Raw genomic sequence first — 55,955 nt, 5'->3', positions numbered from 1 at the left:
CCAGCTGGCGGGCGTAACGCTCGACCTCTTCGTCGGAAAAGCGAACCGGGGCGGCGGGGGCGGAAGGCTGGGTCACGCCGGACTGTCTAGCGCAGTCCGGCCGATGCGTCAGGCGGGAAGCGCCAGGACCTGCGACGCCGTGACCAGCAAGGCTTCGGCCTGGGCCGCGCTCAACTGATCCAGGGAGGGGCGGCTCATGTGCGGCCAGACGGGACGAGGCATCTCCACCAGCGTCATCGGCCACTCCTCGAACAGGCGCACCGTGGTGTTCTGGTCCGACAGCAGGCGGATGTTCTCATGGCGCGGGTCGGCGCGCAGCCGGTCCATCAGCCGGTCCACATCGGCGCGGCGTCCTTCGATGGCCTGAAGGAAGCGGCCGTCGTGGCGCATCAGCACCCCCGTGACGCGGTCCCGGCGATTGTTTCTGATCGAGGCGCCGAGAATTTCGGCGAGAACCAGCAGGCTCGTCGCGGCGTCGCCGACGGCGTCGCTGACGTAGATGGCGCGGTGCAGGGGCAAGACGGACTCAGGTGATCGCGTGCGGGGAGGGGCTCCTGTCACGCGGGCGCGCCAGAGGCAAGCGGAGCCATGAGCATGGCGAGCGGTTCTCTGCGGCGCCGGGCCGTCTTGCGGCGACGCCGGTTCCTCGCCATCTGACCCGCCATGAACACGACCGCTTCGAACTTTCCCGACTGGCACGGCACCACCATCTTGGCGGTGCGCAAGAACGGCCGCACCGTCATCGCCGGCGACGGCCAGGTCTCGATGGGACCGACCATCGTCAAGGGCGCGGCGCGCAAGGTGCGGACTTTGGCGAACGGCAAGGTGCTGGCGGGCTTCGCCGGGGCCACGGCCGACGCCCTGACCCTGATCGAGCGTCTGGAGGCCAAACTGGAGCAGTATCCGGACCAGCTGGCGCGAGCCTGCGTCGAGCTGGCCAAGGACTGGCGCACCGACCGCTATCTGCGCCGGCTGGAGGCCATGCTGCTGGTCGCCGACAAATCCCAGATACTCACCGTCACCGGCGTCGGCGACGTGCTGGAGCCGGAATACGGCGTGGCCGCCGTCGGCTCGGGCGGCAACTATGCGTTGGCCGCCGCCCGCGCCCTGATCGACGAGAACAGCGAGCTGGACGCCGAGCAGATCGCCCGCAAGGCCATGAAGATCGCCGCCGACATCTGCGTCTACACCAACGGCAATCTGACCATTGAAAGTCTGTAGGGCGCTATCGCTCGCCGCGCGGCGGCTTGCTGCTTGAGCGCCTGATGTGCGTATTTCTGGACCGTCTGAACCATGACCGACCTTTCTCCCCGCGAAATCGTCTCTGAACTGGACCGCTTCATCGTCGGTCAGGACGACGCCAAGCGCGCCGTGGCCGTGGCGCTGCGCAACCGCTGGCGCCGCAAGCGCGTGCCCGACGACCTGCGTGACGAGGTCACGCCCAAGAACATCCTGATGATCGGCCCGACGGGCGTGGGCAAGACCGAGATCGCCCGGCGTCTGGCGCGGCTGGCCGGCTCGCCCTTCCTCAAGGTCGAGGCGACCAAGTTCACCGAGGTCGGCTATGTCGGCCGCGACGTCGATCAGATCATGCGCGATCTGGTCGAAAGCGCGCTGGTCATGGTGCGCGACAAGCGCCGCTCGGGCGTCAAGGCCAGGGCCGAGGGGCTGGCTGAGGAGCGCATCCTCGACGCTCTGGTCGGGCCCGGTTCGCAGCCCGCCACGCGCGAGGCCTTCCGCAAGAAGCTGCGCGCGGGGGAACTGGACGACAAGGAAATCGAGATCGCATTGGCCGACACCGCCTCGCCGCTGCAGGGGTTGGACGTGCCGGGCGGCGGCAACGTCGGCCTGCTGAACCTGTCGGAGATGCTGGGCAAGATGGGCGGCGGCCGCACCAAGACGGTCAAGCTGACCGTCAAGGACGCCCTGGCCCCGCTGGTCACCGAGGAGAGCGACAAGCTGCTGGATCAGGAAAGCCTGACCAAGGAAGCGCTCTTGCTGGCCGAGAACGAAGGCATCGTCTTCCTGGACGAGATCGACAAGGTCGCCGCGCGTCAGGATCGCGGCGGCGGCGCCGACGTGTCGCGCGAAGGGGTGCAGCGCGACCTGCTGCCCCTGATCGAGGGCACGACCGTCTCGACCAAATACGGGCCGGTGAAGACCGACCATGTGCTGTTCATCGCCTCGGGCGCCTTCCACGTCGCCAAGCCGTCGGACCTGCTGCCGGAGCTTCAGGGCCGTCTGCCGATCCGGGTCGAGCTGAAGGCCCTGACCCGCGACGACTTCAAGCGCATCCTGACCGAGCCCGAGGCCAATCTGATCCGTCAGAACCAGGCCCTGCTGGCGACCGAAGGGGTCGAGCTGGTCTTCACCGACGATGCCGTGGAGGCCATGGCCGACGCCGCCGTAGCCGCCAACTCCACCGTCGAGAACATCGGCGCGCGCCGTCTTCAGACGGTGATGGAGCGGGTGCTGGAAGAGACCAGCTTCAAGGCCTCCGACCTGTCCGGCCAGACCCTGACCTTCGACGGCGACAAGGTGCGCGAAAAGGTCGGCGACCTGGCCAAGAACGTGGATCTCAGCCGGTTTATTCTGTGACGGCCTGAGCTTCTCCTCCCCACGTCGTGGGGAGGTGGATCGGCGGCGTAGCCGCCGAGACGGAGGGGCCGCTTGGTTCTGCTGGCTGAGGCCCCTCCACCGCTACGCGGTCCCCCTCCCCATTGCATGGGGAGGAAATCAGCCCCGCATCGCCTCCACCGCGTCGACCAACCGCTCCAGCTCCGCCGGGCTCGACAGGCGGTGGTCGCCGCCTTCGATGAGGTCGAGCCGCAGGTCGCCGCCGCTGAGGCGTTCGGCCAGCTCGACCTGACGGCGCCATGGCACGACGTCGTCGGCGCGGCCCTGCAGCACGTGCACCGGGGCGGTGATGTCGATGCGCCCGTCCAGCAGCAGCCAGTCGCGGGCCTCCTCGAACATCCGCCGGGTCAGGACGTAGGAGCCGAGGCCTTCTTCTGTGATGACCGTCTCGCCGTCGCGCAGGATGGCCTGGCGTTCGTGGTCGGCCAGCCCCGGCCACATCAGCTTTTCGGTGAAGTCCTGCGCCGGGTTGACCAGCACCACCCCCTTGACCCGCTGCGGCCTCGCCAGCGTCGCCAACAGCGCCACCCAGCCGCCCATGGACGAGCCGACCGGGATCACCGGCCCCTCAAGACTGTCGATCAGGGCGATCGCGTCCTCGCGCCAGCGGCCGATGGTGGCCTGTTTCCAGTCGCCGCTTGATGCGCCGTGGGCGAAGTGGTCGTAGCGGACGTAGTTCCAGCCGCGCTCGCGGGCGGCGGCGTCCAGCGCCAGGGCCTTGGTTCCCTCCATGTCCGAGCGGAAGCCGCCGATCCAGATGACCGTCGGGCCGTCGCCCGTGACCGCCTTATAGGCCAGGGTCTCGCCGTCGGGGCGGGCCAGCGTGTCGAAGTCGGACATGGAAACTCCTCGGACTGTCATTCCTCGCGGAATGGCTTTAGCAGAGACGACGATTGTTCACAGAGGCCGCGAGGCGCCCGCTTGTCTGCTCCCAAAGCCCTGTTCGTCAGCTCCAACCGGATCGGCGACTGCGTCATCTCCTCGGGCGTGATCCGCGAGATCGCGCGCCAGCTGCCGGGGGTTCAGATCACCGTCGCCTGCGGCCGGCCGCCCGCGCCCTTCTTCCGTTCGGCCCCGAACGTCGAGCGCGTCATCATCCTCGACAAGAAGAAGGCCGCCGGACACTGGCTCGATCTGTGGAAACAGGTGCGCGGCACGCAGTGGGACATGGTCGTGGACATCCGCGGCTCGGCGCTCGCCTATCTGATCCCGGCCAAGCGCCGCATCGTCTACACCCGCCGCTGGGAGACCGGCCTGCGCAAGGTCGAGATGGTGTCGGCCCTGATGGGCTCGTCCACGCCGCTGGACCCGGAAATCTTCCTCGACGATCAGGCGCGGGCCGAGGCCGCCGCCGTCATCGACCCGCAGCTGGCAGGCGGCGCCGGTCCCGGCCCGATCATCGCGCTCGCCCCCATCGCGCACCAGCCCGGCAAGTCGTGGCCCGCCGAGCGCTGGGGCCAGCTGGTGGAGAAGCTGAAGGCCGAGCCGCGCTTTGACGGTTGGCGCTTCATGCCGGTCGGCGGCCCCGGCGACCGACCGCCCGCCACCCCGGCGCTGGAGGCGGCGGGACCGCGCGGCATCAACTGCGTGGGCAAGGGCGACATCCTGTGCTCGGCCGCCGCCATCGACCGCGCGACCCTGTTTGTCGGCAACGACAGCGGCCTGATGCATGTCTCTGCGGCGCTGGGGCGGCCGACGCTGGGCCTGTTCGGTCCGACCGAGTGGTGGCTCTATGGACCGTGGGGGCCGAAGACGCGCACCGTGGCCTCGAACGAGACGCGCGGCCAGTTCGCCCCGATCGAGGACCTGAGCGTCGATCATGTGTTCGATGGGGTGCTGGCGCTGCACGACGCCTATGTCGCGAACGGGTTTAACCCCGAGAAGCCTTGAAATCCGGGCCTTCTATCGCCATATTCGCGGCGCTCGAAGAGAATGGCGCCTGGCGCCGTCCGCCTTCGTCCGCTCATTTCGCCTATCTTCTGATCACATAAGGAAACGACGCCCATTCGCCGTCCCATGCAAGCGCCGCCCGTAAAGGACGGGCCGCCCATCAACCAGGATATCCGCGCCGCCCGCGTTCTGCTCATCGACCAGAATGGGGAAAAACAGGGCGTCATGCCTTTGTCCGCCGCGCTTGAGGCCGCCGAAGAGGCTGGCCTGGACCTGGTTCAGATCGTCGCCAACGCCGAAACGCCGGTGTGCAAGATTCTCGACTACGGCAAGCATCGTTTCCAAGAACAGAAAAAGAAGGCTGAGGCGCGCAAGCGTCAGAAGGTCGTCGAGCTGAAGGAAATCAAGCTCCGCCCGAACATCGACAGCCACGATTACGATGTGAAGGCCAAGGCCATGCATCGCTTCTTCGACGACGGCGACAAGGTCAAGGTGACCATCCGCTTCCGGGGCCGCGAAATGGCCCACCCCGAACTGGGCATGAAGCTGATGCACAAGGTCCAGGCCGATTTCGAGGAAGAGGCCAAGGTCGAGTTCCATCCCAAGATGGAAGGCCGCCAAATGATCATGATCCTGGCGCCGCGCTGATCGCGCACTGAACGACAAGACTATGGACGCCCCGGCCTTGCGGCCGGGGCGTCTTACTATCCGGCGGGAAAAACACGAATGACGGCCCACACGATCAAGGCTCCCGGCGGGGGCGCTCCGACCCTGGCGGTTCTGTTCGCGGTGGTCTTCATCAATCTGGTCGGGTTCGGCCTGGTGGTGCCGCTGCTGCCGTTCTTCGCGCAGAGCCTGCAGGCCGAGCCGTGGCAGATCACCCTGATGTTCTCGGCCTATTCCCTGGGTCAGTTCTTCGCCGAGCCCTTCTGGGGGCGGCTGTCGGACCGCATCGGGCGCAAGCCGGTGCTGCTGGTCACCTTGGCGGCCAACGCCCTGGGCTATCTGTTGCTGGCGTTTGCGCCGACCATCTGGGCGGCGATCCTGGTGCGGCTGTTCACTGGGCTGGGCGCGGGCAATATCTCGACGGTCCAGGGTTATATCGCCGATGTCACCCCGCCCGAGCGCCGGGCCGGACGCATGGGGATGATCGGCGCCGCCTTTGGTCTGGGCTTCATCGTCGGGCCAGGCCTGGGCGGCCTGCTGGTCCAGCCGCAGATGGGCCATGTCGGCTATCAACTGCCGATCTTCGCCGCCTCGGGCGCTGCCGTGCTGGCGGCGCTGGGCGTGATGTTCTTCCTGCGCGAGAGCCGCACGCGGACGGATCCGGCGGCGCCGCGTCCGGCATTCCTGTCGGGCGTCAGCTTCGCCCGCACCGATGAGGTGATCTCGCGCGTCCTGGTGGTCAGCCTGATCTATCTGGCGGGCTTTTCGGCGATGGAGGCCGCCTTCGGCCTGTGGGCCGAGCAGCGCTACGCCTGGACGGCGCGCGAGGTGGGGCTCAGCTTCATGATCGTGGGGCTGATCTCGGCGGTGAACCAGGGACTGGTGGCCGGGCGGCTGGCGCGGCGCTTCGGCGAGGCGCGGGTGCTGGCGGCCGGGATGCTGCTGTTCGGCCTGTCGTTGGTGCTTCAGGTGGCCGCGCCGGTCGCCTGGTTCCCGGCGGGGCGGATCGACCTGGGCCTGTTCAGCCTCCCGCTGGTCGCCGGCTGGATCATTCCGGTCATCATGGGGATCGGCGCCTGCGGCATGTCGCTGGCCATGCCCAACATCTCGGCTCTGATCAGCCGCTCGTCGCCGCCGGACCGGCAAGGCGCCATGCTGGGGCTGAACATGGCGGCGGGCTCGATGGCCCGGATCGTCGGCCCCATCGTCGCCGGGGTGCTGTATTCGGCGGTCGGGCCGGACTGGCCCTTCCTGGTCGGCGCCGCTCTGACCCTTCCCGCAGCGGCCATGGCGATCAACGCCGGGCGCGCCGTGCGCCGTCGTTCGGCCCGGGCGTGACAAGGCCAGCGCGGACTCTTCTTGCCTCTGCGCGGCTCTTGGCGTAAAAGCCGCGCCTTCGCGTACCGGACCGCCGGGCGAACAGGCATGCCTGGGCGGTCTTAAATCAGGCTGGCGCTGGTCGGGCTCAAGTAGCTCGAAGAGCGGTAGCCCTCTAAAAGACAGAGAGTGAAAATGCCGAAGCTGAAGACGAAGTCGGGCGCCAAGAAGCGCTTCAAATTCACCGCGACGGGCAAGGTCAAGGCTGGCGTGGCCGGCAAGCGCCACCGTTTGATCAGCCACAACTCGAAGTACATCCGCCAGAACCGCGGCACTTCGGTCATGGCCGACGCCGACGCCAAGAAGATCAAGTCCTACATGCCGTACGCCTGATCGGCGCACGCAGACACGATCTCTCAACCGCATAGAATTTGAACTAAAGCCTCTCATGCAGTGAGCCGCCGCGCGGCGAACGTCAGAGGCTTCCCGAAGGGAAATTTACAATGGCTCGCGTCACCCGGGGCGTCACCGCCCACGCCAAGCACAAGAAGATCCTGAAGCAGGCCAAAGGCTTCTACGGCCGCCGCAAGAACACCATCCGCGCCGCCAAGGCCGCGGTGGATCGCGCTGGTCAGTACGCCTACCGCGACCGTCGCAACAAGAAGCGCTCGTTCCGCGCCCTGTGGATCCAGCGCATCAACGCCGCGGCCCGCACCGAAGGCTTCACCTACTCGCAGTTCATGCACGGCCTGAACAAGGCGGGCATCGAACTGGACCGCAAGGTCCTGGCCGCCATCGCCGCCGATGAAGCCGGCTTCAAGGGCATCGCCGACAAGGTTCGCGCGGCCCTCGCTTAAGCCTTTCTCCCTCACGGGATGAAGCAAAAGCCCTCCGGTTCGCGCCGGGGGGCTTTTTGCTTTCGTTCCTAACGGCTAGACGAACGCCCATGACCGATCTCGCTCAACTGGAACTGGACCTCATCAACGCCATCGGCTCGGCCGAGAGCGTGGCGGGTCTGGAAGACATCCGCGTCGCCGCCCTCGGCAAGTCCGGCTCGATCTCGGGCCTGCTGAAAGGCATGGGGGCGCTGAGCCCGGATGAGCGCCGCGAGCGCGGCCCCGTCATCAACGGCCTGCGGGACCGGGTGTCGTCGGCCCTGAGCGCCCGTAAGGCCGAGCTGGAAGCCGCCGAACTGGACGCTCGCCTGCTGGCCGAACGCGTCGACCTGACCCTGCCCAGCCGCCCGCGCCGCAAGGGCGGGGTGCACCCGACCATGCAGGTCATGGACGAGATGGTCGCCGTTTTCGCCGACATGGGCTTCTCGGTCGCCGAGGGGCCGGACATCGAGGACGATTTCCACAACTTCACCGCCCTGAACTTCCCGCCCAAGCATCCGGCGCGGGAGATGCACGACACCTTCTTCCTGAAGCCCGACCCGGAAACGGGCGAGCGCAAGGTGCTGCGCACCCACACCAGCCCGGTGCAGGTCCGCACCATGATGTCGCAGAAGCCGCCGATCCGCATCATCGCGCCCGGCCGCACCTTCCGTAAGGACAGCGACGCGACCCACACGCCGATGTTCCACCAGATCGAAGGCCTGGTGATCGACCGCGACATCCACATGGGCCACCTGAAGACGACGCTGGAGACCTTCATCGCCCGCTTCTTCGAGCTGGACGACGTGCACGCCCGTTTCCGCCCGCACCACTTCCCCTTCACCGAGCCCTCGGCCGAGATGGACATCCGCTGCGACCGCTCGGGCGGCAAGCTGACCCTGAACGAGGGCGAGGACTGGTTGGAGATTCTGGGCTGCGGCATGGTGCACCCGAACGTGCTGCGCAACTGCGGCATCGACCCGGACGAGTATCAGGGCTTCGCCTTCGGCATGGGCGTTGATCGCCTGGCCATGCTGAAATACGGGGTGCCGGACCTGCGCCCCATGTTCGAGGCCGATACGCGCTGGCTGGCGCACTACGGTTTCTCCGCCTTCGCCGCGCCGAATCCGGCGTCGGGCCTCAGCTGAACTGGAACACGCTCATGACCGACCAGACCGAGATGTCGCCCGAAGAAAAACTGGGCCGCGAGATCGTCGCCCGCACCACGTTTGAGAAGGAAGCCGTCTGGCTGCCGTCCCTGGCCGTCCATCACATGAACGCCGGACAGGTCTTCATCGACGGCAAGACCTTCACCGAATGCCTGATCGAGGGCCCGGCGGTGATGGCGATCATGAACGGCACCACCTTCGACGGCTGCAACATGGGCGTGGCCGAGGACCCGCGCACCCTGTTGCTGGACCCGCGCGGCTCCATGATCGCCGGGGCGATCGGCATGTCCAACTGCCGCTTCGTGCGCTGCCGTTTCGTGCAGGTGGCCTTCACCGGCGCCAAGGAGGCGCTGGACGAACTGGAGCAGGGCCTGCTGAGCGCCCGCGCCGAGGCGCAAACCAAGGGGTGACGCCTGCGGGCGCCGGGAGCGGCGCCGCTCGCCCCCTTCAGTGTTCTTTGAAAGATTCTCATGACTGACACCCCCATCACCCTCGAAGCGCTCGGCCCCGGCCCCACCTATGTCGGCAAGAACGTGTGGCTGCCCCAGTTGTTCATGGAGACGGCGCGCGCCGGCCTGCCCGTCATCGAGAACCGTCGCTTTGAGAACTGTCTGATGGAAGGGCCGGCCGTCCTGCTGCCGCTGGAAGGCTGCAATTTCGACGGCTGCAACATGGGCGACGCCAAGGGCGATCCGCGTAACCTGATGCTGACGCCGATGGGGCCGCAGCGCGTCACCGGGCCGATCCCGTTCAAGAACTGCCAGTTCATCAACTGCAACTTCCTCGGCGTCGGCTTCACCGGCCCGTCGGAGTTCCTCGACAATATGGCAGCGGCGCTGTCCCAGTCAGGATCGGCGCAATGAAGTTCACGCTTTCCTGGCTGAAGGTCCACCTCGATACCGAGGCGCAGGTCGATCAGGTCGCCGAGGCCATGACCATGGCCGGGCTGGAGGTCGAGGAGGTCCACGACCCCATCGCCGCCCTGGCCCCCTTCACGGTCGCGCGCATCGTTTCGGCCGAGCGTCATCCGAACGCCGACCGCCTGCAGGTCTGTCAGGTCGAGACCGTGGACGGCCTGAAGGAGATCGTCTGCGGGGCGCCCAATGCGCGGGCTGGGCTGACCACCATCTACGCCCCCATCGGCGCCTATGTGCCGGGTCTGGGCGTGACCCTGGTCGAGAAGCCGGTGCGCGGCGTGGTGTCCAACGGCATGCTGTGTTCGGCCGCCGAGCTGGAACTGGCGGACGACAGCGACGGCATCCTTGAACTGTCGGATGACCTTCAGGTCGGTGCTCCCGCTGCGGGCGTCTTCGGCGCCGAGCCGGTCATCGACTTCGAGGTGACGCCGAACCGTCCCGACTGGCTCGGCGTGGCGGGCATCGCCCGTGACCTGGCCGCCGCCGGGCTCGGCAAGCTGACGACGCCGGAGATCGCGCCGGTCGCGGGGGCTTTTGACAGCCCCGTCTCGGTGACGCTGGAAGCGCCCGACCTGTGCCCGGTCTTCGCCGGTCGCGTGATCCGCGGCGTGCGGAACGGCCCGTCGCCGCAGTGGCTGCAACAGCGGCTGACGGCCATCGGCCTGCGTCCGATCAACCGCCTCGTCGACATCACCAACCTGATTTCCTACGACCGCGCGCGGCCGCTGCATGTCTATGACCTGGCGACCCTTTCGGGCGACCAGATCGTGGTGCGCGCCGGTCGCGGCGACGCCGATCAGATCGAGGCGCTGGACGGCAAGACCTATGCGCCGGGCGCCGCCGACTGCGTCATCGCCGACGCCGGGGGCCAGCGCGTCATCGGCCTGGGCGGCGTCATGGGCGGCGTCTCGACCGGCTGCTCGGACGAGACGGTCGACGTCTTCGTTGAAAGCGCCTGGTTCGACCCCATCGCCACGGCCCAGACCGGGCGCGCGCTGGGGATCAACTCGGACGCCCAGTACCGCTTTGCGCGCGGCGTCGACACGGCCTCGGTCGTGCCGGGGCTGGAGTTGGCGACGCAGCTGATCCTGGACCTGTGCGGCGGCGAGCCGTCGACGGTCGCGGTGGCGGGGGAGGCTCCGGCCGCCCCGGCCGCCTTCGCCTTTGATCCGTCCTATGTGAAGCGCCTGTCGGGCATGGACCTCAGCGACGACCGGATCTTCGAGATCCTGTTCGCCCTGGGCTTCACCGTCATGCGCGGGTCGCCCTGGTCGGTGACGCCGCCGTCCTGGCGCCGCGACGTCGAAGGCCCGGCCGATCTGGTCGAAGAGGTCGCCCGCATCGAGGGCTACGCCGCCCTGCCCGACACGCCCCTGCCGCCCGTCGCCCCGCCCCCGGGCGGGGTGCTCAGCCCGCGTCAGGCGCGCGTGCGCACGGCCCGCCGCGCCCTGGCGGCCCTGGGCTATGCCGAGGCCGTCACCTGGTCCTTCACCAAACAGTCGATCGCGGCCCTGTTCGGCGGCGGCGACGAGCGTCTGGTGCTGGAAAACCCCATCGCGGCCGATCTGGACTGCATGCGGCCTTCGGCCTTGCCGAACCTGATCCAGGCGGCGGCGCGCAACGCCGCGCGCGGCCACGCCGACGTCGCCCTGTTCGAGATCGGCCCCATCTATCTGGACGACCAGCCCAACGGGCAGCGCACCGTCATCGCCGGGTTGGTCGCGCCGCACGCCGACCGGCACTGGGGCGGGGCGGGGGAAGACCCCCTGTTCGCGCTGAAGGGCGACCTGCTGGCCGTGCTGGAAGAAATCGGCGCCCCGGTCGGCTCCCTGCAGCTGGCGCAAGGGTCGAACCGCGACTGGTGGCACCCCGGCCGCTCGGCCCGACTGCAACTGGGGCCCAAGAACGTCATCGTCGAGTTCGGCGCCCTGCACCCGCGCGTGCTGAAGGCGCTGGACGCCGACGGCCCCATGCTGGCGTTCGAGATCGTGCTTGATTCCGTGCCGGAACCGCGCGGCAAGGGCGGCAAGGCGCGCGGCGCGGCGGATCTGCCCAACCTGATGCCCCTGACCCGCGACTTCGCCTTCCTGATGGACGAGGCCAAGGCCGTGGGCGACCTGACCCGCGCCGTGGCGGGCGCTGACAAGGCCTTGATCGTCGATGTCCGCGTGTTCGACGTCTATCGCGGCCAGGGCGTGCCGGAAGGCCAGAAGTCGGTCGCCATCGAGGTCGAGATCCAGCCCCGCGCCGCCACCCTGACGGAGGCCGAGATCGAGGCCCTGATGGCCAAGGTGAAGGCCGCCGCCGCCAAGGCGGGCGGAACGCTGCGCGCCTGAAGACAGAAAAAACCGGCGGCCTGAGTCACGGGCCGCCGGAACTTCTGCGGCCAAGCAATCTTCGGTTAACCTTAAAGCCCCAAGGCTGCCGTAAAAGGCACGGACGGTAGGCCAAGCCCGCGACGACGGGCGGACCGTCCTTAGCCGGGAGCCTCGACCATGCACCGCCGCCAACTGATCCGCACCAGCCTCGGCCTCGCCGCCGCCGGCGCCCTGCCCGCCGGCCTGGGCGCCTGCGCCAGCCGCCCGCCGGCCGATCCCAACTATCCGATCGCCTCGGACAACAACGCCCAGGCCTATACCTTTGACGAGCTGGTCGCCGCCGGGTCGCGCGAGCTCGGCATCGCGGCCGAGGCCGTGGGCGGCGCCATCGAGCGCATCTTCGCCGAACAGGGCGACCGCCCGACCGCCTATATCGCGGGCGAGGAAGGCGCGGGCGCCGTCGTGGCCGGCCTGCGTTACGGTCGCGGCGCCCTGCACATGAAGGACCTGTCCGCCTCGCAGGAGGTGTTCTGGCAGGGCGCCTCCATCGGCTGGGACTGGGGGGGCAACGCCAGCCGGGTCTTCACCCTGGTCTACGGCCTTTATCACCCCGACATGCTCTATCGCCGCTATCCGGGCGTCGAGGGCTCGGCTTATCTGATTGCGGGTCTCGGCGTGAACTATCAGCGCGCCGACGGCATCGTCCTGGCTCCGATCCGCACCGGCGTCGGCGTGCGTCTGGGCGCCAATGTCGGCACTATGAGCTACAGCCGCCAGCGAAACATCCTGCCTTTCTAAGGGACGCTATGCTCGGGTCGCGGACCCTCGGTGCTTGAGCGAAAGAGGAGGCGCGTCGATTTCGGTCGGCGCGCCTTTCGCATGTCAGGGGGTCTTCTCGGCGAGGATCGCCTCCAGCCCCTCGCGATAGGAGGGATAGCGTGGGCGCCAGCCCAGTTCGGCCTTGGCGCGGGCGTTGGAGATGCGCTTGGAGTCCAGGTAGAAGCGGCGCATGGCCTCGCTGACTTCGGGGGCCGTCCAATCGACCTGCGGCGGGCGCGGCAGGCCCAGGCGCTCGGCGGCCCAGGCGGTGACGACGTCGGCTGAGGTCGGTTCGTCGTCGGTCAGATTGTAGACGCCGCCGGGGCGCGGTCGGGCCATGGAGGCGAACAGGCCCGAGACGATGTCGTCCACGTGAATGCGGTTGAACACCTGGCCGGGCTTTTTCACCAGGCGCGCGGTTCCGGCGCGCAGGCGGTCGATGACGCTGCGGCCGGGACCGTAGAAGCCGGGCAGGCGGAAGACCTGCAGCGTCAGCCCCATGCCCTGGGCGCCGTCCAGCCAGTCGCGCTCGACCCGCGCGCGGCGGGCGCCTTCCAGCGTGGCGGCGTTCAGCGGATCGCCCTCGAAGGCCCAGCCGCCCGCCCGGTCGCCGTAGACGGCGGTGGAGGAGGCGTAGCCGATCCAGTCGGGCCAGGCGTCAGCCGCCAGGGGCGTCAGGGCGCGCAGCGCCGGGCAGCCGTGGGCGTCCGGCGGCGTGGTGATCAGCACCGCCTGCGCGGCGGCCAGAGCCGCGCCCAGGGCCGTGGCGTCGGCCGGATCGACCGGCGTCATCCCCTGCGCCGCCAGCGCCTGACGGGTTTCGGGGTCGCGCGAGGTGGCGAAGGCCCGGCCGCCGCGCCGCAGGGCCTCGCGCCCCGCCGCCTGTCCCAGATAGCCGCCGCCGAAGACCAACAGGGACGGGGCGGCGGCGGGTTCGGTCATCAGGCTTCGGCTTCTCAGGCGGACAGGATGCGGACGGGGGCGGCGGCGAAGGCCGTTTCAGCCTCGTCGCGGAGGGCGTCGGCGCGGCCGGCGTTCCAGGCGGTGACGCAAGGAATCTTGCTGCGGTCGGCGCGATCGGCGTAGCGCCGGGCGATGTCGGTGACATCGGCCATCAGCCCCTCGGCCAGGGTGATCGGTTTCAGCCCCAGCTCGCGGAACTGATCGTTGGCGACGACCAGTTCGTTCTCGTCGGCCTCCTGACGCGGGTTGGCGACGTTGTGGACCGGGGCGCCGGTCATGTCGGCCACCATACGGGCCAGATCGCGGACGCGGCGGCTCTCGGTCATCTGGTTGAGGATCTTGACCCGATCGCCGCGCTTGGGCGGGTTGTTCAGCGCCAGCTCGACGCAGCGCACCGTATCCTGAATGTGGATGAAGGCCCGCGTCTGGCCGCCCGAGCCGTGGACCGTCAGCGGATAGCCCAGCGCGCCCTGCATCAGGAAGCGATTGAGCACCGTGCCGTAGTCGCCGTCGTAGTCGAAGCGGTTGATCAGGCGCTCGTCCTGCTTCGTCTCCTCGGTCTGGGCGCCCCAGACGATGCCCTGGTGCAGGTCGGTGATCCGCAGGGAATCGTTCTTGGCGTAGAACTGGAACAGCAGGGCGTCCTGCGTCTTGGTCATGTGGTAGATGCTGCCGGGGTTCGGCGGGAACAGGATCTCCTGCTCGGTCGGGCCGTGGTCGGTGTCGACCGTGACCTTCAGATAGCCCTCGGGGATGCGCAGGCCCGCCGTGGTGTAGCCGTAGACCCCCATGGTCCCCAGGTGGGCCAGGTGGACATCGCGGCCGCTCTCGACGATGGCGGCCAGCAGGTGGTTGGTGGCGTTCAGATTGTTGTCGACGGTGTAGATCTTGTGCCGCGCCGACTTCATCGAATAGGGGGCGGCGCGCTGTTCGGCGAAATGGACGACGCTGTCGGGCGCCCATTCCTTGATCAGGGCGACCAGGCGGTCGAACTCCTTACCGACCGTCAGATTGACGAAGTCGATGGTGCGGCCCGACACCTCCTTCCACGCGGCGATGCGCTCGCCCATGGTGCGGATCGGGGTCAGGGAGCGGATCTCCAGCTCATTGTCGATGTTGCGGCGGCTGAGGTTGTCGACGATCAACACCTCCCAGCCGCGCGCCGACAGGTGCAGGGCCGTGGGCCAGCCGCAGAAGCCGTCGCCGCCCAGAATCATCACGCGCATCGGTCGAACCTCGTTTTCAACGTCCCCTCTTGCCTAGCCGAACGCGTGAGCGGGCGAAAGCGTGGCGCGCGGGGAGCGGCTAAAGCGACGCAGGACGTAAAAACAGAGTCCAATTCGTCTGAATCGTCTGAAATCGGAGGGATTGGTCCGGCGCAAACGGGATCATGAGGCGATGGGATAATGAGGCGGACTGATCGAGACCTGCATGAAGCGAGGATTTGAAATCAAAGCGGTTTTTTGCGCCTGTTATGCAGACTCCGCAGGCCCTTCTCCCCTTGTGGGAGAAGGTGGGCGCCGGAGGCGCTCGGATGAGGGGTGTGAGCGCGACCTTTAGACGACGAGGCGGAACACTAGCGGCAGGTTTGCCAACGCGCCGTCGCCCCCCCTCATCCGTCAGGCTTCGCCTGCCACCTTCTCCCACAAGGGGAGAAAGGAATTAAAGCAGGCCCTCAATGGCGGCGCGGGCGGCGTCGCCCAGGTCGGGACGCTTCAGGGCCAGGGCGACGTTGGCGCGCAGCAGGCCGATTTTGTCGCCGCAGTCGTGGGTCACGCCCTCATACTCATAGGCGGTGAAGGTCTGCGACTGCATCAGCCGGGCCATGGCGTCGGTCAGCTGAATCTCGCCGCCTGCGCCGCGCTCCTGCGTCTCCAGCAGGTCGAAGATTTCCGGCTGCAGGATGTAGCGGCCCGAGATCGACATGTTCGACGGGGCCGTGCCCTGGGCGGGCTTTTCGACCATGCCCTTCATGCCGTAGCGGCGGCCGTCGTGGGAGGCGGGGTCGATGATGCCGTATTTGTGGGTGTCGGCCTCGGGCACGGCCTCGACGCCGATGACGTTGCCGCCGACTTCGGCGTAGAGCTGGGCCAGCTGCTTCAGCGCGCCGGGCTGCGAATCCACGATCACGTCGGGCAGGATGACGGCGAACGGCTCCGGCCCGATGATGTCGCGGGCGCACCAGACGGCGTGACCGAGGCCCTTGGGCTGCATCTGGCGGGTGAAGCTCATCTCGCCGGCCTGGGCCAGCTCGGCGTTCATGGTCGCCAGGATCTCGGTCTTGCCCTTGGCCAGGAGCTGGGCCTCAAGCTCGATCTGGTGGTCGAAATAGTCCTCGATCGCCTGTTTGGCGCGGCCGGTGACGAAGACGATGTGCTCGATCCCCGCCTCGCGCGCCTCTTCCACGATATAGGAGAGGATCGGCCGGTCGACGACGTTCAGCAACTCCTTGGGCGTGGTCTTGGTGCCGGGCAGAACCCGCGTGCCGAGACCGGCCACGGGCAGGACCGCCTTGCGCAGAGGGGCTGGGCGAAGGCGGGCGGGGGAGGTCGTCATGGATCGTCCTGATCAGCCTTGGGGCGCCTGTCATAGGCGCAATTTGTGAAGCTTCCAAACGCCCCCGGCCCGATCGGGTTCGCCTATTCCACCGTCACCGACTTGGCCAGGTTGCGGGGCTGGTCGACGTCGGTGCCCTTCTGGACGGCGGTGTAGTAGGCCAGGAGCTGCATCGGCACGGCGTAGACCAGAGGCGCGATCAGGGCCGGACAGTCCGGGGCGTGGACGCGGCGGACGCCCGCGCCGTGCAGGGCCGGCGCCGTCTCGGGCGTGATCATGATGACCGGTCCGCCGCGCGCGGCGACTTCCTGCAGGTTGGAGGCGGTCTTCTCGAACAGGTCGTCCAGCGGGGCCAGGGCGACGGTCGGGGTGGCCTCGTCGATCAGGGCGATGGGGCCGTGCTTCAGCTCGCCCGCGGCATAGCCCTCGGCGTGGATGTAGCTGATCTCCTTCAGCTTCAGCGCGCCTTCCATGGCCAGCGGGAACATCGGGCCGCGCCCCAGGAACAGGACGTCGCGCGCCTTGGCCAGGTCGAGCGTCAGGGCGTGGATGCCCGCGTCCATCTGCAGGGCCTCGGCGATCAGGCGCGGGGCCTCGAACAGGGCCTTGACCAGTTCGGCCTCCTGAACGGCGTCGATCCGGCCGCGCGCCACGCCCGCCGCCACGGCCAGCGACAGAAGGGCGGCGACCTGGGCGGTGAAGGCCTTGGTCGAGGCGACGCCGATCTCGGGGCCGGCGTGGGTCGGCCACAGCACGTCCGCCTCGCGCGCCATGGAGGAGGTGTGGACGTTGACGACGGCGGCGGTCTTCAACCCCTGCGCCTTGCACCATTTCAGGCCCGCCAGGGTGTCGGCGGTCTCGCCCGACTGGCTGACGGCGACGGCGAGCGTGCCGGGCGACAGGGCCGGGTCGCGGTAGCGGAACTCCGACGCGATCTCGACGTCGCAGGGCAGGCCGGCGTACTTCTCAAAGGCGTATCGGCCGATCTGAGCGGCGTAGAAGGCCGTGCCGCAGGCGACGATCTGGATGCGGCTCAGGGCGGCGAAGTCCACGGCCTGAACCTTGGCCTTGCCGGAGACCAGGTCGAGGTATTCCGACAGGGTGTGCTGGACGCTGTCGGGCTGTTCGTGGATCTCCTTTTCCATGAAGTGGCGGTATTCGCCCTTCTCGACCAGGGCCGAGGAGGCGGAGACCTGCACCACGGCGCGATCGGCCGGGCGGCCCGAGGCGTCGAACATGCGCGCGCCGGTGCGGGTCACGGCGACGAAATCGCCCTCTTCCAGATAGGAGATCTTCTGGGTGAAGGGGCCGACGGCCAGGGCGTCCGAGCCCAGGTACATCTCGCCCTCGCCCCAGCCGACGACCAGGGGGCTGCCGCGACGCGCGCCCAGGATCAGCTCGTCCTCGCCCTCGATCAGCACGGCCAGGGCGTAGGCGCCGGTCAGACGGTCCAGGGTGGCCTTGAAGGCGTCCAGCGGCGCCATGCCGGCGGCCAGCTTGTGGTCCAGCAGATGGGCGACCACTTCGGTGTCGGTCTGGCTTTCGAAGACGCGGCCCTCGGCCTCCATCTCGGCCTTCAGCTCGGCGAAGTTTTCGATGATGCCGTTGTGGACCAGGCAGACGCGCCCGGCCTTGTGCGGGTGGGCGTTGCTGGTGGTGGGGGCGCCGTGGGTGGCCCAGCGGGTGTGGCCGATGCCGACGGTTCCGGCGACCGGCTCGGCGGCCAGCACGGCCTCCAGCTCGCGGATCTTGCCCTTGGCGCGGCGGCGCTCGATGCCGCCCTCGGACTGGACGGCGATCCCGGCGGAATCGTAGCCGCGATACTCAAGCCGCTTCAGGCTGTCGATCAGGCGAGAGACGACGGGGCCGGTTCCGGTGACGCCGATGATGCCGCACATGAGGTCTGCTCCGATGGGCAGGCAGCCGCCGCTTTTTGCGCCGCGCCGCGAAATTGAGGTAAGCGAGAGGGTTCAGCCTCCGCCCTGGATCTCAGCTCTAGGAAATCGCGGGGGCGGCGACATCAAAAAATGGGTTTCGGAAGGTTTCTTTGCAAACTCCGGGGCCGCCAGCGAAGGACGGCCTTTTGGGCGAGAGAAAATACTTCGGCACCGATGGCATTCGCGGCCGGGCCAACACCCATCCGATGACGGCCGAGGTGGCCCTGCGCGTCGGCCTGGCCGCCGGGCGGCTGTTCCGCACCGACGACGACCGTCGCCATCTGGTGGTGATCGGCAAGGACACGCGCCTGTCCGGCTATATGATCGAGCCGGCGCTGGTGGCGGGCCTGGCCAGCGTCGGCATGGACGTGCGCACCTTCGGCCCCCTGCCGACGCCGGGCGTGGCGATGATGACCCGCTCGATGCGCGCCGATCTGGGCATCATGATCTCGGCCTCGCACAACGACTACGCCGACAACGGCATCAAGCTGTTCGGGCCGGACGGCTACAAGCTGTCGGACGAGATCGAGCTGAAGATCGAAGCCATGATGGACGAGGCCCTGGATCAGGACCTGGCGCCGTCGAACAAGCTGGGCCGGGTCAAGCGCATCGACGACGCCCCGCCGCGCTACATCGAGATCGCCAAACAGGCCTTCCCCAAGCGGCTGAGCCTCAAGGGCCTGCGCATCGCCATCGACTGCGCCAACGGCGCCGGCTACCGCGTGGCCCCGACGACCCTTTATGAGCTGGGCGCCGAGGTCTTCCCTGTCGGGGTGGAGCCTAACGGCCTGAACATCAACGCCGAATGCGGCTCGACCCATCCCGAGACCGTGTCGGAAGCGGTCAAGCGCTATCGCTGCGACATCGGCATCGCCCTGGACGGCGACGCCGACCGGGTCATCATCTGCGACGAAAAGGGCCATGTGGTCGACGGCGATCAGATCATGGCCCTGATCGGCCTGGACTGGGCCAAGCGCGGGCGGCTGAACGGCAACGGCGTGGTCGCCACCGTCATGTCCAACCTGGGACTGGAGCGCCGCCTGAAGGCCGAGGGGCTGACGCTGGAGCGCACCAAGGTCGGCGATCGCTACGTCATGGAGCGGATGCGCGAGGGCGGCTTCAACATCGGCGGCGAACAGTCGGGCCACATCATCCTGAAGGACCATGCGACGACGGGCGACGGCCTGATGGCCGCGCTGCAGGTGCTGGCCGTCCTCGTCGAGGCGGGCGCGCCGATGAGCGAGCTGGCGCGCCAGTTCGAGCCGGTTCCGCAACTGCTGCAGAATGTCCGCTACACGGCCGGCAAGCCGCTGGAGGACGAGAAGGTCAAGGCGGCGATGGCCGAGGCCGAGGCCGCCCTGAACGGCTCGGGCCGCCTGCTGGTCCGTCCCTCCGGCACGGAAAAGCTGATCCGCGTCATGGCCGAGGGCGACGACGAGGCCCTGGTCAAGCGCGTGGTCAACGATGTCGCCGAGGCGGTGAAGGCGGCGGGCTGATCGCCCGCCGCGCGCGCCGTCAGATGGCGGACAGGGCCTGATCCAGGTCGGCCCACAGGTCCTCGACGTTCTCGATGCCGACCGACAGGCGCACCAGATTGTCGCCGATGCCGCTGCGCGCCTTGGCCTCTAGTGTATAGTCCGAGTGGGTCATGCTGGACGGGTGCGACGCCAGGCTCTCGGCGCCGCCAAGGCTGACGGCCAGTTTGAACAGGCGAAGCGCGTTCAGCATGCGGAAGGCCTCGGCCTCGCCGCCCGGAAGCTCCAGCGAGAAGGTCGAGCCGGCGCCCTTGCATTGGGCCTCGAAGATCGCCTGCTGTTCCGGCGAGGCGTCCGGGCCGCCCGCGGTCAGGACGGCGCTGACGCGCGGGTCGGCGCGCAGGCGCTCGGCCAGGATCAGGGCGTTGTCCTGCGCCCGCTCCATGCGGATGTGCAGGGTCTCCAGACTGCGCAGCAGCAGCCAGGCGGTGTGCGGGTCGGCGGTGGTGCCGCAGATGGTCCGCATCTCGCCGACGCGCGCCATGAGGTCCGCCCCGCCCATGCAGCCGCCCGCGATCAGGTCCGAGTGGCCGCCGACGTATTTGGTCAGGGAATAGAGGACGAGGTCGGCGCCCAGCTCCAGCGGGCTTTGCCACAGGGGGCCGAGGAAGGTGTTGTCGACGGCGATGACCGGCGGTTCGGCCTGATCCAGCGCCTTGGCGGCGGCGACTGCGCGGGCGATGTCGACCAGCTGGTTGGTCGGATTGGCGGGGGTCTCCAGATAGACGGCGGCCAGGCGTCCGCCGGTGGTCTTGGCTTGGGCGGCCGCCGCGATCATGGCGGCGTCCAGGGCGTCGGCGCCCTCGGCGGCGGGGACGCTGATCGCCTTGACGCCGTAGCGGGGCAGGATGCGGTCGAACAGATATTCGGTGCCGCCATAGGCCGGGGCCGTATAGAGGATGACGTCGCCGGGTCGCACCAGGGCCAGCATGGCGGTCGAGATGGCGGCCATGCCGCTGGAGAAGACCAGGGCCTTGTCGGCCTTGTCCCAGACGGCGAGGCGGTCCTCGAGGATCTCCAGGTTCGGATTGTTGATGCGCGAATAGATCAGGCCCAGCGCCTCGTCCGGATCGCGCTGGCGCAGGCCATAGGCGACCTCGAAGAAGCGCTTGCCGTCCTCGGCCGATTTGAAGACGAAGGTCGAGGCCTGGAACAGGGGCGCCTTGATCGCGCCCTCCGACAGGGCCGGATCATAGCCGTAGCCCATCATCAGGGTTTCGGGCGTGAGGGTGCGGTCGCCGAGGACGCGCGTGCGGTGGCGGTTCATTATTATGTTTCCTCTCCTGCGCCGGTGATAGCCGACCCGGAAAAGGCCCGCCAGACGCTAAGTCATGGAGGAGAGGCGCAGCGCTTTGGAAATTTCGACCGCAGGGCGGCCGGCGGGGATCAGGCCGTCAGGACGCGGGCGAGGGCCTCGATGCGCTGGCGGATATCCGGCACGGCGACGGTCTCCCAGAAGGCGGCGCGGGCGGGCGGGCCGAGCATGAACAGGCCAGGATCGGCGGCGCCGTCGGCGTGGATCACGCGCCCCTCGGCGTCGAGGTCGAGGCCCAGGCCGACGAGATCGAGGCGGGCGCGGCCCTGCGCGATCAGGGCGGCGGTCAGGGGCGCGCGGGCGGCGTCATGGCCGGGGCCGGTGCAGTCGATCAGCCAGTCGGCCGTCAGGCGCTGATCCTCGCCCTTGCGCGTGCGGATGCTCAGGGCGGCGCCATGGTCGCCCGCCTCGACCTCCTGCACGCGACCGGCCACGACCGCCAGGCGGCCAGCGCTGATCAGGGCGTCCAGGGCGGCGGCGACCTCGGGGGCGATGCGGTGGCGGTGGACGTCCCACCAGGGCCGCAGGTGGCGCAGGAAGCGGGCGCGCTCGGCCGTCGTCGTCGTCCGCCACAGCTCGGCGGTGACGGGGCGATAGCCCTCCATGACGCGGCGCCAGCCGTGCGCGCGCGCCAGCCGCCGCGCCGAGGCCAGGCGTAGCGACAGGGCGCCGGTCAGGGCGTCCGAGGGCAGGTCGAGCGGGGCGTCGTGATGGGGACCGTGGGCGCGCGGCAGCAGGCCCCGGCGCGACACCACCGTCGCCCGGCCGCGCCAGCCCTGGGCCTCAAGCGCCAGGACGACATCGACCATGGTCAGGCCGGAGCCGAGGATCAGGACGGAATCCTCGGCGCCGACGGCGGCCAGGGCGCCGGGCGCCCACGGATCGGCGAGGCGGCGGGGGCCTTCGCCCGCCACGGCGGGGCGCGGCGGCGGGTTGCCGGTGGCCAGCGCCACGGCGCGGCCGGGGATGCGGGCGCCGTCGGCGAGGATGACGGTCTCGCCTTCGATGCGGACGGCCTCGCCCTTCACACGACGGATCAGGCCGGGATGGGCGGCCTCGGCCTCGGCCAGGCGGGCCTGCACATAGAGGCCGTAGAGGCGGCGCGGGGCGAAGCCGTTCGGATCGGCGTAGGCGGGGGCGTGGAGCGCCAGCCAGTCGGTGAAGTCGGCGGGCCGGTCGGGGCGGGCGCTCATCCGCTCGGCGCGGACGTTCAGCCGGTGGTCGTCAAGCGGCGTGGAATAGGCGACGCCGGGGCCGATCCGCTCGCCGCGCTCGATCAGGACCGAGGCCTGACCCAATCCGGCCAGGCGCGCAGCCAGCATGGCGCCGGAGAACCCGCCGCCGACGATGACCACGGGGAGGGAGGCGGCGTCGTTCATGGGGGGAAGACGCCAGAGGCGGGCCGGCAGGTCAATCTTCCCTGCCCCACTTTGTAGGGAGTTAGACAGGCGCCGCGTTTCTCCCTCCCCGTCCCGGGGAGGGTGGTCGCGCAGCGACCCGGTGGGGAGGGCCGGGCGAGGCGGGGCTTGGCCTGTCTCGCCACCAGCCTGGCCCCCAGCGTATCTGGCCCCTGCGTCTACATCGCCTTGCCGCCCCCACCCGTCTTCGGCTTCGCCTCAGCCACCCTCCCCGGGACGGGGAGGGAGAGGCGCGGGCTTGGCCTCTGGCGGGCGGCTCAGATTTCCTGGTTGAAGGCGCCGATTTCCGGGTGGGCGGCCAGGCGCGGCTTGATCTCCTTGCGGAACAGGTCGCGCATGTCGTCGGCGGAGCGCATGCTCTCGACCACCACGACCAGTTCGGGCTTGTTGGACGAGGCGCGCACCAGCACCCAGGAGCCGTCCTCGAGGTGGACGCGCACGCCGTTGACGGTGATGGCCTCGACGATCTTGCGGCCGAGAATTTCGCCGCCAGAGGCCGCCAGGTCCTCGTACTCCTTCACGATCTTGGCCAGCACGTCGTACTTCAGCTCGTCGTCGCAGTGCGGCGACATGGTCAGCGAAGTCCAGGCGTCGGCCAGGGCGGTCTTCAGTTCGCTGAGGCTCTTGCCGGGATTGCGGTCCAGCATGGCCAGCACGGCGCCCGCCGCCACCAGGCCGTCGTCATAGCCGTGGCCCAGATCGCCCGACAGGAAGAAGTGGCCCGACTTCTCGAACCCGGCCAGAGCGCCCAGTTCAGCGGTCTTGCGCTTGATATAGGAGTGGCCGGTCTTCCAGTAGACGGTGGTCGCGCCGTTGGCCTTGAGCACCTCGTCGGTCTTGTACAGGCCGGTCGACTTCACATCGACGACGAAGGTCGCGTTCGGGTGGATGGCCGACAGGTCGCGGGCCAGCATCAGGCCGATCTTGTCGGCGAAGATCTCCTCGCCCGTGTCGTCGACCACGCCGCAGCGGTCGCCGTCGCCGTCGAAGCCGAGGGCGAGATCGGCGCCCGTCTCCCTCACCTTGGCCGCCATCTGCATCAGCATGGCGTGGTCTTCCGGGTTCGGATTGTATTTGGGGAAGGTGTAGTCGAGGTCGGTGTCCATTTCGATCACCTCGGCGCCCATCAGGCGCAGCACCTCGGGGGCGAAGGCGCCGGCGGTGCCGTTGCCGCAGGCGGCCACGACCTTCAGCGGGCGGGACAGCTTCACCTTGGACGCCACGTCCTTGATGTAGGTCTCGCGGAAGCCTTCGACGCGCTCCAGCCGACCGCCGGGGCGGGCGACGCCCTGGCCGTTCAGCACGATCTCCTTCAGGCGGCCCATTTCGTCAGGGCCGAAGGTCAGCGGCGCCTGGGCGCCCATCTTCACGCCGGTCCAGCCGTTCTCATTGTGGCTGGCGGTGACCATGGCGACGCAGGGGCAGTCCAGCGCGAACTGGGCGTAATAGGCCATCGGCGACAGGGCCAGGCCGATGTCCAGCACCTCCATGCCGCCTTCGAGCAGGCCCAGGATCAGCGCCTGCTTCACCGACAGGGAATAGCCGCGGAAGTCGTGGCCGACGGCGATCTTCGGCGTCTGGCCGATCTCATGGACATAGGTGGCCAGGCCTAGGCCCAGGGCCTGAATGCCCAGCAGGTTGATCTCTTTTTCCAGGATCCAGCGGGCGTCGTATTCGCGAAAGCCGGTCGGCTTGACCAGAGGCAGGGTTTCATATTCCGCAGTGTTGGGGCGGATGTCCTGACGGGGCTTTTGCATAAGTCTTCCTAGATGGTCCCGGAGGGGAGCGGGGGCTGCTATCCTGCCTTGGCCTATAGCCTTCCCCCGCTCGAGAGGCCACAACGCGCGACCCTTGTTAGGGCTGCGCTTGCGGGGCGCTTATTCGCCGATGTGCGGCGAAACCTTGACCGCGCCCGCGTCGGGGGCCTAGCGAGAACCTCAAGATACGGATGCTCCCGGAGACCTTCATGACCCGCCTGATCCTGCTGCGCCACGGCCAGAGCCAATGGAATCTGGAGAACCGCTTCACCGGATGGGTAGACGTCGACCTTACGGCCGAGGGCGAGGCCCAGGCCCGGCGCGGCGGCGAGCTGATCGCGCAGGCGGGCTTCAAGCCTGCCGTGATGTTCACCTCGGTGCTGAAGCGGGCCAAGCGCACCGGCGCCCTGGCGCTGGATTCGGCGGGGTTGAAGGATGTCCCGGTGATCGAGGACTGGCGCCTGAACGAGCGCCACTACGGCGGCCTGACCGGGCTGGACAAGGCCGAGACGGCCGCCAAGCACGGCGAGGATCAGGTCAAGGTCTGGCGCCGCAGCTATGACGTGCCGCCGCCGCCGCTGGCGCCGGGCGGCGAGTTCGATTTCGACGCCGACCCCCGCTATGTCGGCAAGGAAATCCCGGACACCGAGAGCCTGAAGACGACGCTGGACCGGGTGCAGCCCTATTGGGACGCCGAGATCGCCCCGCGCCTCAAGGCGGGCGAGGACGTGCTGATCGCCGCCCATGGCAACTCCCTGCGCGCCATCGTCAAACTGCTGTTCGCCGTGCCGGACGACAGGATCGTCGACGTCGAGATCCCGACGGGCAACCCGCTGGAGATCGATCTGGACGCGGACCTGAAGCCGGTCGCCGCCCGCTATCTGGACGAGGGGCGGGCGCAGGCCCTGCCCCCAATTGCGAGAGTGATCGCGTGAGCGGGGCGGCGGACGACGCCGTCTTCATGCGGCGGGCCATTGATCTGGCCCTGAGCCGCATGGGCGAGACCTGGCCCAATCCGGCCGTCGGCTGCGTTCTGGTCAAGGACGGGGTCGTGCTGGCCGAGGCGGCGACGGCGCCGGGCGGACGTCCGCACGCCGAGGAACAGGCCGTGCCCGAGGCGGGCGAGGCCGTGAAGGGCGCGACCGCCTATGTGACGCTGGAGCCGTGCGGCGCCCGCTCGTCGGGCCGCAAATCCTGCGCCCACTTCCTGGCCGAGGCCGGGGTCGAGCGGGTGGTGATCGCGGCGCTGGACCCGTCGCCTTTCGCCTCGGGGCGGGGGACGGAGCGGTTGCGCCAGTCGGGCCTGACGGTCGAGACCGGCCTGTTGTCGGATGAGGCCGCCGTCCTGTGCGAAGGCTTCCTGCACCGGCTGGAGACGGGGCGTCCGATGGTGCGGGTCAGCGAGGACGGCGCGGGTTTCGACGGCCGCTTCGCCGCCGCGCCGCGCGCCGATCTGACGACTGAGCTGAACCGGCTGGGCGAGGCGGGCTATACGCGCCTGTGGACGCAGGACGGCGAACTGGCCGAAGCCCTGCGCGAACAGGGGCTGCTGACGGAATAGGGGCGGAGCTCGCAGCCATCTGTTCTCTACCGTCGTCATCCTCGGGCTTGACCCGAGGATCGGGTTGTCCGGGGGCTGTCGGCGGCGTGATTGAGCGTGTCCCGGCCAGCGAGGCGGCGCCGAAGGCTCGATCCTCGGGTCAAGCCCGAGGATGACGGCGGTCCATGAAAGCGGAAAACCCTTGTTTCCGCAAAGCTTCCTTAATCCGGCGTAAGCCATAAACGGCCCATGAGCGAGGCCGTCGAACCCGTCCGCAGGAAACTGACTCAGGAAGAGGCCGACGCCGTCTGCCTGAAGCACGACCGGCTGTGGCAGGCGCGGCCGGGCGGGGCGCGGGCGGTGTTCGCCTGGATGGACCTGTCGGGCGTGTCCCTGCGCGGGCGCAATCTGGCCGACGCCGACTTCACCGCCGCCTGCCTGATCGGCTGCGACCTGACCGGGGCCAAGCTGGACAACGCCAACTTCTTCGGCGCGGACATGCAGGATGCGACCCTAGTCGACGCCAGCCTGCGCCGGGCCGATCTGCGCGGGGCCTGCCTGCGCGGCGCGGACCTGTCGGGCGCGGACCTGTTCGAGGCTGATCTGCGCGAAGGGACCATCGCCGCCAAGGACGCCAAGCTTGGTTTTCGCGTGGTCGAGGCGCGCAAGCGGACCGACACCGAGGCGCAGGGCGCCGTGCTGGCCGGCGCCAATCTGCAGCGGTCGCGCATGACCGGCGTCATCGCCGTGGCCGCCGACTTCACCGACGCCATCATGAAGGACTGCAAGCTGGTCCGGGCCAACCTGAAACAGGCCAGCTTTCGCGGGGCCGATCTGGCCGGGGCGGACCTGTCGGGAGCCGACCTGTCGGGCGCGGACCTCACCGACGCCATTCTGGTGGGGGTCAAGGCGGCCATGTGGCGGACGGACGGGGCCAATATGGACGGCGCCCTGATCGACAACCGCCCGGCGGGCGAACCGGTCAGCCAGATGCCTGCGGCCGAAATGCTGCGCGAACACGCCCAGTGGTGCGAGACGGGCGGGGCAGAGGGCCAGCCTTCGGTGTTCGACGGCGTCGATCTGCGGCCGCTGGAGAGCATTCGCGGGCTGAACCTGACGGCCCTGTCGGCCAAGGGAGCGGTCTTCTACGGCCTGGACATGGAAGGGGTGCAGCTTCAGGGGGCGCAACTGGAGGGCGCCGACCTGCGCTCGGCCAATCTGCGCCGGGCGGACCTGCGCGGCGCGCGACTGACGCGGGCGCGGCTGAATGGGGCGGACCTGCGCGAGGCCCAGCTGGGGCCGTTGATGCTGACGGCGGATCGGCTGATGCCCGCCGATCTGAGCGGGGCGAACCTGCGCGGCGCGGACCTGACGGGCGCGGACATGCGCCGGGCGGTGCTGAGCGAGGCGGACCTCAGTCGCGCCATCCTGCACGGCGCCCAGACCCGGCAGGCCGACTTCACCGGCGCCCAGACCGGCGGCGCGCGCGGGCTGGACCTGTCCGATCTGAACGCAGGTTAGCATCCGCTCCCACGAAAAAGGGGCGACGCGAACGCCGCCCCTTGAACGAGTCTGTCAGGGCCAGACGGCTCAGGCCGCCTTATTGGCCGCCTTGTCGGCCGTGTCCTCAGCCTTGCCTTCGATCAGGGTCGAGCCGGTGGCGATCTCGATGCTGCGGGGCTTGAGAGCCTCCGGCAGTTCGCGCTTCAGCTCGATGGTCAGCAGGCCGTGGGCCAGGGCCGCGCCCTTGACCACCACATAGTCGGCCAGTTGGAAGCGGCGCTCGAAATCGCGCTCCGCCAGGCCGCGATGCAGGAAGGTCCGCTGGGCGCCGTCGCTGTCGTTGGCGGCCTTCTTGCCGGTGACGGTCAGCAGGTTTTCCTTGGCCTCGATGTTCAGCTCGTCGGCCGAGAAACCGGCGACGGCGATCTCGATGCGATAGGCGTCCTCGCCGGTCGTTTCGATATTGTAGGGAGGCCAGCCGTTTTCCGGGCCGGAGCGCGCTGCGCTTTCCAACTGGCGAACCAGACGGTCGAAGCCGACGGCGGAACGGTACAGCGGCGAGAAATCATAGGTACGCATGGATCATCCTTCTGACATTCAGCAAGGTTGAGCCGCCCGGCGGTTTGGCCCCGGACGACGGAGGGTTTCAGCCCCGGCGGTCCGCATTCGGCCCCGTCAGGTCTGGAGAGCCCGAGGATCGGCGCTCTCGGACGAAGAGGTAGGAGGCCGTTTTTCGGGCGCAAGGGGCCGCGCGAAATCGCCGCTCCGCCGCATCGACGCCTTGCGGCGGCCGCGAAGCGCCGTAAGGATTTTACCTTCATCCTTCCGAAGCGACCGGAGCCTCCATGCGAACCTTCGCCTTCATCGCCCTCGCCGGGGCCGTCCTCGGTTCCCCCGTCCCCGCGCTGGCGCAAGCCGCGCCGTCCGACGCCGCGCCCCTGCCGCGACGCGAGGGCCTGTCGATGGAGATTCCGACCCTCAGCGAGGACGCCGCGCTTCAGGCGGCCGTGGCCTCGACCAGCCGCCTTGAAGCAGACCGGGCGCGCGACGGCGAGCGCCATCCGTTCGAAACCCTCACCTTCTGGGGACTGCAGCCGGGCCTGACCGTCGTGGAGATCGAGCCGGGCCGCGCCGGGTGGTGGCGCAATATCCTGGAGCCCTATGCGGCGGCCACCGGCGGGCGCTACGTCCCGGTCAACCGTCCGACCGAGGGGATGGGCGTCGCCGATGGAACCGCCGACATGGTCGTGGTGGCCCGCGCCTTCCACAACTGGTCGCGCGACGGCCGGGCCGAGCCCCATCTGGCCGCCTTCTTCAAGGCGCTGAAGCCCGGCGGCGTGCTGGCGGTGGAGCAGCATCGCGCGGTCGAGGGGCTCAACGTCGCCGACACGGCGCCCAGCGGCTATGTGCCCGAGAGCTGGGTCATCCACGCCGCCCGCCGCGCCGGTTTCGAACTGGAGGCGCGCAGCGAGCTGAACGCCAACCCGAGGGACGACCGGGACCACCCCTTCGGCGTGTGGAGCCTGAAGCCGACGCGCACCTCGGAGCGCGACGGGCGGACGCTGACGCCCGACGAGCGCGCGGGGCTGGACGCCATCGGCGAGAGCGACCGCATGACCCTGCGCTTCCGCAAGCCCTATGCGGCCGACTGAAGCCTCTTGATGACAATGCAGTGCGTGATTTTGACCCTGGCGCAGAAGCGCCTTAAGCCCCAAGCGAAGACATCTGGCGGCAAGAGGAAGCGCGCATGACAGACCGATCGACGCGGCGATCCGTCCTGGCCGGCGCCAGCGCCCTGGCTCTGGTCGCGCCCCTGTTCGGCCTGGCCGGCTGCGGCCGCAAGGAGGAGGCGCCGACGCCCGCCGCGCCCGAGGCGCCCAAGGGGCCGCCCGAAGGCTCGCTGGAATGGGCGGTCGCCGGTTCGTGGCGCACGGCGGACGACAAGGCGCGCGACGTCTGGCGCCACCCGATCGAGACGCTGCGCTTCTTCGGCCTGCAGCCGAAGATGACGGTCGTGGACTTCTGGCCCGGCAGCGGCTGGTACGCCGAGATCCTGGCCCCCTATCTGAACCGGGGCGGCGGGACGCTGTATCTGGCGGGCTTTGTCGAGGGACCGAACGCCGACCCGGCCCAGGTGGCGATCAACAATGCGCTGAAGGCCCGTATCCTGGGATCCAAGAAGCTGTACGGGCCGGTGCAGTTCACCGCCTTCGGGCCAGGCTCGGACCCGGTGGCTCCGGCGGGCACGGCCGACATGGTGCTGTTCATGCGCTATGTTCACGCCTGGATGGCGGCGGGGATCGCTGAAAAGGCCTTCGCCGACGCCTTCACGGCTCTGCGGCCGGGCGGGATCCTGGGCGTGGAGCAGCACCGGCTCCAGCCGGACGAGGATCAGGACCCGGCCGCCGCCAACGGCTATGTGCAGGAAGCCTTCGTCCGCCAGCTGGCCGAAGAGGCGGGCTTCGTCTTTGTCGAGGCGTCCGAGATCAACGCCAACCCGGCCGACACCAAGGACCATCCATTCGGGGTCGAGACCCTGCCGCCGCGCCGCCTGACGGCCCCGCTGGGCCAGCCCGCCGACCCTGAGTTCGACCGCACCAAGTACGACGCCATCGGCGAAAGCGACCGTATGACCCTGAAGTTCAGGAAGCCCGAGTGAGCCGCCCCGCCGCCTTCGCCGCCCATGCGCCGTTGATGGGCGTGCCGGGCGCCGCCTGTCCGCCGGGGGGAGAGGGCGACTGGTTCCGGGGCGCCGGAGGGCTGCGTCTGCGCGCCGCCTTCTGGACGCCGTCGAGCCTGCAGGCCAAGACGCCGCGCGGGACGGTGGTGCTGAGCCCCGGCCGCACCGAGCCGATCGAGAAATACTTCGAGTTGATCGGCAACTTCCTGGCGCGCGGCTTCTGCGTCCTGGCCCACGACTGGCGCGGGCAAGGGCTGTCAGCGCGGCTGTTGCCGGATCGGCTGCGCGGCCACGCCCGGGCGGTCGAGGAGTTCCTGGACGACTACGCCCGCCTGCTGGACGCCTATGAGGCGCGCGCGCCCAAGCCCTGGATCATGGTCGGCCATTCGATGGGCGGGTGTCTGAACCTGTTGACGCTGGAGACGGGCGAGAGCCGGTTCGGCGGCGCCCTGCTGTCCAGCCCCATGTTGCGGATCAAGACCGGCAAGCGGTCGATGTGGACGGTCAAGCTGGCGGTGCGCTGGGCGCTGCGCAACGGCAAGGCGGGCGACTATGTGCTGGACGACCCCGACGATCCCTTCGACCACACGTTTGACAACGACGCCCTGACCTCGGACCGGGCGCGCTATGATCTGTGGCGACAGCAGCTTTACGCCTGTCCGCACCTGGCGCTGGGCGGGCCGACCTGGGGCTGGCTGGCCTTCGCCCTGGACGCCGGCGAGCGGGTGTTGAAGCCCAGAGCGCTGAAAGGCGTGAAGATCCCGGTGTGCGTGGTTCAGGCGGCCGAGGACGACAAGGTGTGGAAGCAGACCAACCGCTGGGCGGCCCGGCGGCTGGGGCGCGGCCGTTACGTCGAGGTTCCCACGGCCAAGCATGAGGTGATCATGGAGGTCGACGAGCTGCGCGGGGTCTTCCTGCACGAGTTCGACGCCCTGGCCGACTATGTGGCGCCGGGGCCGCAAGCGGCCTCGACCTCTGCGGCCGCGCGGACGGACGAACCCGCCTGATCGGTCAGGCTGGGGCCAGCAGGGGCAGGGCCTGATCGGTCAAACGCGCGTCGCCGACCGCCAGCACGCGGCCGTCGGCCTCATGCGGGGGCCGGCCGCGCCAGTCGGTGAACCGGCCGCCCGCCGCCTCGACCAGCGGTTTGAGCGCCGACCAGTCCCAGACCTGAAGCTCGCTCTCGGCCACCAGGTCGATGTTTCCCACCGCGACCATGGCGTAGGCGTAGCCGTCGCAGCCCAGGCGGGCCAGACGAGCCGAGGCGCGCAGCCGGTCCCAGGCGGCCCGGTCGGCGCCGGCGAAGATTTCGGGGTCGGTGGTGGCGATCAGCGCCTGATCCAGGCGCGCGCAGGCGCGGGTCCGGAGCGGGGTCTCGATGGCGCCCTTCAGCAGGCGCGCGCCGGACGGGCCGCCGAGGAAAACTTCGCCCAGATAGGGCTGGCCGACGGCGCCGATGACCGGGGCGCCGTCCTGACGCAGGGCGATCAGGGTGGTCCACAACGGCAGGCCGGCGATGAAGGCGCGGGTGCCGTCGATCGGGTCCAGCACCCAGACGTGTTCGGCGTCGGGCCGATCCTCGCCGTACTCCTCGCCGATGACGCCGTGGTCGGGATAGCGGGCGGCGATCAGGCGGCGGATGGCGGCCTCGGCGGCGCGATCGGCTTCGGTCACGGGGTCGAAGGCGCCGGGGACGCCCTTGTCTTCCTGAGCGAAGGCGCCCCGGAAGAAGGGCAGGGCGACGCGCGCAGCCTCACGCGACAGCTCGACGGCGAAGGATTCCAGCTCGGTCATAGGGCCCCGATACACGGTCCTGGGACGCGGGGCGAGGCTGGTGGCGCCACGCTGGGGGCGAGCGTCAGGCGGCGTTGAGAGTCGGGTGCAGGGTCGAGGTCGGCAGAGCGGCGGGCTCGGCGGACAGGCCGTCGTAGAAATAGGTGACGGGGGTTTCCAGCGCTTCGGCCAATTCCCACAGGCGGGCGGCGGACAGGCGGTTGGCGCCGCATTCATATTTCTGGATCTGCTGGAAACGGACGCCCACCCGATCGCCCAACTGTTGCTGGGTCAGGCCCAGAAGACGGCGACGTCGGCGCAGGCGACGACCCAGGTGCAGATCGATCTCGGCGGCCATGACCTTCTCCCCATCTTTAGATGTTGTGCCGGTTCGGCACGTGGCGAGGGAGGTCTCGCAAAGGGCGTGCCGACTTCCCCTCAGCGGGGAAGGCGCACGACATGAGGCAACCGCCGCGGCGTACGCGCATTAACGGCCAAGGCAGACAGCCTTTTCAGGAAGGAAGAAACATGGGTGGATTTGGATTCATCGCCTGGATCATCATCGGCATCGTCGCCGGATGGCTGGCGGAGAAGATCATGAAGCGGGAACACGGCCTGCTGACCAATCTGATCGTCGGCGTGGTCGGCGCGCTGATCGGCGGGTTCCTGGCCAATAATCTTTTGGGCGTGGACGCTGCCGGCAATTGGATCGTCGGCATCTTGGTCGCCACGATCGGCGCCGTGGTGCTGCTGTTCCTGTTGGGCCTGGTGAAGCGACGGGCCTAACCGCCGGTCGCACCATCACGAACTGAGGGGCGGCCCGACGGGCCGCCCCTCTTGTCGTGCAACAGACGCTTAGTCAGGACTGTCGGTCGGCTCATCGCCAGTCTGCGCATCAGCCGGGGCGGCGTCCGGCGTGGCGTCCGGCGTCGGCTCGGCCGTATCCGAAGCAATCGGCGCGGCCGACTGGACATCCGAAGCGCTGGCGTCGACAACGATGTCAGCGCCGTCCTGGCGGATGCCGGCCAGCGGCACCGGGCGGACCTGGCCGTCGGCGGTGCGGACCGTCAGTTCCTGGCCGTTGGCGCCGTTCTGAACGCCGACCAGCTTGCCGATCTCGGAGCCGTCGCCGCTCTTGACGGTGGAGCCCGGGGTCAGGGTCAGGCTCTGGGGTTGAGCCGCGGCCGCCTCAGCGGGAGCCGGCTCGGGCGTCTGCGGCGTCGTGGCGTCCTGGGCGAAAGACGGGGCGGCGATGAACAGGGCGCCGGCGATGCCGGTCAGCAGGGCGGTCTTGCGGATCATGAGAAACTCCTGGAATGGCGAGCTCGGCGCTCGCGAAAAAATGAACCCGCGTGATCCAGGATGGTTTCGCCTGCCCTGAAATGACCTTTTACCGGCCGCAAACGGCCGATTCTTGCTCGATGGAGGGCGGTTGACCAAGTCTGGCGCAAAACACGACCCCTTGCGCATAACGCGGCGACTGGGCGGGTTGGCCTATGAGCTGACCCCGCAAATCTTCGCGGCGGCCACCTTTCTGCTGGGGGCAGTGATGCTGCTGACCGCGGTGACCCCCGCCTTTAACGAAAAACTCAGCGCGCTGGGCCGGTTCTATCCGCCGCTGCTGATCGACTTGTCGCACTTCGCCGCCAGCGTGACGGGCTTCGTCCTGCTGCTGATCTCGGCGGGGCTGTGGCGACGGCGGCGCGGCGCCTATTACGCGGCGCTGGCGTTCCTTCTGGTCGGGGCGGTCTTCTCGCTGCTGAGAGGACTGGACTGGCTCCAGGCGATCGAACTGACGTTGGCGGCGGCTCTGCTGACGCCATGCCGGGCGGCCTTCAACCGCCGGTCGCGCCTGGGCGAGCCGCTGCGGCCGGGGTGGCTGCTGATGCTGGCGGCGGCGGTGGCGGCCATGATTTGGCTGGGCTTCTTCGCCTACCGCGACACCGCCTATACGGACGAGCTGTGGTGGACCTTCCTGGTCGACAAGCAGGCGTCGGGCTTCCTGCGCGCCGGGGCGGTGCTGGCGCTGCTGACCCTGGCGGTGGCCATACGCTCGCTGACGACGGCGCCGGGCGCCCGCACCCACGGCCCCGCCGCCCCGGAAGAGATCGAACGCGCCCGGCAGGCGTTGGAGAGCGCCGAGGCGGCCGCTCCCGAGGCGGAACTGGCCCTGTTGGGCGACAAGGCTCTGCTGTTCAGTCCGTCCGGCCGCAGCTTCATCGCCTATCGCGTGCGGGGCCGCCGCTGGATCGCCATGGGCGAGCCGGCGGGCCTGGCGGCGGAACGGCTGGAACTGCTGTGGGCCTTCGCCCAGCTGGCCGACAGCTACGGCGGCGCGGCGGTCTTCTATTCGGTCGGCGAGGGGCTGCTGGCGGACCTGGCGACCCTGGGGCTGGCGGTCCGCAAGGTGGGCGAGGCCGCCGTGATCGACACCGCCCGCTTCACGACCGAGGGCAAGGGCAAGCAGAACCTGCGCACCGCCGTCAACCGCGCCGAACGCGAGGGCGCCGGTTTCGAAGTGGTCCCGCCCGGCGCGGCGCGCGGGCTGGAGCCCGAACTGCGCGCCGTGTCGGACGCCTGGCTGAGGCATCACAACGGCTCGGAAAAAACCTTTTCGCTCGGCCGGTTCGATATCGACTATCTGGACCGCCAGCCCCTGGCCCTGGTGCGCGAAAACGGCCGCATCGTCGCCTTCGCCAATCTGTTGCGCGGGGCGGGCGGCGGCGAGGTGATGATCGACCTGATGCGCTATGATCCCGACGGGCCGAACGGGGTGATGGACTATCTGTTCACGCGCACCGCGCAGTGGGCGCGCGACCAGGGGGTGGCGCGGCTGGATCTGGGCATGGCCCCTCTGTCGGGCCTTGAGGATCGGCGGACGGCCCCCGTCTTCGCCCGCGTCGGGGCCCTGGTGTTCGAGGAGGGCGGCGCCGTCTACGGCTTTCAGGGCCTGCGCGCCTACAAGGCCAAGTTCGACCCCGTCTGGCGGCCGGTATTCATCGCCGCGCCGCCCAGCACGCCCTTGCCTCTGGCCCTGTTGGACGTGGCCCTGCTGACCAGCGGCGGCTGGCGGGGGCTGTTGGGGCTGAAGCGGTAGCGCCTCCGTCATCCCGGACGCCCCGCAGGGGTGGCCCGCAGGGCGATAGGCCCAAACTAAAAAAGGCGGCCCTTGCGAGCCGCCTTTCTCATTTCGACAATGTCGACGCAGATCAGTCGGCGCGGACGCGCTTCTTGCGGAAGGAGGGGTTCAGGACCTCCTTGCGCAGGCGGATCGACTTGGGCGTGACCTCGACCAGTTCGTCTTCCTCGATATAGGCGATGGCCTGCTCCAGGCTCATCTTGCGCGGCGGGGTCAGGCGCACGGCCTCGTCCTTGCCCGAGGCGCGGACGTTGGTCAGCTGCTTGCCCTTGATCGGGTTGACGTCCAGGTCGTCGGAGCGGCTGTTCTCGCCGATGATCATGCCCTGATAGGTCTTCTCGCCGGCGCCGACGAACATGACGCCGCGGTCTTCCAGGTTCCACAGGGCGAAGGCCGCCGTGTCGCCGTCCGAGTTCGACACCAGCACGCCCTTCAGGCGGCCTTCGATGGCGCCCTTGTGCGGCTCATAGTGGGAGAAGACGCGGTTCAGCACGCCCGAGCCGCGCGTGTCGGTCAGGAACTCGCCCTGATAGCCGATCAGCGAGCGCGACGGGCACTTCAGCTGGATGCGGGTCTTGCCGGCGCCCGAGGGCCCCATGTCGGTCAGCTCGGCCTTGCGGGCCGACAGCTTCTCGATGACCACGCCCGAGAACTCGTCGTCCACGTCGATGACGACGTCTTCGATCGGCTCCATGCGCTCGCCGTTCTCGCCGGTCTGATAGACCACGCGCGGGCGGCTGATCGACAGCTCGAAGCCTTCGCGGCGCATGTTCTCGATCAGCACGCCCAGCTGCAGTTCGCCGCGGCCGGCGACTTCATAGGCGTCGGAGTCCGGCGTCTGGGTGATGCGGATGGCGACGTTGGCCTCGGCTTCCTTCAGCAGGCGGTCGCGGATGACGCGCGACTGCACCTTGTCGCCTTCGCGGCCGGCCAGGGGGCTGTCGTTCACGCCCACGGTCATCGAGATGGTCGGCGGGTCGATCGGCAGGGCGTCCAGCGGGGTGTCGACGTCCAGCGCGCACAGGGTGTCGGCCACGGTGGCCTTGGACATGCCGGCGATGGCGACGATGTCGCCCGCCTCCACGCCCTCGTCGATCGGCTGGCGCTTCAGGCCGCGGAAGGCCAGCACCTTGGTGATGCGGCCCTGTTCGATGGTCTTGCCGTCACGCGACAGGGCCTTGATGGCCATGCCGGGAACCGCCTTGCCCGAGTGGATGCGGCCGGTCAGCAGGCGGCCCAGGAAGGGGTCGCTTTCGATCAGGACGTTCAGGATCTTGAACGGCTCGTTGACGCGCGCCTGGGCCTCTGGAGCCGGGACGTGGTCGACGATCAGGTCGTACAGCGGGTGCAGGTTGTCGTTCGGCTGGGCCAGGTCCAGCGTCGCCCAGCCCGAACGGCCCGAGGCGTAGATGACCGGGAAGTCCAGCTGCTCGTCCGTGGCGCCCAGGGCGGCGAACAGGTCGAAGGTCTCGTTCAGCACGCGGTCCGGATCGGCGTGGGCGCGGTCGACCTTGTTGATGCACAGGATGGGACGCAGGCCCATCTTCAGCGCCTTGGTCAGCACGAACTTGGTCTGGGGCATGACGCCCTCTTCGGCGTCGACCAGCAGGACGCAGCCGTCCACCATGCCCAGGATGCGCTCGACCTCGCCGCCGAAGTCGGCGTGGCCGGGGGTGTCGATGATGTTGATGCGCGTCTCGCCCGCTTTGCCGTTCCACTGGATCGACGTGCATTTAGCCAGGATGGTGATGCCGCGCTCGCGCTCCTGATCGCCGGAGTCCATGACGCGCTCGGTCGTGGCCTCATTGGCGCGGAACAGGCCCGACTGGGCCAGCAGGGCGTCCACCATGGTCGTCTTGCCATGGTCGACGTGGGCGATGATAGCGACGTTACGAAGGTTCATATCGGGCTCGGGCGGACTGTGTTCGGTCACGGATAGGCCGCGCCGCTGCAAGAAGATTGCAGAAAAGGGAAGGGTTCGGGGCGCCTCTTACAGGGATGCGGGCCAAAACGCCAGTCCGGTGCGCGCTCAGCCGATCAACCCAGCGGGATGAGGGCGATCACCCCCAGCGCCAGCAGGCCGATCAGCAGGGCCGACAGGGCGGCGACGGCGGCCACGCGCGGCCCGGCCCGGACCACGGCGCGCGGGTCGACCATCAGCCCCAGCGCGGCCATGGCGATCAGCGTCAGGGCCGAGACCGAGACCTGCAGCGGCGGCAGGATCGCCGCGGGCAGCCAGCCCAGGGAGCGGGCGGCCATCAGAGCCAGGAAGACCAGGATGAACCAGGGGGCCATCTGGTGCAGCTTGGGTCCGCGCCCGCCTGCGGCCTGCCTCGATCGCATCAGGCCCAGCACCAGACAGACCGGCCCCAGCATCAGCACGCGCACCAGTTTGACCACGGCGCCCGTCTGGACCGCGGCCAGGCCGGCGGGCGCGGCGGCCGCCAGCACCTGCGGCACGGCGTAGACGGTCAGACCCGCCAGCACCCCGATGCGCGTGGCGTCATAACCCATCAGCGCGCCGACCACGGGGACCAGCAGCACCACGGCGATGCCCAGAACGGCGGTGAAGCCGATGGCGGCGGCGACATCCTGTCCCTCGGCCTCGATGACGGGGGCGACGGCGGCGATGGCCGAGTTGCCGCAGATGGCGTTGCCGCAGGCCACCAGCAGGGCCATGGCGTGCGGCAGGCCGAAGGCTCGCCCCAGCGCATAGCCGCCGAGGATGGCCAGGGCGACGACGCCGACGATGGCCAGCAGCAGCCACGGCCCCAGCGCCGCGACGGCCGCGCCCGAGACGGTGGCGCCCAGCAGCGCGACCGCAACCTCCAGCAGGGTCTTGGCGCTGAAGCTGACGCCGGGCGCCCACAGCGACGACGGCGTCCACACCAGCCGCAGGGCCGCCCCGATCAGGATGGCCAGCACCAGACCCTCGATCCACGCCTGCCCGAACAGGCGCGCCTCCAACAACTGAAGGCCGAAGGCGACGGCGCCGATGGCGGCGGACAGGGCCACGCCCGGCAGCAGGCGCAGCGGGCCGGTCAGGCGGCGAGAGGCGGCGGCGGGGTCGAGGGCGACGGTCATGCCCTCCTTATCGGCTCTGTCTTATGATCGATCCAACGCGTAGTTCTGGACTTAACAATCAATATATCTGATCAATCGCGCATGACGCTGGAACAGCTCCGCATCTTCGTCGCCGTGGCCGAGCGCCTGCATATGACCCGGGCGGCCGAGGCGCTGCATCTGACCCAGTCGGCGGTCAGCGCGGCGGTTCAGGCGCTGGAGACGCGTCACGGGACGCGGCTGTTCGACCGGGTCGGGCGGGGGCTGGCGCTGAATGCGGCGGGGACGGCGTTTCTGCCGGAAGCCAAGGCGGTGCTGGCGCGGGCCGAGGCGGCCGAGCGGCTGTTGGACGAGCTGGCGGGGATGAAGCGCGGCTCGGTGCGGCTGTTCGCCAGCCAGACCATCGCCGCCTATTGGCTGCCGCCGCGCATGGCCGCCTTCGCCCAGAGCCATCCGGGCGTGGAGCTGCATCTGTCGATCGGCAACACCCATCGGGTGGTCGAGGCTGTTCTGGGCGGCGAGGCGGAACTGGGCTTGATCGAGGGCGCCGAGGATGCGCCGCGTCTTGAGCGGACCCGCATCGGCGCCGACCGGCTGATCGTGGTGGCGGCGCCGGATCATCCGCTGGCCGGACGCGAGGCGACGCTGACGGCGGCGGACCTGAAAGCGCTGGACTGGGCCCTGCGCGAGCCGGGCTCGGGCACCCGCAGCGAGTTCGAGGCGGCCCTGCCGCGCGGCATCGCCGCGTCCGACCTGAAGACGGCGCTGGTGCTGCCGTCCAATGAAGCCATCCTGACGGCGGTGGCGGCCGGGGGCGGCGCCGGCGGCGGACTGGTCACCGCCATCTCGGAACTGGCGGCCCGGCCCCTGATCGAAGCGGGGCGGCTGGTCCGTCTGCCGCTCGACCTGCCCGAGCGGCCCTTCTATCGCCTGCGGCACCGTGAGCGCGGCGCCAGTCGAGCGGCGGAAGCGTTCGCCGCCGCCCTATAGGCCGTTCACCCTCCGTCATCCTCGGGCTTGACCCGATGAACGAGCCGTCCGCCTGCGCCGCCTTCACGGTTGCGCGCGCCTCAGCCCCCGACCCTCGGGTCAAGCCCGAGGGTGACGACGAAGAAAGAAGCGGCCCCGCAGACCCGTTCGTCAGACCTTGGCGGCGCGGCGGCGCACCCAGGCGTACAGGGCGTAGGTCAGGCCTGCGAAAGCGATCAGCCCCGCCCACATGGCCGGCCAGCCGCTGTCGGCCGGCAGCAGGGCGAACGGCGCTTCGTTCTTGGCGCTGACGATGACGGCGGCGGTGAAGACGCCGAACAGGCTCTCGCCCACGATCAGGCCGGACGCCAGCAGCACGCCCATGCGGCGGGCCACGTCGGCGTAGCGGGTCGACTTGACCGCCCGGTCGTACAGCCAGCCGCAGACGGCGCCGACGACCAGCATGGTGGTGACGGCGGCGGGCAGGTAGACGCCGATGCCGGCGGCCAGCGGCGGCAGCTTGATCTTGTCGTTCGTGGTGCGGCGCAGGACGACGTCGAGGATGATGACCAGAACGCCGACCACGGCTCCGATGCCGATCAGGTCCCAGCGCAGATCGCCCGAGATGACGCCCTTGGCCAGGGCCGAGATCAGGGTCGCCTGAGGCGCGGCCAGGGTCTGCGATCCTTGCACGATGGCGGGCGGGCCGCCTTCGAAACCGAAGGCCTGGTTCATCATGTCCAGCACGAAGGGGATGACCAGGGCGCCGGCGACCACGCCGACCAGCAGGGCCGTCTGCTGACGCCAGGGGGTGGCCTCGACCAGCTGGCCGGTCTTCAGGTCCTGCAGGTTGTCATTGGCGATGACGGCCACGGCGAAGACGATGGCGGTGACGATCAGGGCGAAGGCGATCACGGACGGATCAGCGGGCACGCCCGCCACGGCCAGCACGCCCAGCATCAGCAACGAAGCGATGATGATGGCCAGGATGCCGACGCCCGACACCGGGCTGTTCGACGAGCCGATCAGCCCGGCCATATAGCCGCAGATGGCCGCCACGGCGAAGCCGATGACCACGACATAGACCAGGCCGCCGATCACCAGCAGCGGCGCCGAACCGGCCAGAGACGTGCCCTGGGCCACGACCGCCAGCAGGACGGCGATGCCGACCAGGGCGGCGACGGACAGCAGGCCGACGATCTTGATGGGGATGTCCTGCTCGGTCAGCTCCAGCGTCTCGCCGTGGGCGCGGCGCGACTGGGCCGAGACGGCCGAGGCCAGACCTGCGACCAGCGGCTTGGCCAGCTTGGCCAGCGTCCACAGGGCGGCCACGCCGATGACCCCGGCGCCGATGAAGCGGACTTCGCGCGCCCAGACGGTCATGGCCAGGCCTTCCGCTCCGGCGTCGGCCGGGACGGAGGCGGCGACCGACGGCAGGCCGTGGGCGGCGGCCCAGGCTGCGAACTCGGGCGAGGTCAGGATGGGCACGAAGATCAGCCAGGCCAGAACCAGGCCGAACAGCTGCGTCAGGCCGACGGCCAGGCCGATCAGGTGGCCGGCGCCCAGCAGGGCGAACTGCATGGAGAAGCCGACGCCGGTGGCTCCGCCGCCCAGGGCGGCCGGAAGGCGCAGGAAGGCGGCCGTCTCGGCCGCAAAGACCCGCGCGGCGGCCAGGAAGCCGAAGACCGCCGAGGCGATCGCCCCGCCGATGACCACGAACAGGCCCGAACGGTTCTCGCGCACGGCCTCTTCGGTCTGTTCAGCGCCGGGCGAGCCGACCTTGAGCACCTCGGCGGCGGCGACGCCTTCGGGGTAGGGCAGGCCGCCCTGAACGACCAGGGTGCGGCGCAGCGGGATGGAGAAGGTCACCCCCAGCACGCCGCCAAGGATGCAGATCATCACCGATTCCCAGAACGGGAAGTCCATCCACCAGCCGATCATAACCAGGCCGGGAAGGACGAAGATGATCGAGCTCATGGCGCCGCCAACCGAGGCGACGGTCTGGACGGTCATGTTCTCCCAGATGGTCGAGCCGCGGAACGCCCGCAGCAGGGCCATCGAAATGACCGCCGCCGGAATGGCCGAGGCGAAGGTCAGGCCGACCTTCAGCCCCAGATAGGTGTTGGCCGCCGTGAAGACCGCCGCCAGCAAACAGCCCAGGATCAGGGCGCGGATAGTCAGTTCAATGCGTTTGCCGGTTCCGGCGGGCGTGTCCGTCATGCGGGGCTCTTTTTCCGTTGTTGCGCGGAGGTAAGCCCGAAAGCGGTCTCGTGACAACGGGGGCCGCGCATCGCGACTGCGCGGCGATGACGGGATGACACCTCGGAACGAATACGGCACAACCCCCGCCATGTTCGACCCTCGCCCGACCGACGCCGCCTTTCCGACCCTGGACGAGGCGCGGACGCTGCTGGAGCGGGTCTGGGGCCATGCGGATTTTCGCGGCCTGCAAGCCAGCGTGATCCAGGAGGTGCTGGCCGGACGGGACGTGATGGCCGTGCTGCCGACCGGCGGCGGCAAGAGCGTCTGCTATCAGGTCCCCGCCATCCTGCGGCCCGGCGTCGGCCTGGTCGTGTCGCCGCTGATCGCCCTGATGACGGATCAGGTCGAGGCGCTGAAACAGCAGGGGGTGGCCGCTGCACGGCTGGATTCAGGCCTGACGATGGACGAGCGCTCGGCCGTGTGGCGGGCGGCGCGGGCGGGGGAGCTGGACCTGCTCTACGTCTCGCCCGAAGGGCTGGCGTCCGGCGCCATGCTGGACCGATTGGCCGAGCTGCCGATCAGCCTGATCGCCATCGACGAAGCGCACTGCGTGTCTCAGTGGGGCCATGACTTCCGGCCCGATTACCGCACCCTGGGCCGACTGGCCGAGATCTTCCCCGGCGTGCCCCGCATCGCGGTGACGGCGACCGCCGACGCCCGCACGCGCGACGACATCCTGGCCTCGTTGCGGCTGGGCGAGGCGCGGGTCTTCGTCGACAGCTTCGCCCGGCCCAATCTTCAGCTGTCGGCCGAACGCAAGGTCAACGGCTCGCGCGCCCGCACCGACGCCGCCGTCATCGAACTGGTGCGCGAGCGGCGGGGCAAGTCGGGCGTGGTCTATTGCGGCAGCCGCGACGGCTGCGAGCGGGTGGCCGACGCCCTGAGGGACGCCGGAAGCAACGCCATCGCCTATCACGCCGGCTTCGACGCCCGCGAGCGCGACCGGAGGCTGGAGCGTTTCCTGGCCGAGGACGGGGCGGTCATGGTCGCCACCATCGCCTTCGGCATGGGGGTGGACAAGCCGGACGTGCGCTTCGTCATCCACGCCGATCCGCCCGGTTCCTTGGAGGCCTACTGGCAGGAGATCGGCCGCGCGGGGCGCGACGGCGAACCGGCCGAGGGCATCACGCTTTACGGCCCGTCCGACATCGCCTGGTCCCTGCGTCGCCTCGAGGGTCGGCCGATGGCCGAGGAGGTCAAACAGGTCCAGACCCGCAAGGTGCGCCAGCTGTTCGCCATGCTGGACGGCGCGACCTGTCGGCCCCAGGCCGTGCGGCGCTATTTCGGCGAGCAGGACGCCCAGCCGTGCGGCGTCTGCGACATCTGCGGCGACCCGCCCGCCACCTTCGACGCCGTGGTGCCGGCGCAGAAGGCGCTGGCGGCGGTCCAGCGTCTGGGCGAACGCTTCGGCCGGACGCGCGTCGTCGATCATCTGCTGGGCAAGACCAAGGACGTCCAGCCGTGGGAGGCGGGGCTGTCGACCTGGGGCATCGGCGCCGACCTGTCGCTGGCCGCGTGGCGCGACGTGATCGACCATCTTTTGTTCGAGGGCCTGCTGGTCGAGGACCCCAACGACGGCAAGCCGATCATCCGTCTGGGCGAGGCGCAGGCCGTGCGGGCCGTCTATCGCGGCGAGCGGCCAGTGCGGGTGCGTCAGGCGCCGATCCGGGCCGTGGCGCTGGACAAGCCGCGCCGCAACGCCGGGCGCAATCTGGCGGTCGAGGGGCTGGACGCGGATGTGCGCGCCCGTTTCGAGGCCCTGCGCGCCTGGCGCCGCGACCGCGCCATCGAGCAGCGCGTGCCGCCCTATGTCATCTTCCAGGACAAGACCCTGGTCGAGATCGCCCTGCAGGAGCCGCGCGGCCTGGACCAGCTGGCCGTCATCCCCGGCGTCGGCGCAGGCAAGCTGGACCGCTACGGCCCGGCGGTGCTGGAGGTTCTGGACGCCGTGGCGTGAAGCCTTAACGCAGGAAGCGGTCGACGGCCTGCTGAAACTGACGCGGTCGGTCGACCATGACCATGTGCTCGGCGCCCTCGATCCGCTCGAAGGTCGCCGGGCGGGGCAGGGAGCGGTAGCCGTCGCGGAACAGGCCGTCGACGTGGCTGCGCGGGCTGTCGGCGTCGGGGCTCCAGCCATAGACGACCGTGACCGGCGCCTGGATCAGCGGCAGGCGCGAGCGCAGATCCACCGTCATCACCTCATACAGGCCCTGAGCCAGGACGCGCCGGTCGCCGCCCTGCCAGCCCAGGCCGTTGAACAGGCTGTCGGCCGCGCCGCCCAGCTCCAGCCCCATTGAGGCGGCCTGGGTGCGCAGGACCTGATCGCCCAGCAGCATCAGCCCTTGATAGGCCAGCCGCGCCAGAGGCTCGACATCGCCCACCGTCGAGCCGGGGCTGATCAGGGACGGGAAGAAGGGCGAGGCGTCCACCACCATGACCCGGCCGACGCGGCCGCCGCCCTCGGCCGCGACGCGCAGGGCCATCTGCCCGCCCATCGAATGGCCGATCAGGGCGGGACGATCCAGGCCCGCCTCATGGATGTAGCGCAGGATTTCCCCCGCCGCCGGCCCGCCGATGCGGCCCTCGGCGTTGCCCGCCGCCGCCAGCGGGCCAAAGCCGCGCACGGTGACCAGGTGCACTCGGTAGCGGTCCTGCAGCGCGTCGGCGGTGCGGCTCCAGACCGCCGAGGTCGAGGCCAAGCCGGGGATCAGCACCACGTCCGGCCCCTGTCCGCGCGTCTCTACGACGATGCGCGAGGACTGAAACGCGCCGGGGATTGCGGCAGGGCTTGCCGCAGGCGAGACAGTGAGCGATCGCGCCCCAGCGGGCGCCGCCGCGGTCGTCAGGCTCAGAAAAAGGGCGGTCAGGACAACGGAAAACCGGCTCATGGCGTCAACCTGCCGTCAGATAGCGGCGAAACCTCGGCGAGAGGCTCTTGGCGTGATGGATTGAATTTTACGACGATCAGGAGTGAAATCATTGGATCTGGGGAGGTTCTCATGAAGAAATCCATCATCGTCCTGTCCGCCGTTGCGGGTTTGGCTGCATCGCCCGCTCTGGCTGAAAACTGGAACGTCATTTCGCGAAGCTCGGCCACCGCCTTCATGGTGGATGTCGATTCGATCGCACAGGCCGACGGCGTGACCAGCGCCCGATTGGCGCGCGTGCCCGCCAAGGGCGAGCCGACGGATCTGTCGCACAGCATCGGGACCGTCAGCTTCCGCTGCGCCGCCAACCAGTCGAAGGCGGGCGAAGAGGTGTATTACGGTCCGGACGGCGCCGAGCAGGAGCGGATCGACGACGGCTATGATTTCGAGCCGATCGTGCGCAATTCTCTGGACTCCTACGTCAAGGAGATCGTGTGCGAGGACAAGCGCGGAACGGCGGCCTTCCCGACGATCCGCGCCTTCATCGAAGCCGGACGTCCCGACTCGCGTTGACGCGGCCGAAGGGGCCGCTTGTGCCGGTCGGCCCTTGGGGTTAAGGCCGCCCTCGGTCGATCGGGCGCCGCGTTTTTAGTATCGAGCAGTCGTTTTGCAGCTTTCATCTGATCCTCAGGACGGCGTGCTTTCGCGCGCCGGCGACGCCGCGTCCCTGGGCCGTTTGCGCCAACGCGTTGAAGATCATGCCGACGCCCTGGTGGCGGCCTTCTACGACGCTCTCCTGGCCGATGAAGAGGCGCGCTCCTTCCTGCATCATTCCGTGGTCCAGGAGCGGCTGAGCCCCTCGCTGCGCCGCTGGCTGGTGGATCTTTTCGCGCCCGGCGCCGACCTGGCCGGGGCGGCCTTTGCGGCCCGCCAGCAGAAGATCGGCGAGGTCCACGCCCGCATCAAGATTCCGATGCATCTGGTCATGGCCGGGGCGGCGGTGCTGAAGGGCCGGCTGGCCGACGCCCTGGCCAGCGACCCGGCCGCCTTCGACCTGTTGCGGCTGGCCGGCGAGCGCATCGACCACGCCCTGCGCCTGATGAGCCAGTCCTATGAAAAGGGCGCCAGCAATCGCGCGCGGCTGGACGAGGCCTATCGCCTGTTCTCGCTGGACCAGGACATCCATTTCGAGCGCGAGAGCCAGCGCGCCGGCCTGATGGAATGGAGCCAGAAGACCCTGTTCCGCATCCTGGCCTCGGGCGGGGTGGAGGGGGCGGGCGCGCTCAGCGCCTCGCCGTTCGGCCTGTGGATTCGCCATCGGGCCGACTTCCTGTTCGACGGCTCGCCCCACCTGACGCGGCTGAACGCGGCGATGGAGCGCATCGACGCCGAACTGCTGCCTCGCTTCACGCCGGGCGCGGCTTCGTCTGATCTGGCCGGGCCGCTGGAGGCGCTGGAGGCGGCGGTGGACGAGGTCGCCTTCCTGCTGAACGAGATGTTCCAGGGGCTGGCGGGGATGGAAGGCGGACGCGATCCGCTGACGCGCGCCTTGAATCGGCGCTTCCTGTCGTCGATCCTGAGCCGAGAGATCGGTTTCGCCAACGCCAACCACACGCCGCTGTCCGTGCTGCTGCTGGACGTGGACCACTTCAAGCGGATCAACGACACCCACGGCCACCCCATCGGCGACGAGGTGCTGCGCCAGGTGGCCGAGGCGGTCACCGAGAACGTGCGCCCCAGCGATTTCGTCTTCCGCTATGGCGGCGAGGAGTTCCTGATCGTCCTGGTCGAAACCAGCCTGCGCCAGGCTGCGACGATCGCCGAACGGATGCGCCAGGCCCTGGCGACCAAGGCCATTACGGCCTCGGGTCTGGAACCCTTCCACGTCACCGTGTCCATCGGCGCGGCCGAACACGGGGGCCATCCGGATGAGAACTATTTGGTCAAGGAAGCCGACGACGCCCTGTACCGCGCCAAGCAGAATGGCCGTAACCGGGTGGAGATCGCCTAGCCGGCTCTTTTCGGCGCTCGCGACAGCCGGCGCCGAATAAGCGCTTTCGATCTCAAAAAACAGGGTTATTAATGCGTCCCGACGATCGGGGGACGGCATGCAGGAATTCGACGCGCTCTTCGCCTTCTACGCCCTCCTGCTCGGGCTGGCGGTCGCCAATGTCGCGTCGGCCTTCGCTGAAATGTACAAGGCGCGCGGCCGGGTGATGATCGGCTGGACGGTCCCTCTTCTGGGCGCCCTCGTGCTGATAGCGGCCTGCCAGCAGTGGCTGTCCCTGTTCCGCGCCCAGGCCGGCGTGAGGCTGGGGGCCGTGGAGCTGTTCATCTGTCTGGCGATGGCCCTGCCGTACATCTTCATCAGCCAGGTCATCCGGCCCCGCTATGATGAGGTCGCGTCGCTGGAGACCTATTACGCCCAGCACCGCAGGGTGATCGTCGGCGCCCTGCTGATCCCGGTGCTCGCCAGCACTATCGTCAATATCGTCTATATTCTGAAGCTGAACGAGCCGATCGCCCCGGTTATCCCGACGATGCTGATCTATCAGGGCGTCCGTTTCGCTTGCATCGTCCCCATGCTGATCTGGCCGGCCGCCGCCGTGCAGCGGGCGGGACTGATCGTCCTGCTCGCGCACACGGTCATGGTGATGCTCTAGGCGATTGTTCTGCCGCGAATATCTGAGTTGAGTCGGGCATGCGCCCAACTCAACCGATTCCGCTCTAACCGTCAGGCGTCGACGGCGGCGTCCAGGGCGTTTTCCTGGATGAACTCGCGGCGGGGCTCGACCACGTCCCCCATCAGCTTGGCGAACAGGTCGTCGGCGTCGTCGCCGTGCTCGACCTTGACCTGCAGCAGGGTGCGGGCGTTGGCGTCCAGCGTCGTCTCCCACAGCTGTTCCGGGTTCATCTCGCCCAGACCCTTGTAGCGCTGGATGGCGATGCCCTTCTTGCCCGCGTCCAGCACGGCCGCCAGCAGGTCCAGCGGGCCGCGGATGGTCGTGGTCTTGTCCTTGCGGCGATAGACCGCCGGGGTGGCGAACAGACCGTCGAAGGCGGCGGCGCGCTCGGCCAGACGGCGGGCGTCCAGCGAACGGCCCAGCACCTCGTCCAGCACGATGGTCTCGCTGACGGCGCGGCGCACGCGGGTGAAGGCCACGCCGCCCTGGGCGGCCAGTTCGCCGCTCCACGGACCGTCGCCTTCCTCGGCGTAGAGGTTCAGCCGCTCGGCTGCGCGCGTGGCGCGCTCGGCCAGCTCGCCGGTGTTTTCGTCAAACAGGCCCGCCAGGGCGCCCTGTTCGATGGCGAAGGCCGGAGCGCGGCTGGCCAGGCGGTCGACCAGGGCCTTGAACGCCTTGGCCTCGCGGACCAGTTCCTGCAGGTCCATGCTGGCGCGCACCTCGCCCGAGGCCAGCTCCAGCGTCGCTTCGGCGCTGCCTTCCTCAATCAGATAGGCGTCCATCTCCGCCTGATCCTTGATGTAGCGGTGCTGCTTGCCCTTGGAGACCTTATAGAGCGGCGGCTGGGCGATGTAGACGTGGCCGCGTTCGATCAACTCCGGCATCTGACGATAGAAGAAGGTCAGCAGCAGGGTGCGGATGTGGGCGCCGTCGACGTCGGCGTCGGCCATCAGGATGATCTTGTGATAGCGCAGCTTGTCCGCGTCGAAGTCGTCGCGGCCGATGCCGGTGCCCAGCGCCAGGATCAGCGTGCCGATGGTGTCGGACGACAACATCCGGTCGAAGCGGGCGCGCTCGACGTTCAGGATCTTGCCGCGCAGGGGTAGGACCGCCTGGTTCTCGCGGTTGCGCGCCTGCTTGGCCGAGCCGCCGGCCGAGTCGCCCTCGACGATGAACAGTTCGGACTTGGCCGGATCGCGCTCCTGACAGTCGGCCAGCTTGCCGGGCAGAGATGAGATCTCCAGCGCCGACTTGCGCCGGGTCAGGTCGCGCGCCTTGCGGGCGGCTTCACGCGCCGAGGCGGCCTCGATGATCTTGGAGACGACCAGCTTGGCCTCGACGGGGTGTTCTTCGAACCAGGTCGACAGACCCTCGGAGCACAGGCTTTCGACGGCCGGACGCACCTCGGACGAGACCAGCTTGTCCTTGGTCTGGCTGGAGAATTTCGGGTCCGGGACCTTGACCGACAGGACGCAGGTCAGGCCCTCGCGGGCGTCCTCGCCCGAGACGGAGACCTTTTCCTTCTTGGCGAGCCCTGAGCTCTCGATATAGGCGCCCATGACGCGGGTGAGGCTGGCGCGGAAGGCCGACAGGTGGGTGCCGCCATCGCGCTGGTTGATGTTGTTGGTGAAGCACAACATCGTCTCGTGGTAGCTGTCGTTCCACCACAGGGCCAGGTCCAGCTCGATGCCGTCCTTCTGGCCGCGGATGACGATGACGTCCTTCAGGATCGGCGTCTTGGACTTGTCGAGGTGGCGCACGAAAGCTTCGACCCCGCCCTCATAGTGCAGCAGGATCTCGACCGGCTCGGGCCCGCGCTTGTCGCTCAGCTTGATGACCACGCCCGAGTTTAGGAAGGCCATTTCGCGCAGGCGATGTTCCAGCGTCTTCAGGTCGAAGTCGATGTGGCTGAAGGTGTCGATCGACGGATAGAAGGTGACCTCGGTGCCGGTCAGCAGACGGCCCTTGTCCTCGCGCATCGGCGCGTCGCCGATGACGGCCAGCGACCGCACGGTGTCGCCGCGCTCGAAGCGCACGCTGTGCTTCTTGCCCTCGCGATAGATGACCAGCTCCAGCCAGTCCGACAGGGCGTTGACAACCGAGACGCCGACGCCGTGCAGGCCGCCCGACACCTTGTAGGAGTTCTGGTCGAACTTACCGCCGGCGTGCAGCTGGGTCATGATGACCTCGGCGGCCGAGATGCCTTCCTCGGCGTGCGTGGCCACCGGAATGCCGCGCCCGTTGTCGGTCACGGTGACCGAACCGTCCTCGTTCAGGGTGACGGTGACCAGATCGGCGTGGCCGGCCAGGGCCTCGTCGATGGCGTTGTCCACCACCTCATAGACCATGTGGTGCAGGCCCGAGCCGTCGTCCGTGTCGCCGATATACATGCCGGGGCGCTTGCGCACCGCGTCCAGGCCTTTGAGAACCTTGATGGAATCGGCGCCGTATTCGGGCGAGGGAGCAGTCTGTTCGGTCATGAAAACGTCGGCTCAGGGTCCGCGGGCGGACGGGGAAGAGGCGGCGGTTCGACCGCCTGTCTCAGGGGCGCAAATCAGCGCGTCCCGAAGTCTCCGATATATAGGAAATTGGACGGGAAAAGCCACTCTTTCCCTTCTCCCCTTGCGGGAGAAGGTGGGCGCCGAAGGCGCTCGGATGAGGGGTGTCTGCGTGAGGTTTAAGTACGATGGCTGAAGGCTCGGGAAAACCGGCAAGGTCGCGTGGTCACCCCTCATCCGTCGGGCTCCGCCCGCCACCTTCTCCCACAAGGGGAGAAGGGGAAGACAGCCCCCCGCCCTCCACGGCCACGAACTGCGCCCGTCCCTCCAAAGCCGCGAACAGCGGCCGCTCCGTCCCGGTCATGAAGGCCTGAAGCTTCAGCGCCTCGATCTCGTCGAACAGGGCGGCGCGGCGGGTTTCGTCGAGGTGGGCGGGGGCCTCGTCCAGCAGGAGGATCGGTTGGGCGGGTTGCCCGGATTCAGGATGGGCCAGGCGCGTCACCTGGGCCAGGATCAGGTTCAGCACCAGGGCCTTCTGCTCGCCCGACGAGCCTTCGGCGGCGGGCCGGTTCTTCTCGCGGTGCAGGGCGGTGAGGTCCGAGCGGTGCGGGCCGAACAGGCTGCGCCCGGCGGCGGCGTCGCGGGCCCGCGCGCGCATCAGGCCTTCTCCGAGCGCCTCGACGATGTCGGCCTCGTCCGCGCCCGCCGTCGCCATCTCTTCGGCCGGACCGGCCAACCCCAGATCGGCTTGGGGGAAGGGGCGGTCGGCGCGGGCGTCGATGCCGGCCTGGAGTTCCTTCAGCGCGGCGGCGCGGGCCATGGCGGCGCGCGCCCCGCTCTCGGCCAGCCGGGCCTCCAGGGCGTCGAGCCACAGGGGGTCGGCCGGGCGCGTCTCGTCGGTCAGCAGGCGCAGCCGCTCGCGCAGGGCCTTTTCATAGGTGGAGACGACGGCGGCGTGGTCAGGATGGGCGGCGAAAACCAGCCGGTCGAAGAACCGCAGCCGCTCGGCCCGCGCGTCCGAGAACAGCCGGTCCTGCTCGGGCGTGGCCCAGACGGGGCGAAGGTGATCCAGCAGCCGCCCCGGCGGGGCCGTCTCGCCGTCGATGCGCACGATGCGCCGCGCCGACGGTCCCATGGTCTGAACGCCGGTGCCCAGGCGGACCTCGTCGCCATCAGCGCCCCTAAGCGTCGCCGCCACGGCCCAGGGCCGCCCGACCGCCTCGCCCGGCTCGCGCCGCCCCATCTCGGCCGCCGTCGCCCCGCGCAGCCCCTTGCCGGGGGTCAGCAGGCTGACGGCTTCTAGCAGATTGGTCTTTCCTGCTCCGTTCGGCCCGTGCAGCACCACCGTCCCGCCGGAGACCGGCAGAGTCGCGCCCGCGTAAGAGCGGAAGTCGGTGAGGGCGAGGGAGGTGATCATGCGTTGGTCAGCAGATACACCGATTTGACGGGCGGAGGCCCCCTAAGAAACCGCTCACCCCGGCGGACGCCGGGGTCCAGTGCGAACCACGCCCCCTGCGCTTGAAGCCAAAGGACTGGATCCCGGCGTCCGCCGGGATGAGCGGGGGAGGGGGCGCTCCGCCGCTTCAAAGCAATGTCGGCAGCAGATCATCCCAAGCTGGGTTCATCCGCTCGATCAGATCGAGCTTCCATGCGCGGCGCCATTCCTTGATCTGGCGCTCGCGACGAAAGGCCTCGTCGCGCGTTCCGTGGTGCTCATACCAGACCAGGCGGGAGACCTCGTATTTGCCGTGAAACCGCCGCGCAGCTTCGCGCGATGCTCCATGACCCGCTTCAGCAGGTCGTCGGTCGAGCCGGTGTAGAGGACGCCGTTGCGCCGGCCGGCCAGGATGTAGGTGTAGAAATACATCCAACCTCCTCGGCGCGGCCCTCACTGGACCCCGGCGTCCGCCGGGGTGAGCGGTTGTTGCTACAAGCCCTACACCCGCAGCGGCATCAGCACGTACTGAACGCCCACGTCGGCCGGGTCGAGCACCAAGGTCGGGCTGGCCGGGTCGGCGAACTTGAAGTGGGCGGTCTCGCCGGTGATCTGGCCGGCGACGTCCAGCAGGTAGCGGGCGTTGAAGCCGATCTCGAACGGCTCGTCGGAATAGCCGATCTCGACCTCTTCCTCGGCCTGGCCGGCCTCCATGTTGCGGACGGTCAGCTTCACCCGGTCGTTGTCGAAGGCCAGCTTCACCGAGCGGCTCTTCTCGGCCGAGATGGTGGCCACGCGGTCGACGGCCTTGGCGAACAGGCTGTTGTCGATGTCGGCCTGCTTGTCATTGCCCTTGGGGATGACGCGCAGATAGTCCGGGAAGGCGCCGTCGATGACCTTTGAGGTCAGACTGGCCTGGCCGAACTCGAAGCGGATCTTCTGGGCCGAGACCTGGACCTCGACCGGGCCTGCGCCGTCGTCCAGCAGGCGGCGGACCTGATCGATGGTCTTGCGCGGCACGATGACGCCGGGGCCGCCCGCCGCGCCTTCCGGCGCCGGGGTCTCGGCCAGGGCCAGGCGGTGGCCGTCGGTGGCCACGGCGCGCAGCAGCGGAATGCCGCCGTCGGCCACGGTGTGCAGATAAAGGCCGTTCAGATAGTAGCGCGTCTCTTCGGTCGAGACGGCGAAGCGCGTCTTGTCGATCAGGCGCGCCAGGTCTTCCTTGGGCAGGGTGTAGCGCGCGCCCGACGCCTCGGCCGACATGACCGGGAAGTCGCCCGCCGGCAGCACCGGCAGGTTAAACTTGGACCGCCCTGCCGAGACGACCAGACGCGGATCGTCGCTGGAATAGGTCAGCGACACCTCGGCGCCGTCCGGCAGCTTGCGCACGATCTCATACAGGGTGTGGGCCGGAGCCGTGATCTGGCCCTCGACGTTCACCTGGGCCTCGGCCTCGTCGACCATTTCCATGTCCAGGTCGGTGGCGGCGAACGACAGGCGGTCGCGCCCGGCGCTCAGCAACACGTTGGACAGGATCGGAATGGTGTTGCGACGCTCGACCACGCTCTGGACGTGCCCCAGGGCCCGAAGAAGCGCGGAACGTTCGATGGTCAGCTGCATATGGTCTCGCCCGGTCGCGACCCTGTCGAAGCAGCGTCGCCGTAAATATGGGCAGGAACACTAGCGCATTGAGCGAAAGGGGCAACGGGCAGAGGCGCTTGCCCCCGATTTCCACAGGCCGGATCCTCTTTCCGTCATTCTCCGGCAAGCCGCGGAGCGGCGCAGACCGGGGAACCCAGCGGCGCGCGTTAGCGCGAAGACGCGCGCGCGGCGCTTGCGGCCGAAGATCGCCTTCGGCGCCGCTGGGGCCTCCGGTCAAGCCGGAGGATGACGAAAGAAGGGGGCGGTGATGCTGCCCGGCTTACCCGCGCAGTTTGCGCGTCAGGGCCTCGACGTCGCGGGCGATCTGGTCGTCCTTGGGCATCAGCTCTTCGATCTTGCGCACGCCGTGCAGGACGGTGGTGTGGTCGCGCCCGCCGAAGCGGCGGCCGATGTCGGGGTAGGAGCGCGTGGTGTGCTGCTTGCACAGATACATGGCGACCTGGCGCGGGCGGGCGATGGCGCGCGTGCGGCGCTCGCTCAGCAGGTCGGCCTGTTTCAGGTTGAAGTGCTCGGCCACCGTCTTCTGGATCTCGTCCACGGTGATGCGGCGCTCAGGCCCCGTGCGCAGGGCGGCGCCCAGCAGGGTCTGGACTTCGTCGACGGTCAGGGCCGACAGGCGGCTTCCGGCGACGGCGGCCAGGGTGTTCACGGCGCCTTCCAGCTCGCGCATCGAGCCGGGGGTGCGGTCCACTAGGTGCTCCAGCACCTCGGAACGAGCCTCGCCGGTGACGACGCCCAGCTTGGCCAGAGCGTTCAGACGCGATTGAGCGACGGCGACCTTCAGGTCGCGGTCCGCCGCCTCGACCGGGCAGGTCAGGCCGGCGGCCAGGTGGCTGCGCAGGCGCGGCTCGACGTCGGTCAGGGCCACCGGCGCGCGGTCGGCCGACAGGACGATGCGTTTGCCGTCCTCGATCAGGGCGGTCAGCGTGTTCAGCAGCTCTTCCTGGGTGCTCGTCTTGCCGCCGACGAACTGGACGTCGTCCAGCAGCAGCATGTCGGCCGAGCGCAGGCTTTCCTTGAAGGCGGCGGTCGAGCGGTCCTGCATGGCCCGCACGAAGGTCGACAGGAAGCGTTCGGCGGTCAGATAGACCACCTTGGCGTCCGGGCGCAGGCGTTGCGCCTCCCAGGCGATGGCGTTCAGCAGGTGGGTCTTGCCGTAGCCGTAGGGGCCGCAGAAGAAGACGGGGTTGAAGTGGCCGTCGGCCCAGGACGCCACCTGCTTGGCGATGGCCAGGGCGAAGGCGTTGCCGTGGCCCTCGACGAAGCTGTCGAAGGTCAGGCGTTCCTGCAGGCCCGCGGCGCGCACGGCGCGGGCGCCGTCGGTGGCCGGGGCGAAGGCGGGGGCGGCAGGCGCGGCCGCCGGCGCGGCGCTGATCGAGGCCAGGCGCGGGGCTTCACGCGAGGCGGAAGCCGGGGGCACGGAGCCCATCTCGGCGCGGCAGCGGACCTCAAGGCGACGCGACAGGCCGTCCAGGCCCAGCCACAGCTCGTTCATCCGACGCAGGGCGTTCTTGCGCACCCAGTCGCGCGCATAGGCGGTCGGGGTCACCAGGATCAGATTGCCCTGAGAATCCACCCGCACCGCCGAAGGCGCGATGTAGCTGCTGAAGGGTCCGTCGCCGATCTCAGTTTTCAGGCGGTCCGCCGCCTCCGTCCAGATACGGTTGGGATCCGTCATACCCGCCATCGCCACGCCCCCGATCATGAAGAACACCCGCCACAAGAGTTATCACCGACGAACGCTCTTCGAGACGAGGTCCGGGGACGACTTCTCTCGTCTCGCGAAGCCGGGCTTCGCAAGCGGGGTCGTACTCACAGACAGACATCTCGCGTCGAGGGAAATCATTGATTTCCCTCGTCTTCATCCAGACAGGATGGAAGTGCGTTACCCCCTCAACTTACCCTCGGAACGGCGGAGATCAACGCTGATTCGAGTCGAGATTCGCACTTAAATTGATTGACTCCAGCAAACCCCGGCAGGGCTTAGGAAAATGGCGATTTCGCCTTAATCAATCGCCGGAGTCGGCCGGTCTGACTTAGCAGCAGACAGCAAGACGGCGAGGGAGCTTGCGCTTCCTCGCCGTTGAAATTCATGCATTTTTTCACGAAACGCCGGTTAAGGGCCTTCCGTGACCGTCGCATTACGATGTTTGACGAAGCCGTGAAGACTCGTCCGAGCGCGTTGCGAAATCAGGCGGCCGACAGCTTCTTCAGCTGGGCGGCCAGACGGCTGACCTTGCGCGAGCCGGTGTTCTTGTGAACCACGCCCTTGGACACGGCGCGCATCAGTTCCGACTGGGCGGTGATGAACGCAGCCTTGGCGGATTCCACGTCGCCGCCCGTGACGGCTTCCTGGAACTTGCGCAGGTAGGTGCGAACGCGGGTGCGGCGGGCCTTGTTCACTTCGGTCCGCGCTTCGATCTTGCGGATCGCCTTGCGGGCGCCTGCATTGTTGGCCATCGGGTAAAAACCTTCGAACGAAAACGCCGTAAACCACACGTCCACGGCGAGAAAATCTCAAGAGCGGGCGGCTATAGCGGAAAGCCTCCGAACGGTCAACGCGATCCGCCCGGAATTGAGTCGGGGCCGGGGTTTGCGCCCCATGCGGCCGGCCCCGACGCCAGACTCAGCGGCCGGTGAAGGCGGGCTTCCGCTTCTCGACGAAGGCGGCCATGCCTTCCTTCTGATCGTCGAAGGCGAACAGGGAGTGGAACAGCCGGCGCTCGAACACCACCCCTTGCGCCAGGGTCGTCTCGAAGGCGGCGTTGACCAGTTCCTTATTGGCCATGACGGCCAGGATCGATTGTCCGGCGATCTTGGCGGCGGCGGCGCGCGCCTCGTCCAGCAGGGCGTCGGCGGCGACGACGCGCGACACCAGACCCGAGCGTTCGGCCTCGGCGGCGTCCATCATTCGGCCGGTCAGGCACATGTCCATCGCCTTGGCCTTGCCCACGGCGCGGGTCAGGCGCTGCGAGCCGCCGATGCCGGGCGCCACGCCCAGATTGATCTCGGGCTGGCCGAACTTCGCCGTGTCCGAGGCGATGATGAAGTCGCACAGCATGGCCAGTTCGCACCCGCCGCCCAGGGCATAGCCCGACACCGCCGCAATGATCGGCTTGCGGAAGCCCGCCACCCGATCGTGGGCGCGGGCGAAGAAGTTGCCGCGATACATGTCGGCATAGGCTTGATCCGCCATCTCCTTGATGTCGGCGCCCGCCGCGAACGCCTTCACCGAGCCGGTCAGCACCACGCAACGCACGCTGTCGTCGTCGGCCACGCTCTCCAGAAAGTCTCCCAGTTCGCCGGTCAGGGTGGTGTTCAGCGCGTTCAGCGCCTCGGGCCGGTTCAGGGTGACGACCGCATAGCCGTCCGCGTGGCGTTCGATCAGCAGGGTGGAATAGGCGTCGGCCATGAGGGGCTCCCGAAATGGCGAATGGCGAATGGCGAGTGATTAGAAGGTTCTGTCGGTCTCAGACAAGGCTTGGAGGGTCGCTGCATCGCGCCAGCCTCTTGCTTTGGCACGTCACTCGCCACTCGCCACTCGTCACTCACTTCTGGCAGACCGGGCAGAAGACGGTCGAGCGGCCGCCCTGCACGATGCGCTTCACCACGCCGCGACAGCCTTCCGTGCGGCACGGCTCATGCTCGCGGCCATAGACGTCGAAGCGATGCTGGAAATAGCCCTGTCCGCCCTCGACATTGGCGAAGTCCTTCAGGGTCGAGCCGCCTGCGGCGATGGCGTCATGCAGGACGTTGCGGACCTCGACCGCCAATCGCTCCAGCCGGGGGCG

Annotated in this window: 51 protein-coding genes and 1 pseudogene (2 of these 52 cut by a window edge); 26 read left to right on the top strand and 26 right to left on the bottom strand. The window is 68.9% G+C overall.

What is annotated here, in order from left to right:
* On the bottom strand, positions 1–76 hold the start of the coding sequence (locus ACLBV5_RS07770; protein WP_025976297.1) for a HesA/MoeB/ThiF family protein. The gene continues 701 nt to the left of window position 1, outside the view; the window shows 76 of its 777 coding nt (coding positions 1–76); its start codon is at positions 74–76; its stop codon lies off the left edge, out of view.
* Between the two features lie 32 nt (positions 77–108).
* Positions 109–519, bottom strand: a complete 411-nt coding sequence (locus tag ACLBV5_RS07765) for a BLUF domain-containing protein (protein ID WP_244093241.1) — start codon at positions 517–519, stop codon at positions 109–111.
* Positions 520–663: 144 nt separating this feature from the next.
* On the opposite strand from ACLBV5_RS07765, the gene hslV reads away from it, so the two are divergent.
* Positions 664–1,221 carry an ATP-dependent protease subunit HslV gene (gene hslV / locus ACLBV5_RS07760; RefSeq protein ID WP_025976295.1) on the top strand — a complete coding sequence of 186 codons (558 nt, stop codon included), beginning with the start codon at positions 664–666 and terminating at the stop codon, positions 1,219–1,221.
* 72 nt (positions 1,222–1,293) lie between these two features.
* Positions 1,294–2,598: an ATP-dependent protease ATPase subunit HslU gene (gene hslU / locus ACLBV5_RS07755; protein ID WP_134581854.1), complete on the top strand. Its 1,305-nt coding sequence runs from the start codon at positions 1,294–1,296 to the stop codon at positions 2,596–2,598.
* A 138-nt stretch (positions 2,599–2,736) separates the two neighbouring features.
* Here the strand turns inward: hslU and ACLBV5_RS07750 are convergent, their stop codons facing one another.
* On the bottom strand, positions 2,737–3,477 hold the full coding sequence (locus ACLBV5_RS07750; protein ID WP_447605318.1) for an alpha/beta fold hydrolase: 741 nt from the start codon (positions 3,475–3,477) through the stop codon (positions 2,737–2,739).
* 81 nt (positions 3,478–3,558) lie between these two features.
* Between ACLBV5_RS07750 and ACLBV5_RS07745 the strand changes: the two genes are divergently transcribed.
* The 10 genes from ACLBV5_RS07745 to ACLBV5_RS07700 all read left to right on the top strand — a co-directional run bounded on the left by ACLBV5_RS07745 (position 3,559) and on the right by ACLBV5_RS07700 (position 12,587).
* On the top strand, positions 3,559–4,527 hold the full coding sequence (locus ACLBV5_RS07745) for a glycosyltransferase family 9 protein (RefSeq protein WP_447605317.1): 969 nt from the start codon (positions 3,559–3,561) through the stop codon (positions 4,525–4,527).
* 126 nt (positions 4,528–4,653) lie between these two features.
* On the top strand, positions 4,654–5,175 hold the full coding sequence (gene infC / locus ACLBV5_RS07740; protein WP_025976291.1) for a translation initiation factor IF-3: 522 nt from the start codon (positions 4,654–4,656) through the stop codon (positions 5,173–5,175).
* A gap of 78 nt (positions 5,176–5,253) precedes the next feature.
* On the top strand, positions 5,254–6,531 hold the full coding sequence (locus tag ACLBV5_RS07735; protein ID WP_447605316.1) for an MFS transporter: 1,278 nt from the start codon (positions 5,254–5,256) through the stop codon (positions 6,529–6,531).
* 174 nt (positions 6,532–6,705) lie between these two features.
* On the top strand, positions 6,706–6,903 hold the full coding sequence (rpmI, locus tag ACLBV5_RS07730; RefSeq protein ID WP_003166435.1) for a 50S ribosomal protein L35: 198 nt from the start codon (positions 6,706–6,708) through the stop codon (positions 6,901–6,903).
* A gap of 110 nt (positions 6,904–7,013) precedes the next feature.
* Positions 7,014–7,367, top strand: a complete 354-nt coding sequence (gene rplT / locus ACLBV5_RS07725; protein WP_025976289.1) for a 50S ribosomal protein L20 — start codon at positions 7,014–7,016, stop codon at positions 7,365–7,367.
* 89 nt (positions 7,368–7,456) lie between these two features.
* Positions 7,457–8,533: a phenylalanine--tRNA ligase subunit alpha gene (pheS, locus tag ACLBV5_RS07720; protein ID WP_025976288.1), complete on the top strand. Its 1,077-nt coding sequence runs from the start codon at positions 7,457–7,459 to the stop codon at positions 8,531–8,533.
* Positions 8,534–8,547: 14 nt separating this feature from the next.
* Complete coding sequence (locus ACLBV5_RS07715; protein WP_303683694.1) at positions 8,548–8,964, top strand: hypothetical protein; 417 nt, start codon at positions 8,548–8,550, stop codon at positions 8,962–8,964.
* Positions 8,965–9,024: 60 nt separating this feature from the next.
* The gene (locus ACLBV5_RS07710) at positions 9,025–9,417 is read left to right on the top strand and encodes a pentapeptide repeat-containing protein (protein WP_025976286.1); all 393 of its coding nucleotides are present in this window, start codon (positions 9,025–9,027) and stop codon (positions 9,415–9,417) included.
* Positions 9,414–11,807, top strand: coding sequence for a phenylalanine--tRNA ligase subunit beta (gene pheT, locus ACLBV5_RS07705; protein ID WP_447605315.1), 2,394 nt, complete (start codon positions 9,414–9,416; stop codon positions 11,805–11,807). Before ACLBV5_RS07710 ends, pheT begins: the two co-directional genes overlap by 4 nt.
* Before the next feature lie 159 nt (positions 11,808–11,966).
* The gene (locus ACLBV5_RS07700; RefSeq protein WP_025976284.1) at positions 11,967–12,587 is read left to right on the top strand and encodes a DUF1134 domain-containing protein; all 621 of its coding nucleotides are present in this window, start codon (positions 11,967–11,969) and stop codon (positions 12,585–12,587) included.
* A gap of 84 nt (positions 12,588–12,671) precedes the next feature.
* Here the strand turns inward: ACLBV5_RS07700 and ACLBV5_RS07695 are convergent, their stop codons facing one another.
* The 4 genes from ACLBV5_RS07695 to glmS form a co-directional block, all read right to left on the bottom strand.
* The gene (locus ACLBV5_RS07695) at positions 12,672–13,550 is read right to left on the bottom strand and encodes an SDR family NAD(P)-dependent oxidoreductase (RefSeq protein ID WP_447605314.1); all 879 of its coding nucleotides are present in this window, start codon (positions 13,548–13,550) and stop codon (positions 12,672–12,674) included.
* Between the two features lie 14 nt (positions 13,551–13,564).
* On the bottom strand, positions 13,565–14,797 hold the full coding sequence (locus ACLBV5_RS07690) for an NAD-dependent epimerase/dehydratase family protein (protein ID WP_447605313.1): 1,233 nt from the start codon (positions 14,795–14,797) through the stop codon (positions 13,565–13,567).
* Positions 14,798–15,233: 436 nt separating this feature from the next.
* Positions 15,234–16,127: a UTP--glucose-1-phosphate uridylyltransferase GalU gene (galU, locus tag ACLBV5_RS07685; RefSeq protein ID WP_227157340.1), complete on the bottom strand. Its 894-nt coding sequence runs from the start codon at positions 16,125–16,127 to the stop codon at positions 15,234–15,236.
* An 83-nt stretch (positions 16,128–16,210) separates the two neighbouring features.
* The gene (gene glmS, locus ACLBV5_RS07680; protein ID WP_447605312.1) at positions 16,211–18,025 is read right to left on the bottom strand and encodes a glutamine--fructose-6-phosphate transaminase (isomerizing); all 1,815 of its coding nucleotides are present in this window, start codon (positions 18,023–18,025) and stop codon (positions 16,211–16,213) included.
* A 185-nt stretch (positions 18,026–18,210) separates the two neighbouring features.
* Here glmS and glmM point away from each other — a divergent pair, with 185 nt between their 5' ends.
* On the top strand, positions 18,211–19,560 hold the full coding sequence (glmM, locus tag ACLBV5_RS07675) for a phosphoglucosamine mutase (RefSeq protein WP_447605311.1): 1,350 nt from the start codon (positions 18,211–18,213) through the stop codon (positions 19,558–19,560).
* 19 nt (positions 19,561–19,579) lie between these two features.
* Here the strand turns inward: glmM and ACLBV5_RS07670 are convergent, their stop codons facing one another.
* From ACLBV5_RS07670 to ACLBV5_RS07660, 3 genes are all read right to left on the bottom strand, one after another.
* Positions 19,580–20,866 (bottom strand): cystathionine gamma-synthase family protein, encoded by a 1,287-nt coding sequence (locus tag ACLBV5_RS07670; RefSeq protein WP_447605310.1) that lies wholly within the window; start codon positions 20,864–20,866, stop codon positions 19,580–19,582.
* A 119-nt stretch (positions 20,867–20,985) separates the two neighbouring features.
* Complete coding sequence (locus ACLBV5_RS07665) at positions 20,986–22,293, bottom strand: FAD/NAD(P)-binding protein (RefSeq protein ID WP_253122199.1); 1,308 nt, start codon at positions 22,291–22,293, stop codon at positions 20,986–20,988.
* A gap of 296 nt (positions 22,294–22,589) precedes the next feature.
* Positions 22,590–24,089 carry a phosphomannomutase/phosphoglucomutase gene (locus tag ACLBV5_RS07660; protein WP_447605309.1) on the bottom strand — a complete coding sequence of 500 codons (1,500 nt, stop codon included), beginning with the start codon at positions 24,087–24,089 and terminating at the stop codon, positions 22,590–22,592.
* Positions 24,090–24,298: 209 nt separating this feature from the next.
* On the opposite strand from ACLBV5_RS07660, the gene gpmA reads away from it, so the two are divergent.
* From gpmA to ACLBV5_RS07645, 3 genes are all read left to right on the top strand, one after another.
* On the top strand, positions 24,299–25,024 hold the full coding sequence (gene gpmA, locus ACLBV5_RS07655) for a 2,3-diphosphoglycerate-dependent phosphoglycerate mutase (RefSeq protein ID WP_025977983.1): 726 nt from the start codon (positions 24,299–24,301) through the stop codon (positions 25,022–25,024).
* On the top strand, positions 25,021–25,650 hold the full coding sequence (locus ACLBV5_RS07650; protein WP_447605308.1) for a bifunctional diaminohydroxyphosphoribosylaminopyrimidine deaminase/5-amino-6-(5-phosphoribosylamino)uracil reductase RibD: 630 nt from the start codon (positions 25,021–25,023) through the stop codon (positions 25,648–25,650). The genes gpmA and ACLBV5_RS07650 overlap by 4 nt, the downstream gene beginning before the upstream one ends.
* Before the next feature lie 228 nt (positions 25,651–25,878).
* Entirely contained in the window at positions 25,879–27,150 is a 1,272-nt protein-coding gene (locus ACLBV5_RS07645) for a pentapeptide repeat-containing protein (RefSeq protein WP_227157555.1), read from the top strand.
* A gap of 69 nt (positions 27,151–27,219) precedes the next feature.
* Here the strand turns inward: ACLBV5_RS07645 and ACLBV5_RS07640 are convergent, their stop codons facing one another.
* Positions 27,220–27,711 carry an Hsp20 family protein gene (locus ACLBV5_RS07640; protein WP_134581839.1) on the bottom strand — a complete coding sequence of 164 codons (492 nt, stop codon included), beginning with the start codon at positions 27,709–27,711 and terminating at the stop codon, positions 27,220–27,222.
* 266 nt (positions 27,712–27,977) lie between these two features.
* Between ACLBV5_RS07640 and ACLBV5_RS07635 the strand changes: the two genes are divergently transcribed.
* The 3 genes from ACLBV5_RS07635 to ACLBV5_RS07625 all read left to right on the top strand — a co-directional run bounded on the left by ACLBV5_RS07635 (position 27,978) and on the right by ACLBV5_RS07625 (position 30,819).
* Positions 27,978–28,784 (top strand): class I SAM-dependent methyltransferase, encoded by an 807-nt coding sequence (locus tag ACLBV5_RS07635; RefSeq protein WP_447605307.1) that lies wholly within the window; start codon positions 27,978–27,980, stop codon positions 28,782–28,784.
* Between the two features lie 95 nt (positions 28,785–28,879).
* Positions 28,880–29,791, top strand: a complete 912-nt coding sequence (locus tag ACLBV5_RS07630; RefSeq protein ID WP_025977988.1) for a class I SAM-dependent methyltransferase — start codon at positions 28,880–28,882, stop codon at positions 29,789–29,791.
* Positions 29,788–30,819, top strand: a complete 1,032-nt coding sequence (locus ACLBV5_RS07625) for an alpha/beta fold hydrolase (RefSeq protein ID WP_447605306.1) — start codon at positions 29,788–29,790, stop codon at positions 30,817–30,819. Before ACLBV5_RS07630 ends, ACLBV5_RS07625 begins: the two co-directional genes overlap by 4 nt.
* Positions 30,820–30,823: 4 nt before the next feature.
* On the opposite strand, the gene hisN is transcribed toward ACLBV5_RS07625, so the two are convergent.
* Together hisN and ACLBV5_RS07615 are read right to left on the bottom strand one after the other, a co-directional pair.
* On the bottom strand, positions 30,824–31,606 hold the full coding sequence (gene hisN, locus ACLBV5_RS07620; protein WP_447605305.1) for a histidinol-phosphatase: 783 nt from the start codon (positions 31,604–31,606) through the stop codon (positions 30,824–30,826).
* Between the two features lie 121 nt (positions 31,607–31,727).
* Positions 31,728–31,943 (bottom strand): annotated as a pseudogene (locus ACLBV5_RS07615) (helix-turn-helix domain-containing protein); the annotation flags it as partial.
* 170 nt (positions 31,944–32,113) lie between these two features.
* Here ACLBV5_RS07615 and ACLBV5_RS07610 point away from each other — a divergent pair.
* The gene (locus ACLBV5_RS07610; protein WP_025977992.1) at positions 32,114–32,371 is read left to right on the top strand and encodes a GlsB/YeaQ/YmgE family stress response membrane protein; all 258 of its coding nucleotides are present in this window, start codon (positions 32,114–32,116) and stop codon (positions 32,369–32,371) included.
* A 69-nt stretch (positions 32,372–32,440) separates the two neighbouring features.
* Here ACLBV5_RS07610 and ACLBV5_RS07605 read toward each other — a convergent pair whose 3' ends face one another.
* A complete protein-coding gene (locus ACLBV5_RS07605; RefSeq protein WP_447605304.1) occupies positions 32,441–32,887 on the bottom strand; it encodes a superoxide dismutase in 447 nt (148 codons plus the stop codon).
* Positions 32,888–33,017: 130 nt separating this feature from the next.
* Between ACLBV5_RS07605 and ACLBV5_RS07600 the strand changes: the two genes are divergently transcribed.
* Positions 33,018–34,682 carry a phosphatidylglycerol lysyltransferase domain-containing protein gene (locus ACLBV5_RS07600; protein ID WP_447605303.1) on the top strand — a complete coding sequence of 555 codons (1,665 nt, stop codon included), beginning with the start codon at positions 33,018–33,020 and terminating at the stop codon, positions 34,680–34,682.
* Positions 34,683–34,794: 112 nt separating this feature from the next.
* On the opposite strand, the gene typA is transcribed toward ACLBV5_RS07600, so the two are convergent.
* Together typA and ACLBV5_RS07590 are read right to left on the bottom strand one after the other, a co-directional pair.
* Positions 34,795–36,627, bottom strand: a complete 1,833-nt coding sequence (gene typA / locus ACLBV5_RS07595; protein ID WP_025977995.1) for a translational GTPase TypA — start codon at positions 36,625–36,627, stop codon at positions 34,795–34,797.
* A gap of 134 nt (positions 36,628–36,761) precedes the next feature.
* A complete protein-coding gene (locus tag ACLBV5_RS07590; protein WP_447605302.1) occupies positions 36,762–37,808 on the bottom strand; it encodes a YeiH family protein in 1,047 nt (348 codons plus the stop codon).
* Positions 37,809–37,889: 81 nt separating this feature from the next.
* On the opposite strand from ACLBV5_RS07590, the gene ACLBV5_RS07585 reads away from it, so the two are divergent.
* Positions 37,890–38,777 carry a LysR family transcriptional regulator gene (locus tag ACLBV5_RS07585; RefSeq protein WP_303692283.1) on the top strand — a complete coding sequence of 296 codons (888 nt, stop codon included), beginning with the start codon at positions 37,890–37,892 and terminating at the stop codon, positions 38,775–38,777.
* A 150-nt stretch (positions 38,778–38,927) separates the two neighbouring features.
* Here ACLBV5_RS07585 and ACLBV5_RS07580 read toward each other — a convergent pair whose 3' ends face one another.
* Positions 38,928–40,976: an OPT family oligopeptide transporter gene (locus ACLBV5_RS07580; protein ID WP_025977998.1), complete on the bottom strand. Its 2,049-nt coding sequence runs from the start codon at positions 40,974–40,976 to the stop codon at positions 38,928–38,930.
* Positions 40,977–41,106: 130 nt separating this feature from the next.
* On the opposite strand from ACLBV5_RS07580, the gene recQ reads away from it, so the two are divergent.
* Complete coding sequence (gene recQ / locus ACLBV5_RS07575; protein ID WP_253122281.1) at positions 41,107–42,975, top strand: DNA helicase RecQ; 1,869 nt, start codon at positions 41,107–41,109, stop codon at positions 42,973–42,975.
* A gap of 4 nt (positions 42,976–42,979) precedes the next feature.
* On the opposite strand, the gene ACLBV5_RS07570 is transcribed toward recQ, so the two are convergent.
* The gene (locus ACLBV5_RS07570; protein ID WP_447605301.1) at positions 42,980–43,906 is read right to left on the bottom strand and encodes an alpha/beta fold hydrolase; all 927 of its coding nucleotides are present in this window, start codon (positions 43,904–43,906) and stop codon (positions 42,980–42,982) included.
* A 111-nt stretch (positions 43,907–44,017) separates the two neighbouring features.
* Between ACLBV5_RS07570 and ACLBV5_RS07565 the strand changes: the two genes are divergently transcribed.
* The 3 genes from ACLBV5_RS07565 (at position 44,018) to ACLBV5_RS07555 (ending at position 46,548) form a co-directional block, all read left to right on the top strand.
* The gene (locus tag ACLBV5_RS07565; RefSeq protein ID WP_025978001.1) at positions 44,018–44,458 is read left to right on the top strand and encodes a hypothetical protein; all 441 of its coding nucleotides are present in this window, start codon (positions 44,018–44,020) and stop codon (positions 44,456–44,458) included.
* A gap of 124 nt (positions 44,459–44,582) precedes the next feature.
* Positions 44,583–45,896, top strand: coding sequence for a GGDEF domain-containing protein (locus tag ACLBV5_RS07560; RefSeq protein ID WP_235599164.1), 1,314 nt, complete (start codon positions 44,583–44,585; stop codon positions 45,894–45,896).
* Positions 45,897–45,993: 97 nt separating this feature from the next.
* A complete protein-coding gene (locus ACLBV5_RS07555) occupies positions 45,994–46,548 on the top strand; it encodes a hypothetical protein (RefSeq protein WP_303682606.1) in 555 nt (184 codons plus the stop codon).
* Positions 46,549–46,619: 71 nt separating this feature from the next.
* On the opposite strand, the gene gyrB is transcribed toward ACLBV5_RS07555, so the two are convergent.
* The 8 genes from gyrB to mutM form a co-directional block, all read right to left on the bottom strand.
* On the bottom strand, positions 46,620–49,049 hold the full coding sequence (gene gyrB / locus ACLBV5_RS07550) for a DNA topoisomerase (ATP-hydrolyzing) subunit B (RefSeq protein WP_447605300.1): 2,430 nt from the start codon (positions 49,047–49,049) through the stop codon (positions 46,620–46,622).
* A gap of 244 nt (positions 49,050–49,293) precedes the next feature.
* Positions 49,294–50,484, bottom strand: a complete 1,191-nt coding sequence (recF, locus tag ACLBV5_RS07545) for a DNA replication/repair protein RecF (protein WP_447605299.1) — start codon at positions 50,482–50,484, stop codon at positions 49,294–49,296.
* Between the two features lie 216 nt (positions 50,485–50,700).
* Positions 50,701–50,934, bottom strand: coding sequence for a GIY-YIG nuclease family protein (locus ACLBV5_RS07540; protein WP_447605298.1), 234 nt, complete (start codon positions 50,932–50,934; stop codon positions 50,701–50,703).
* A 69-nt stretch (positions 50,935–51,003) separates the two neighbouring features.
* Positions 51,004–52,122, bottom strand: a complete 1,119-nt coding sequence (gene dnaN, locus ACLBV5_RS07535) for a DNA polymerase III subunit beta (protein WP_447605297.1) — start codon at positions 52,120–52,122, stop codon at positions 51,004–51,006.
* Between the two features lie 301 nt (positions 52,123–52,423).
* On the bottom strand, positions 52,424–53,851 hold the full coding sequence (dnaA, locus tag ACLBV5_RS07530) for a chromosomal replication initiator protein DnaA (protein ID WP_235599165.1): 1,428 nt from the start codon (positions 53,849–53,851) through the stop codon (positions 52,424–52,426).
* Positions 53,852–54,354: 503 nt separating this feature from the next.
* Positions 54,355–54,624 (bottom strand): 30S ribosomal protein S20, encoded by a 270-nt coding sequence (rpsT, locus tag ACLBV5_RS07525; protein WP_025978008.1) that lies wholly within the window; start codon positions 54,622–54,624, stop codon positions 54,355–54,357.
* A 166-nt stretch (positions 54,625–54,790) separates the two neighbouring features.
* Complete coding sequence (locus ACLBV5_RS07520; protein ID WP_447605295.1) at positions 54,791–55,576, bottom strand: enoyl-CoA hydratase; 786 nt, start codon at positions 55,574–55,576, stop codon at positions 54,791–54,793.
* A 136-nt stretch (positions 55,577–55,712) separates the two neighbouring features.
* Positions 55,713–55,955, bottom strand: partial view of a bifunctional DNA-formamidopyrimidine glycosylase/DNA-(apurinic or apyrimidinic site) lyase gene (gene mutM / locus ACLBV5_RS07515; protein ID WP_447605294.1) — the end only. 618 nt of this gene lie beyond the right edge of the window; the window shows 243 of its 861 coding nt (coding positions 619–861); its start codon lies off the right edge, out of view; its stop codon occupies positions 55,713–55,715.

Source organism: Brevundimonas sp. M1A4_2e (assembly GCF_053345555.1).
Note: the sequence above shows the minus strand (reverse complement) of the source record. Positions and strands in the feature narration are given on the sequence as shown.

Bases quoted from the DNA above. Each gene is read 5' to 3' on its own strand.
- hslV (WP_025976295.1), top strand. From the start codon at position 664: ATGAACACGACCGCTTCGAACTTTCCCGACTGGCACGGCACCACCATC.
- hslU (WP_134581854.1), top strand. From the start codon at position 1,294: ATGACCGACCTTTCTCCCCGCGAAATCGTCTCTGAACTGGACCGCTTC.
- ACLBV5_RS07750 (WP_447605318.1), bottom strand. From the start codon at position 3,477: ATGTCCGACTTCGACACGCTGGCCCGCCCCGACGGCGAGACCCTGGCC.
- infC (WP_025976291.1), top strand. From the start codon at position 4,654: ATGCAAGCGCCGCCCGTAAAGGACGGGCCGCCCATCAACCAGGATATC.
- ACLBV5_RS07735 (WP_447605316.1), top strand. From the start codon at position 5,254: ATGACGGCCCACACGATCAAGGCTCCCGGCGGGGGCGCTCCGACCCTG.
- rpmI (WP_003166435.1), top strand. From the start codon at position 6,706: ATGCCGAAGCTGAAGACGAAGTCGGGCGCCAAGAAGCGCTTCAAATTC.
- rplT (WP_025976289.1), top strand. From the start codon at position 7,014: ATGGCTCGCGTCACCCGGGGCGTCACCGCCCACGCCAAGCACAAGAAG.
- pheS (WP_025976288.1), top strand. From the start codon at position 7,457: ATGACCGATCTCGCTCAACTGGAACTGGACCTCATCAACGCCATCGGC.
- ACLBV5_RS07715 (WP_303683694.1), top strand. From the start codon at position 8,548: ATGACCGACCAGACCGAGATGTCGCCCGAAGAAAAACTGGGCCGCGAG.
- ACLBV5_RS07710 (WP_025976286.1), top strand. From the start codon at position 9,025: ATGACTGACACCCCCATCACCCTCGAAGCGCTCGGCCCCGGCCCCACC.
- pheT (WP_447605315.1), top strand. From the start codon at position 9,414: ATGAAGTTCACGCTTTCCTGGCTGAAGGTCCACCTCGATACCGAGGCG.
- ACLBV5_RS07700 (WP_025976284.1), top strand. From the start codon at position 11,967: ATGCACCGCCGCCAACTGATCCGCACCAGCCTCGGCCTCGCCGCCGCC.
- ACLBV5_RS07695 (WP_447605314.1), bottom strand. From the start codon at position 13,550: ATGACCGAACCCGCCGCCGCCCCGTCCCTGTTGGTCTTCGGCGGCGGC.
- ACLBV5_RS07690 (WP_447605313.1), bottom strand. From the start codon at position 14,797: ATGCGCGTGATGATTCTGGGCGGCGACGGCTTCTGCGGCTGGCCCACG.
- galU (WP_227157340.1), bottom strand. From the start codon at position 16,127: ATGACGACCTCCCCCGCCCGCCTTCGCCCAGCCCCTCTGCGCAAGGCG.
- glmS (WP_447605312.1), bottom strand. From the start codon at position 18,025: ATGTGCGGCATCATCGGCGTCACCGGAACCGGCCCCGTCGTCTCTCGC.
- ACLBV5_RS07670 (WP_447605310.1), bottom strand. From the start codon at position 20,866: ATGAACCGCCACCGCACGCGCGTCCTCGGCGACCGCACCCTCACGCCC.
- ACLBV5_RS07665 (WP_253122199.1), bottom strand. From the start codon at position 22,293: ATGAACGACGCCGCCTCCCTCCCCGTGGTCATCGTCGGCGGCGGGTTC.
- ACLBV5_RS07660 (WP_447605309.1), bottom strand. From the start codon at position 24,089: ATGCAAAAGCCCCGTCAGGACATCCGCCCCAACACTGCGGAATATGAA.
- gpmA (WP_025977983.1), top strand. From the start codon at position 24,299: ATGACCCGCCTGATCCTGCTGCGCCACGGCCAGAGCCAATGGAATCTG.
- ACLBV5_RS07645 (WP_227157555.1), top strand. From the start codon at position 25,879: ATGAGCGAGGCCGTCGAACCCGTCCGCAGGAAACTGACTCAGGAAGAG.
- ACLBV5_RS07640 (WP_134581839.1), bottom strand. From the start codon at position 27,711: ATGCGTACCTATGATTTCTCGCCGCTGTACCGTTCCGCCGTCGGCTTC.
- ACLBV5_RS07635 (WP_447605307.1), top strand. From the start codon at position 27,978: ATGCGAACCTTCGCCTTCATCGCCCTCGCCGGGGCCGTCCTCGGTTCC.
- ACLBV5_RS07630 (WP_025977988.1), top strand. From the start codon at position 28,880: ATGACAGACCGATCGACGCGGCGATCCGTCCTGGCCGGCGCCAGCGCC.
- hisN (WP_447605305.1), bottom strand. From the start codon at position 31,606: ATGACCGAGCTGGAATCCTTCGCCGTCGAGCTGTCGCGTGAGGCTGCG.
- ACLBV5_RS07610 (WP_025977992.1), top strand. From the start codon at position 32,114: ATGGGTGGATTTGGATTCATCGCCTGGATCATCATCGGCATCGTCGCC.
- ACLBV5_RS07605 (WP_447605304.1), bottom strand. From the start codon at position 32,887: ATGATCCGCAAGACCGCCCTGCTGACCGGCATCGCCGGCGCCCTGTTC.
- typA (WP_025977995.1), bottom strand. From the start codon at position 36,627: ATGAACCTTCGTAACGTCGCTATCATCGCCCACGTCGACCATGGCAAG.
- ACLBV5_RS07590 (WP_447605302.1), bottom strand. From the start codon at position 37,808: ATGACCGTCGCCCTCGACCCCGCCGCCGCCTCTCGCCGCCTGACCGGC.
- ACLBV5_RS07585 (WP_303692283.1), top strand. From the start codon at position 37,890: ATGACGCTGGAACAGCTCCGCATCTTCGTCGCCGTGGCCGAGCGCCTG.
- ACLBV5_RS07580 (WP_025977998.1), bottom strand. From the start codon at position 40,976: ATGACGGACACGCCCGCCGGAACCGGCAAACGCATTGAACTGACTATC.
- recQ (WP_253122281.1), top strand. From the start codon at position 41,107: ATGTTCGACCCTCGCCCGACCGACGCCGCCTTTCCGACCCTGGACGAG.
- ACLBV5_RS07570 (WP_447605301.1), bottom strand. From the start codon at position 43,906: ATGAGCCGGTTTTCCGTTGTCCTGACCGCCCTTTTTCTGAGCCTGACG.
- ACLBV5_RS07565 (WP_025978001.1), top strand. From the start codon at position 44,018: ATGAAGAAATCCATCATCGTCCTGTCCGCCGTTGCGGGTTTGGCTGCA.
- ACLBV5_RS07555 (WP_303682606.1), top strand. From the start codon at position 45,994: ATGCAGGAATTCGACGCGCTCTTCGCCTTCTACGCCCTCCTGCTCGGG.
- gyrB (WP_447605300.1), bottom strand. From the start codon at position 49,049: ATGACCGAACAGACTGCTCCCTCGCCCGAATACGGCGCCGATTCCATC.
- recF (WP_447605299.1), bottom strand. From the start codon at position 50,484: ATGATCACCTCCCTCGCCCTCACCGACTTCCGCTCTTACGCGGGCGCG.
- ACLBV5_RS07540 (WP_447605298.1), bottom strand. From the start codon at position 50,934: ATGTATTTCTACACCTACATCCTGGCCGGCCGGCGCAACGGCGTCCTC.
- dnaN (WP_447605297.1), bottom strand. From the start codon at position 52,122: ATGCAGCTGACCATCGAACGTTCCGCGCTTCTTCGGGCCCTGGGGCAC.
- dnaA (WP_235599165.1), bottom strand. From the start codon at position 53,851: ATGGCGGGTATGACGGATCCCAACCGTATCTGGACGGAGGCGGCGGAC.
- rpsT (WP_025978008.1), bottom strand. From the start codon at position 54,624: ATGGCCAACAATGCAGGCGCCCGCAAGGCGATCCGCAAGATCGAAGCG.
- ACLBV5_RS07520 (WP_447605295.1), bottom strand. From the start codon at position 55,576: ATGGCCGACGCCTATTCCACCCTGCTGATCGAACGCCACGCGGACGGC.